At 43.0% G+C, this 57,671-nt stretch carries 55 protein-coding genes, 1 tRNA gene and 1 riboswitch (2 of these 57 cut by a window edge); of the genes, 27 read left to right on the top strand and 29 right to left on the bottom strand.

The window, feature by feature from the left end; translation table 11 throughout:
• Positions 1-430, top strand: partial view of a GDSL-type esterase/lipase family protein gene (locus ABIC84_RS16490; RefSeq protein WP_429264272.1) — the end only. It extends 1,160 nt beyond the left edge of the window; the window shows 430 of its 1,590 coding nt (coding positions 1,161-1,590); its start codon lies beyond the left edge, outside the window; its stop codon occupies positions 428-430.
• A gap of 275 nt (positions 431-705) precedes the next feature.
• Positions 706-1,209 carry a hypothetical protein gene (locus tag ABIC84_RS16485; RefSeq protein ID WP_429264271.1) on the top strand — a complete coding sequence of 168 codons (504 nt, stop codon included), beginning with the start codon at positions 706-708 and terminating at the stop codon, positions 1,207-1,209.
• Here ABIC84_RS16485 and ABIC84_RS16480 read toward each other — a convergent pair.
• From ABIC84_RS16480 to ABIC84_RS16470, 3 genes are all read right to left on the bottom strand, one after another.
• Complete coding sequence (locus tag ABIC84_RS16480) at positions 1,201-2,139, bottom strand: DUF72 domain-containing protein (RefSeq protein WP_429264270.1); 939 nt, start codon at positions 2,137-2,139, stop codon at positions 1,201-1,203. The two genes, ABIC84_RS16485 and ABIC84_RS16480, sit on opposite strands and share 9 nt — an antisense overlap.
• Before the next feature lie 152 nt (positions 2,140-2,291).
• Positions 2,292-3,053, bottom strand: a complete 762-nt coding sequence (locus ABIC84_RS16475) for an SDR family oxidoreductase (RefSeq protein ID WP_429264269.1) — start codon at positions 3,051-3,053, stop codon at positions 2,292-2,294.
• A gap of 283 nt (positions 3,054-3,336) precedes the next feature.
• Positions 3,337-3,451: riboswitch (SAM riboswitch) on the top strand.
• Between the two features lie 149 nt (positions 3,452-3,600).
• Positions 3,601-5,046, bottom strand: coding sequence for a DUF3943 domain-containing protein (locus ABIC84_RS16470; protein ID WP_429264268.1), 1,446 nt, complete (start codon positions 5,044-5,046; stop codon positions 3,601-3,603).
• 253 nt (positions 5,047-5,299) lie between these two features.
• Here ABIC84_RS16470 and ABIC84_RS16465 point away from each other — a divergent pair, with 253 nt between their 5' ends.
• A complete protein-coding gene (locus tag ABIC84_RS16465; RefSeq protein WP_429264267.1) occupies positions 5,300-5,701 on the top strand; it encodes a transmembrane 220 family protein in 402 nt (133 codons plus the stop codon).
• 78 nt (positions 5,702-5,779) lie between these two features.
• Here ABIC84_RS16465 and ABIC84_RS16460 read toward each other — a convergent pair whose 3' ends face one another.
• Positions 5,780-6,628, bottom strand: a complete 849-nt coding sequence (locus ABIC84_RS16460; RefSeq protein WP_429264266.1) for a transglutaminase-like domain-containing protein — start codon at positions 6,626-6,628, stop codon at positions 5,780-5,782.
• Between the two features lie 4 nt (positions 6,629-6,632).
• Positions 6,633-7,370 (bottom strand): peptidase, encoded by a 738-nt coding sequence (locus tag ABIC84_RS16455; RefSeq protein WP_321557630.1) that lies wholly within the window; start codon positions 7,368-7,370, stop codon positions 6,633-6,635.
• Between the two features lie 140 nt (positions 7,371-7,510).
• On the opposite strand from ABIC84_RS16455, the gene ABIC84_RS16450 reads away from it, so the two are divergent.
• A complete protein-coding gene (locus ABIC84_RS16450) occupies positions 7,511-8,512 on the top strand; it encodes a nucleoside hydrolase (protein ID WP_429264265.1) in 1,002 nt (333 codons plus the stop codon).
• 68 nt (positions 8,513-8,580) lie between these two features.
• The gene (locus tag ABIC84_RS16445; protein ID WP_176628549.1) at positions 8,581-8,808 is read left to right on the top strand and encodes a hypothetical protein; all 228 of its coding nucleotides are present in this window, start codon (positions 8,581-8,583) and stop codon (positions 8,806-8,808) included.
• On the opposite strand, the gene ABIC84_RS16440 is transcribed toward ABIC84_RS16445, so the two are convergent.
• Complete coding sequence (locus ABIC84_RS16440) at positions 8,809-9,522, bottom strand: YdcF family protein (protein WP_429264264.1); 714 nt, start codon at positions 9,520-9,522, stop codon at positions 8,809-8,811.
• Between the two features lie 139 nt (positions 9,523-9,661).
• Between ABIC84_RS16440 and ABIC84_RS16435 the strand changes: the two genes are divergently transcribed.
• Positions 9,662-9,871 (top strand): hypothetical protein, encoded by a 210-nt coding sequence (locus ABIC84_RS16435; protein ID WP_090527874.1) that lies wholly within the window; start codon positions 9,662-9,664, stop codon positions 9,869-9,871.
• Positions 9,872-10,222: 351 nt separating this feature from the next.
• On the opposite strand, the gene ABIC84_RS16430 is transcribed toward ABIC84_RS16435, so the two are convergent.
• The 6 genes from ABIC84_RS16430 to argH form a co-directional block, all read right to left on the bottom strand.
• Positions 10,223-10,624, bottom strand: coding sequence for a helix-turn-helix domain-containing protein (locus ABIC84_RS16430; RefSeq protein WP_429264263.1), 402 nt, complete (start codon positions 10,622-10,624; stop codon positions 10,223-10,225).
• Positions 10,625-10,633: 9 nt separating this feature from the next.
• Positions 10,634-12,268: an amidase gene (locus ABIC84_RS16425; protein ID WP_429264262.1), complete on the bottom strand. Its 1,635-nt coding sequence runs from the start codon at positions 12,266-12,268 to the stop codon at positions 10,634-10,636.
• Positions 12,269-12,484: 216 nt separating this feature from the next.
• Positions 12,485-13,009: a DUF1345 domain-containing protein gene (locus ABIC84_RS16420; protein ID WP_426585593.1), complete on the bottom strand. Its 525-nt coding sequence runs from the start codon at positions 13,007-13,009 to the stop codon at positions 12,485-12,487.
• A 230-nt stretch (positions 13,010-13,239) separates the two neighbouring features.
• On the bottom strand, positions 13,240-13,446 hold the full coding sequence (locus ABIC84_RS16415) for a YwbE family protein (RefSeq protein WP_429264261.1): 207 nt from the start codon (positions 13,444-13,446) through the stop codon (positions 13,240-13,242).
• A 121-nt stretch (positions 13,447-13,567) separates the two neighbouring features.
• A complete protein-coding gene (locus tag ABIC84_RS16410) occupies positions 13,568-14,665 on the bottom strand; it encodes a thioredoxin-like domain-containing protein (protein WP_429264260.1) in 1,098 nt (365 codons plus the stop codon).
• Positions 14,666-14,709: 44 nt separating this feature from the next.
• On the bottom strand, positions 14,710-16,044 hold the full coding sequence (gene argH / locus ABIC84_RS16405; RefSeq protein ID WP_429264259.1) for an argininosuccinate lyase: 1,335 nt from the start codon (positions 16,042-16,044) through the stop codon (positions 14,710-14,712).
• A 285-nt stretch (positions 16,045-16,329) separates the two neighbouring features.
• Here argH and ABIC84_RS16400 point away from each other — a divergent pair, with 285 nt between their 5' ends.
• Positions 16,330-18,999 (top strand): family 78 glycoside hydrolase catalytic domain, encoded by a 2,670-nt coding sequence (locus ABIC84_RS16400; RefSeq protein WP_429264258.1) that lies wholly within the window; start codon positions 16,330-16,332, stop codon positions 18,997-18,999.
• A 136-nt stretch (positions 19,000-19,135) separates the two neighbouring features.
• Complete coding sequence (locus tag ABIC84_RS16395) at positions 19,136-19,780, top strand: START domain-containing protein (protein WP_426585584.1); 645 nt, start codon at positions 19,136-19,138, stop codon at positions 19,778-19,780.
• Positions 19,781-20,055: 275 nt separating this feature from the next.
• On the opposite strand, the gene ABIC84_RS16390 is transcribed toward ABIC84_RS16395, so the two are convergent.
• Together ABIC84_RS16390 and ABIC84_RS16385 are read right to left on the bottom strand one after the other, a co-directional pair.
• Entirely contained in the window at positions 20,056-20,466 is a 411-nt protein-coding gene (locus ABIC84_RS16390; protein ID WP_429264257.1) for a putative toxin-antitoxin system toxin component, PIN family, read from the bottom strand.
• Positions 20,466-20,684 carry a hypothetical protein gene (locus ABIC84_RS16385; RefSeq protein WP_429264256.1) on the bottom strand — a complete coding sequence of 73 codons (219 nt, stop codon included), beginning with the start codon at positions 20,682-20,684 and terminating at the stop codon, positions 20,466-20,468. The genes ABIC84_RS16390 and ABIC84_RS16385 overlap by 1 nt, the downstream gene beginning before the upstream one ends.
• 243 nt (positions 20,685-20,927) lie before the next feature.
• On the opposite strand from ABIC84_RS16385, the gene ABIC84_RS16380 reads away from it, so the two are divergent.
• From ABIC84_RS16380 to ABIC84_RS16350, 7 genes are all read left to right on the top strand, one after another.
• Positions 20,928-21,665 carry a (Fe-S)-binding protein gene (locus ABIC84_RS16380; RefSeq protein ID WP_429264255.1) on the top strand — a complete coding sequence of 246 codons (738 nt, stop codon included), beginning with the start codon at positions 20,928-20,930 and terminating at the stop codon, positions 21,663-21,665.
• Positions 21,665-23,053, top strand: a complete 1,389-nt coding sequence (locus ABIC84_RS16375) for a lactate utilization protein B (RefSeq protein WP_429264254.1) — start codon at positions 21,665-21,667, stop codon at positions 23,051-23,053. Before ABIC84_RS16380 ends, ABIC84_RS16375 begins: the two co-directional genes overlap by 1 nt.
• Positions 23,050-23,643 (top strand): LutC/YkgG family protein, encoded by a 594-nt coding sequence (locus ABIC84_RS16370; RefSeq protein WP_429264253.1) that lies wholly within the window; start codon positions 23,050-23,052, stop codon positions 23,641-23,643. Before ABIC84_RS16375 ends, ABIC84_RS16370 begins: the two co-directional genes overlap by 4 nt.
• Positions 23,644-24,003: 360 nt before the next feature.
• On the top strand, positions 24,004-24,741 hold the full coding sequence (locus ABIC84_RS16365) for an SDR family oxidoreductase (RefSeq protein WP_429264252.1): 738 nt from the start codon (positions 24,004-24,006) through the stop codon (positions 24,739-24,741).
• A gap of 81 nt (positions 24,742-24,822) precedes the next feature.
• The gene (locus ABIC84_RS16360; protein WP_429264251.1) at positions 24,823-26,364 is read left to right on the top strand and encodes a DHA2 family efflux MFS transporter permease subunit; all 1,542 of its coding nucleotides are present in this window, start codon (positions 24,823-24,825) and stop codon (positions 26,362-26,364) included.
• A gap of 26 nt (positions 26,365-26,390) precedes the next feature.
• Positions 26,391-26,993 carry a TetR/AcrR family transcriptional regulator gene (locus ABIC84_RS16355; protein ID WP_188833939.1) on the top strand — a complete coding sequence of 201 codons (603 nt, stop codon included), beginning with the start codon at positions 26,391-26,393 and terminating at the stop codon, positions 26,991-26,993.
• A gap of 114 nt (positions 26,994-27,107) precedes the next feature.
• Positions 27,108-27,503 (top strand): response regulator, encoded by a 396-nt coding sequence (locus ABIC84_RS16350; protein WP_429264250.1) that lies wholly within the window; start codon positions 27,108-27,110, stop codon positions 27,501-27,503.
• A gap of 371 nt (positions 27,504-27,874) precedes the next feature.
• Here ABIC84_RS16350 and ABIC84_RS16345 read toward each other — a convergent pair whose 3' ends face one another.
• Positions 27,875-28,360: a DUF4268 domain-containing protein gene (locus ABIC84_RS16345; RefSeq protein WP_429264249.1), complete on the bottom strand. Its 486-nt coding sequence runs from the start codon at positions 28,358-28,360 to the stop codon at positions 27,875-27,877.
• A 193-nt stretch (positions 28,361-28,553) separates the two neighbouring features.
• On the opposite strand from ABIC84_RS16345, the gene ABIC84_RS16340 reads away from it, so the two are divergent.
• A complete protein-coding gene (locus tag ABIC84_RS16340; protein ID WP_176628534.1) occupies positions 28,554-28,838 on the top strand; it encodes a DUF3892 domain-containing protein in 285 nt (94 codons plus the stop codon).
• Positions 28,839-28,895: 57 nt separating this feature from the next.
• On the opposite strand, the gene ABIC84_RS16335 is transcribed toward ABIC84_RS16340, so the two are convergent.
• The gene (locus tag ABIC84_RS16335; RefSeq protein WP_429264248.1) at positions 28,896-29,252 is read right to left on the bottom strand and encodes a nuclear transport factor 2 family protein; all 357 of its coding nucleotides are present in this window, start codon (positions 29,250-29,252) and stop codon (positions 28,896-28,898) included.
• A gap of 139 nt (positions 29,253-29,391) precedes the next feature.
• Between ABIC84_RS16335 and ABIC84_RS16330 the strand changes: the two genes are divergently transcribed.
• The 4 genes from ABIC84_RS16330 (at position 29,392) to ABIC84_RS16315 (ending at position 31,418) form a co-directional block, all read left to right on the top strand.
• A complete protein-coding gene (locus ABIC84_RS16330) occupies positions 29,392-29,883 on the top strand; it encodes a hypothetical protein (protein ID WP_429264247.1) in 492 nt (163 codons plus the stop codon).
• Positions 29,884-29,915: 32 nt separating this feature from the next.
• Positions 29,916-30,272, top strand: coding sequence for a ribonuclease E inhibitor RraB (locus ABIC84_RS16325; protein ID WP_429264246.1), 357 nt, complete (start codon positions 29,916-29,918; stop codon positions 30,270-30,272).
• A 63-nt stretch (positions 30,273-30,335) separates the two neighbouring features.
• Positions 30,336-30,908 (top strand): Crp/Fnr family transcriptional regulator, encoded by a 573-nt coding sequence (locus tag ABIC84_RS16320; protein WP_429264245.1) that lies wholly within the window; start codon positions 30,336-30,338, stop codon positions 30,906-30,908.
• 72 nt (positions 30,909-30,980) lie between these two features.
• Positions 30,981-31,418 carry a carboxymuconolactone decarboxylase family protein gene (locus ABIC84_RS16315; protein WP_429264244.1) on the top strand — a complete coding sequence of 146 codons (438 nt, stop codon included), beginning with the start codon at positions 30,981-30,983 and terminating at the stop codon, positions 31,416-31,418.
• Positions 31,419-31,488: 70 nt separating this feature from the next.
• Here ABIC84_RS16315 and ABIC84_RS16310 read toward each other — a convergent pair whose 3' ends face one another.
• Entirely contained in the window at positions 31,489-31,779 is a 291-nt protein-coding gene (locus ABIC84_RS16310) for a YciI family protein (protein WP_429264243.1), read from the bottom strand.
• 94 nt (positions 31,780-31,873) lie between these two features.
• Between ABIC84_RS16310 and ABIC84_RS16305 the strand changes: the two genes are divergently transcribed.
• Entirely contained in the window at positions 31,874-32,224 is a 351-nt protein-coding gene (locus tag ABIC84_RS16305; RefSeq protein WP_112652862.1) for a nuclear transport factor 2 family protein, read from the top strand.
• An 85-nt stretch (positions 32,225-32,309) separates the two neighbouring features.
• Here ABIC84_RS16305 and ABIC84_RS16300 read toward each other — a convergent pair whose 3' ends face one another.
• Positions 32,310-34,265 (bottom strand): sialate O-acetylesterase, encoded by a 1,956-nt coding sequence (locus ABIC84_RS16300; RefSeq protein WP_429264242.1) that lies wholly within the window; start codon positions 34,263-34,265, stop codon positions 32,310-32,312.
• 790 nt (positions 34,266-35,055) lie between these two features.
• Between ABIC84_RS16300 and katG the strand changes: the two genes are divergently transcribed.
• The gene (katG, locus tag ABIC84_RS16295) at positions 35,056-37,332 is read left to right on the top strand and encodes a catalase/peroxidase HPI (RefSeq protein WP_429264241.1); all 2,277 of its coding nucleotides are present in this window, start codon (positions 35,056-35,058) and stop codon (positions 37,330-37,332) included.
• A gap of 307 nt (positions 37,333-37,639) precedes the next feature.
• On the opposite strand, the gene fbp is transcribed toward katG, so the two are convergent.
• Together fbp and ppsA are read right to left on the bottom strand one after the other, a co-directional pair.
• Positions 37,640-38,686, bottom strand: a complete 1,047-nt coding sequence (gene fbp, locus ABIC84_RS16290) for a class 1 fructose-bisphosphatase (RefSeq protein ID WP_429264240.1) — start codon at positions 38,684-38,686, stop codon at positions 37,640-37,642.
• Positions 38,687-38,761: 75 nt separating this feature from the next.
• A complete protein-coding gene (gene ppsA / locus ABIC84_RS16285) occupies positions 38,762-41,215 on the bottom strand; it encodes a phosphoenolpyruvate synthase (protein WP_429264239.1) in 2,454 nt (817 codons plus the stop codon).
• A 127-nt stretch (positions 41,216-41,342) separates the two neighbouring features.
• Between ppsA and ABIC84_RS16280 the strand changes: the two genes are divergently transcribed.
• Entirely contained in the window at positions 41,343-42,230 is an 888-nt protein-coding gene (locus tag ABIC84_RS16280) for an AraC family transcriptional regulator (protein ID WP_429264238.1), read from the top strand.
• Between the two features lie 78 nt (positions 42,231-42,308).
• On the opposite strand, the gene ABIC84_RS16275 is transcribed toward ABIC84_RS16280, so the two are convergent.
• The 6 genes from ABIC84_RS16275 to ABIC84_RS16250 all read right to left on the bottom strand — a co-directional run bounded on the left by ABIC84_RS16275 (position 42,309) and on the right by ABIC84_RS16250 (position 52,348).
• Positions 42,309-43,901, bottom strand: coding sequence for a RagB/SusD family nutrient uptake outer membrane protein (locus tag ABIC84_RS16275; RefSeq protein WP_429264237.1), 1,593 nt, complete (start codon positions 43,899-43,901; stop codon positions 42,309-42,311).
• Between the two features lie 20 nt (positions 43,902-43,921).
• The gene (locus ABIC84_RS16270) at positions 43,922-47,191 is read right to left on the bottom strand and encodes a SusC/RagA family TonB-linked outer membrane protein (protein ID WP_429264236.1); all 3,270 of its coding nucleotides are present in this window, start codon (positions 47,189-47,191) and stop codon (positions 43,922-43,924) included.
• 269 nt (positions 47,192-47,460) lie between these two features.
• The gene (locus tag ABIC84_RS16265) at positions 47,461-48,465 is read right to left on the bottom strand and encodes a FecR family protein (protein WP_426585540.1); all 1,005 of its coding nucleotides are present in this window, start codon (positions 48,463-48,465) and stop codon (positions 47,461-47,463) included.
• Between the two features lie 343 nt (positions 48,466-48,808).
• On the bottom strand, positions 48,809-49,405 hold the full coding sequence (locus ABIC84_RS16260) for an RNA polymerase sigma factor (RefSeq protein ID WP_426585538.1): 597 nt from the start codon (positions 49,403-49,405) through the stop codon (positions 48,809-48,811).
• A 250-nt stretch (positions 49,406-49,655) separates the two neighbouring features.
• Entirely contained in the window at positions 49,656-50,525 is an 870-nt protein-coding gene (locus ABIC84_RS16255; RefSeq protein ID WP_426585536.1) for an inositol oxygenase family protein, read from the bottom strand.
• Positions 50,526-50,818: 293 nt separating this feature from the next.
• On the bottom strand, positions 50,819-52,348 hold the full coding sequence (locus tag ABIC84_RS16250) for a glycosyl hydrolase family 28 protein (protein WP_429264235.1): 1,530 nt from the start codon (positions 52,346-52,348) through the stop codon (positions 50,819-50,821).
• 267 nt (positions 52,349-52,615) lie between these two features.
• Here ABIC84_RS16250 and ABIC84_RS16245 point away from each other — a divergent pair.
• Positions 52,616-52,687: transfer RNA gene (locus tag ABIC84_RS16245), tRNA-Arg, on the top strand.
• Positions 52,688-52,723: 36 nt separating this feature from the next.
• On the opposite strand, the gene ABIC84_RS16240 is transcribed toward ABIC84_RS16245, so the two are convergent.
• Positions 52,724-53,566, bottom strand: coding sequence for a helix-turn-helix domain-containing protein (locus tag ABIC84_RS16240; protein WP_429264234.1), 843 nt, complete (start codon positions 53,564-53,566; stop codon positions 52,724-52,726).
• An 87-nt stretch (positions 53,567-53,653) separates the two neighbouring features.
• On the opposite strand from ABIC84_RS16240, the gene ABIC84_RS16235 reads away from it, so the two are divergent.
• Together ABIC84_RS16235 and ABIC84_RS16230 are read left to right on the top strand one after the other, a co-directional pair.
• Positions 53,654-54,049: a DoxX family protein gene (locus ABIC84_RS16235; RefSeq protein WP_176628520.1), complete on the top strand. Its 396-nt coding sequence runs from the start codon at positions 53,654-53,656 to the stop codon at positions 54,047-54,049.
• A gap of 4 nt (positions 54,050-54,053) precedes the next feature.
• Positions 54,054-55,001 carry a polysaccharide deacetylase family protein gene (locus ABIC84_RS16230; protein ID WP_429264233.1) on the top strand — a complete coding sequence of 316 codons (948 nt, stop codon included), beginning with the start codon at positions 54,054-54,056 and terminating at the stop codon, positions 54,999-55,001.
• Between the two features lie 151 nt (positions 55,002-55,152).
• On the opposite strand, the gene ABIC84_RS16225 is transcribed toward ABIC84_RS16230, so the two are convergent.
• Both ABIC84_RS16225 and ABIC84_RS16220 read right to left on the bottom strand, forming a co-directional pair.
• On the bottom strand, positions 55,153-56,355 hold the full coding sequence (locus ABIC84_RS16225; protein WP_429264232.1) for a sulfatase-like hydrolase/transferase: 1,203 nt from the start codon (positions 56,353-56,355) through the stop codon (positions 55,153-55,155).
• A gap of 518 nt (positions 56,356-56,873) precedes the next feature.
• Positions 56,874-57,233, bottom strand: a complete 360-nt coding sequence (locus tag ABIC84_RS16220; protein ID WP_429264231.1) for a winged helix-turn-helix transcriptional regulator — start codon at positions 57,231-57,233, stop codon at positions 56,874-56,876.
• Between the two features lie 75 nt (positions 57,234-57,308).
• Here ABIC84_RS16220 and ABIC84_RS16215 point away from each other — a divergent pair, with 75 nt between their 5' ends.
• Positions 57,309-57,671: the start of an SDR family oxidoreductase gene (locus ABIC84_RS16215; RefSeq protein ID WP_429264230.1), read on the top strand. Its footprint extends 453 nt past the window's final position; the window shows 363 of its 816 coding nt (coding positions 1-363); the start codon lies at positions 57,309-57,311; its stop codon lies off the right edge, out of view.

Below are 57,671 nucleotides of genomic sequence, written 5' to 3'. Positions count from 1 at the left end.
TGAGGATGTGATAGATCTGAAACCCGGTGCCGTAGTGATCCTGGCAGGAATAAATGATATCGCCCAAAATAACGGTCCGATAGCTATTGAAGATATTTTTGGTAATATCGAATCCATGGCATTGCTGGCCAAAGCTGCCAACATAAAAGTGGTATTATGTTCGGTGCTGCCTGCCTATGCTTTTCCATGGCGCCCCGGGATGGAACCGGCGCAAAAAGTGATCCAGCTTAACGCCCTGATCAAAGCCTTTGCCGATGCCAATAAAATGGTTTATGTAGATTACCATAGCGCCATGGCCGACGAGCGCAAAGGCTTACCGAAGAACCTTGCCGCCGATGGTGTACATCCAACTGTTGAAGGATATCGGATAATGGGGCCATTGGTTGAAAAAGGGATCGCGGAAGCGTTGAAGACTAAGCAGGCCAGATAAACTTTAGCAAATGTTCCTGAGTTTTGGAATCTGCCGGACTTTTAAGGAGGAATGATAAAGCCGGGGAAGACTTGCGAAGTTTTAAAAACTTCGCAAGTCTGTCTTCTACAACATGGCCTGGGGACACGCCTTTAACAGGCAAACAAATACCTTCTTTTAAAAATGTTGATGTTTTTAACTTAGTAAATCGGATATTGGGGCTTAAATACAATAGCAAGGTTGATGGTACCGGCCAGCTTGCTGATAACATCCTTACAAAAAAATAAAAACATCCTATGAAAAACGCATTCAGGCTCCTGATCTTCATATTATCGCCACTGGCTCTACACGCGCAAAATCCGGTTATAGTAAAACAACAGGCCACGCTGATGACCCAAAGCATGACTAAAGGCGACTATAAAAGCATAGTTAATTATACCTACCCCAAAGCCGTTCAAATGGCCGGAGGCAAAGAAAAAATGACGGCCATGATTAGTGCCGCTATGCAACAGATGAAAACAGCGGGCATTAGTTTTGAAAGTATCACGGTAGGCACACCGGGCAAATTTTATAAAGCAGGAAAAGAAACCCACTGCCTGCTGCCCGAGACGATTATCATGGCAAGTCCAAAAGGCCGTATGGCCATGCATAGTAACCTGCTGGCAGTTAGCGGCGATGGCGGAAAAAGTTGGTCGTTCCTGGATATGAACAATTCAACTGCTGATAAAGTGCAGCAACTGATCCCCAACTTTAACCCGGCCTTAAAAATTCCGCCGGCTACTACCGAACCTTTACAATAACAATGAGGTTTGTGCTGTTGGCTTATTATCGTCCCTCTGGATAAACGTTGGGCGCATTAGCTGTGTGCCCAATGCTTTATTTAATTCTTCAATCACGTAATCGGCCAGTTCGGGCGAGTAACGCTCATCATGCTGATGCATAAAAAACCATACCGATTTAAGGCCTTGCTTCTTCCAGTTTTTGATCCGTTCAACCCACTCATCAACGCGGGCATAATCTGTAGGGTGTAAACTATTGCCTACAAACCGGATAAAAGCATGCGGTGTAGGCAAAGCCATATGCACCACATCCCGGCGGCCGCTGGCATCAGTAATAACAGAACCGATGTTTAAATCGCGGAAAAGGTTAAATACCCTATCGCGGTTTTCGGCAACTGCAAACCACTCTTTATGGCGCAGTTCAACAAACACCGGGAGGTCTTTTGGTAGTTGCTCAAGATAGGCCTTAAGCTCCGGGAAACTCTTTGGTGTGTAGTTATCGCTCAACTGCAAAAACAGCGGGCCAAGTTTTTCGCCAAAAGCCAAAACACCTTCATAATAGGTGGTTGTAATATCTTCGGCATTTTTTAAGCGGCGGATATGGCTGATGCTCTGCGAAAATTTAGGGCAAAATTTAAACCCAGGATTACTATCGGCCTTGGCCTTCCATTTGGCAATGGTATCGGGGCCGTAAACATTGTAAAAAGTGGCGTTAAGCTCAATGCAATCAAAGTGCTTAACGTATTCATCTAAAAAATTAGCGTCTTTGGTTTTTGGCGGATAAATTTTTCCAATCCATTCTTTGCGCCCCCATTTTGCGCAGCCAACATGTACCTGCAGCGGCACATCGTTTTTTGCAGCGGCAAGGGTGTTTAAGGTTATCTGCGGATCAGCCGGCAGGGTAAAATCAACCCCTGCTAATTCTTCATCGGTTACTCTGCCAAATTCCATATCGCTTTTTTGTGGGAAAGATAGGAAATTGGTTGGATTAGTGAGTCGTTGATTAAGTGAGTAGTTGATTGGGTGAATAGTTGAAACGCTGAACAACCACTCACATAATCAACTCAATCAACTACTCACCTAAAAACACAACCACTCACCTCTTACAAGAACATCCCGCCCGAAGCTTCGATACGCTGAGCGTTGATCCAGCGGGCATCTTCGGTGCAGAGAAACGCTACTATACCACCGATATCATCCGGTTGGCCTACCCTGCCCAATGCGGTAGATTTCGACATCATTTCTTCCAAACCGGGATGAGAGTCGAATGCTGCTTTGGTAAAGTCGGTTTGGATAATACCCGGAGCCACAACGTTTGCGGCTATACCACGGCTGCCTAACTCTTTTGCAAGGTATTTGGTGAATACCTCAATAGCGCCCTTCATAGAGGCATAAGCGGCATACCCGGGAGTTGAGAAACGGGCCAGCCCGGTCGAAAAATTAATGATCCGGCCACCATCAGCAATTACGGGTAAGCTCTTTTGTGTTAAGAAGTACACGCCTTTAAAATGCACATTAAACAGGTTATCAAAATCCTCTTCCGTAGTTTGCGCGAATGGCGAGGCCGCGTCAATACCTGCATTGTTGATCAGGAAATCAAAGGTATCCCGGCCCCACTTTTTGTTAAGCGTTGCTTTTAATGTTGTAATAAAGGCATCAAAGGTAGATACTATACCTGTATCCAACTGTAAAGCAGCGGCCTTTTGCCCCATTGATTCAATTTCGGCAACTACGGCTTCAGCTTCTTCTCTCTTGCTACGGTAAGTAACAATAACGTCAATACCTTTTTGGGCGATATGTTTAGCGGCATTTTTGCCAAGGCCTCGGCTGCCGCCGGTTATTAATGCAATTTTATTTGTTTCCATGGTGTTGTTATTTTAATGTTTTAACAATACAAAGATGCAATAGTCAGCGCCTAAAATTATGGTGACTACTTCAGATTAAATGGTGACCGTTTCAGTTTTTTTCTTTCAGATACTTCTCCAAAGAATTAGAAATAACATTGTTTTTTTTACAATAACAGCAAGTTTATCCCATTCAAAATCAGCGCAAAACGAATAAAAATCAAATTAAACTACTTAAACTATAGGAATTATATAATTTATTATTACATTTGCACTGTCAACAACGACAACACGTTCTTTACATAACTTATCAAGAAAGACTGAGGGAAAGGCCCAAAGACGTCTTAGCAACCTGTACATCCGCATAATGTAAAAGGTGCTAATTCCTGCTCCTGTGCAAAACGGGAGAGAGATAATTATATCTACACCCCACAACCGATCTGATTAAGTGAATTTTTATGGTTTTCAAGTCGCGTGACCGAGAGGATAGGTGGGGGTCCGCAATACCCTAAACGGCAGTTCGAATCTGCCCGCGACATCAAATTTTTCCAATCCTTTTTTTTATAGCTTACAGGTTAACTCTGTACCTTGTTGAGATCCGCAGGTACGGGTAAGTTTTGTCTACATCCGGGTGATTTTTATAGTTTCCTTCCAGCCTGAAATATCCGGGTTCGGCACTTATCGAGAGATCTTTTAACACACGGTAACTTATCTCATTGGTTATGGTATGTAAAAAATAATGTGACTTATTACCATTAATAGTCATGAGCCAACTACCGCGATAATTAATACTATAATAAAATCTGTTACCTATATTAAAACCAGCTCTGCCGTTTATGGCGAAACCCGAGCCGTAATCATAATTGCGCCCTCTATACAGGTAGGGATCGGGAGCGGCTCCTAAAATGATAAGCCCCGCACCCACCGCCGTATTCACTTTAAAGCCATTCAATAATCTAAATTCAGATAGTAAATTAGCCTTTACGCTTTGCCCTCCGTAAAAGAAAGCGGCATTACGTATGTAGTCATAGTTAGCTGATATGATGATCAAGTTCTCCACGCTATCCGATATTGACACGTCCCATCCCGCAAGAGATCCATAAACACTGATCACATTAACCGCACTGCTATCGTCTTTCCCAAACTCGGCCGTGATGGAAATATTGCTGAAAGGTGTGTGCAAATTTTCGTTAGAAGCGCCATAAAGCAGCTTCGCCCGGCCAAACCAACCAAACCGTCCATGGGTTAACAATCCCAGGTTGCCGCTGTTAAACTTACGTGCGCCCAGATCAAATTCGGCACTTACTTTTGATGAATCATCCTGCGACCTATTTGCCGGCCCAACAACCTTTCCCCATTTTCCATCAATAATGCGGTTAAGCCCATTCATCGGGTTAACCAAAAAACCCAGCACCTCACTGGCTTGCCGCTTAAAACCGCGGCGGTGGTTATTAATGATCTTATTTGATAGCCGATAAGTCATTTCGCCCAATACTATGCCGCCAAAGCTGGTGTTGATAAAATCATTGGGGGCAGGTGCCTGGTTTTCGGCAAATGTTTCCCACAGGTAACTGCCCACCATAGTAGCCGGTACTGATTGCCAAAAACTATAACCATTACTCCTGAAGGCGCTATAAAACATGCTGCCGTGATATGGATGTCCAAACTGGTTGGTTTGAAACGGATCATTGTCCCAGGTCCAACTGCCTGGGTTCAGGTTATGGCCTGTTGTTTTCCAGGAAATCCGGGCATAATCAACGTTGACTATATAGCGATCATATGTCCAGGGCGCAATCTCGGCGAGGCCAAGCCCTAAGGCAGCCCTTCCAAAACGTTTCTGTTTTGCCGGCGGATCTGAAAATCGTGTTATGGTATCTTTTTCCTTACGCAGGTCAAAAATATTAACCTGGGCCCCTACTTGCCGGCTGCAGAAAAGCATGAACAGTAAAAGCGGCAGTATAATTCCTAACCTTCCGGAGTATTGCCTGGTAAAATGGTAATCCGTTAAAGTCATATACACTAACAATTTAAAAGATACAGCTACGAAAGTTATAAAGGATGAAGTGAATTAGGTTAAAAAATGTTTGAACAATATTTAATTAATGTTAAGGCGGATATAATTTTGATAATGCATTGGGCGGTAATGGGTGCCAATAATTGTTATTTCCTTATTTAAGTACTGAAACATATTTTCATATATTTAGCATTGCTTAACCTGTATATTAAGCACCATAACCAGTATAAATTATTGCAATTACTTTTTACTTATGAAGATCTTCAATATCATATGGGTTGTACTTTTTGTCACATTTGCAGGTTTACAGTATAACGATCCAGATCCTTACCTTTGGATGCCTATTTACCTTTATTGTGCCTGGTTTTGCTACCTGGCAGCAAAAAAAGAATTTTACCCCATTGGCTATGCAGTCGGCATTATCATTTTTACAGGGTATGCCATTTACAAGATATTTGATAACAACGGCCTTATCGACTGGTTTAAGTTCCATCATGCTGAAAGCCTTGTACAAACCATGAAAGCCGAAAAGCCCTGGGTTGAAGAAGTGCGTGAGTTTTTCGGGCTGCTGATCTGCGTAGCTGTGCTGGCGGCTAACTGGGCTTATGCTGCAAGGGAAAGCAAAAAAGTATCGGCAAAAAAAAGAAAACGATAAGTCCCTTTAAATCTCCCGTGGGAAGGGGAGACTTTTTAAAGTCCCTCTCTTTCGGAGAGGGATTTAGGGTGAGGCTCCTTACAGATATGACAACCCCTTAAATTCCCCATCACCGTAATAAAAAGGCTCAAAGCCGTCTTCGGCAAGCTCACAGCTTACCTGCATGGTTGTAAAGGTTACGTCACCAAAAATATTGGCTATGGCCGAGTCGGCAGCATCATGGCCGGTAGCTATTTTGATAAGTCCGTTTAAAGGTACCAGCCGTGTTGCATCAAACAGGATCCACTTACCACCAAGATAGGCCTCAAAGCAGGCGTGGAAATCGGCTGGTTTAAGGTGATAGGCATAGCCTGTAAAATATCGGGCGGGTATTGTCAGAGCCCTGCAAAGGGCTATGCCGAGGTGCGCAAAATCGCGGCAAACGCCGGCCTGTTCAGTCACTGTATCAAAGGCCGATGTTTGCGAATTGGTTGATCCGCTTAAATATTGGACATTTTTGTTGATCCAGTTGGTCAATTCAACCACCTGCTCAAAAGGGTTGGTAACACGCCCGAACATATTATGTGCAAGGCGGTATAATTTGTCCGACTGACAATAACGGCTTGGATTTAAATATGGCAGCACCGGCGAAGGCAGTTCAGAAACATGGGTTTCCTGCAAATTGCCGAAATCGGTTATTTCATAACAATTATCAACCGTAGCATTGTAGGTAACTTTAACATTGGGCGTATCGGCACTTACATCAAAGCGCACCAAACGGTTCTCTCCCTGCAGGGTTTGCAGCTCTTCAAACTTAATATATGGTTCCAGGCCAAATTCTTCACTTATTACCGTTTGATTTGGGCTGCGTAATGCGTGTATGTTTAAAATCAATGTGCCCGGCGACCGTACTACATATTCCATTTGGGTAAACACATCGAATTTCATGTTATCAGCTTTCTGTTTTTATTTCTTCTAATTTGTTAAATGTGGCATCCATCCAATCCTCCGAAATATGCTCAAGCGCAAGTTTCAGTTCCTCGGCCCATTGGGTTGAGATATGTTCCAAATCCTGTTTGTTATAACGCTGCTCAACAATATTGAAGCTATCCTTTTTATAAACGGCCACATCTATCGGAAAATCGACATTGTTCGAGCTTACCCTTGTTGAATCGAAGGAAAGAAAACCTGTTTTAAGCGCCAGTTTCAAGCTCGAATTTTCATCGAGGATCCGGTTAAGGATAGCCTTACCGTGGCCCGAGTTGCCGATAACCACATAGGGTGCCCCCTGCCCTAACTCCACCCAGTTTCCTTCGGGATATAGCAAAAAAAGCTTGTGTTCATCGTCATCGCGCAATTGCCCGCCAATGATGGTGTTCAGATCAAACCGCAATCCGGCGGCATCGAGCGACACTTTATCTTCTTGTGCTGCACGCTTTACCTGTTCGCCAAATGCATTCACAGCCTTGTACATCTTATTAAACTCGGCTGTCTCCAATAATTCATTAAAATAGATCACGGCCTTATCACGCACAGAGCGCAAACCACTGGTCATGATAAACAGCGAAAAATGATCCTTTTGTTCTATAGTGATCTTCTTTTTTACAGTGGTATCCGTCCCCGAAGTTATGCGGGTATCGGCAATAGCCAGCAAACCCTCTTTAACTTTAATTCCCAGGCAATAAGTCATCTGATTAGCGTAATGCGTTATAAATTAATACTTGCCAAAGTAATTAAATAATGCGAGATTTATTTACCGATCATTCATAAACCATTTATTTGCCCATACATCTTTTTCGGTACTAACTGTCTTTTATTTTATTGCATACAATGAAATTCAAATCAGCATTACTCATCCTGGCATTTATTTTTAACCTCAACCTTGCACAAGCGCAAAAACACAGCCCTATCCCCGTTATTTTTGATACAGATATTGCCGGAGATTATGACGATGTTGGTGCCATGGCTGTGCTGCATGCCTTTGCAGATAAGGGTGAGGCCAAAATACTGGCTACCATATCCTGCAATGCCTTCGAAACTACCGCACCAACCATCAGTGTGATCAACACCTATTTTGGCAGGCCCAATATCCCCATAGGTATTGTAAAAAAAGACAAACCCAATAAAGACTGTGCACAGCAATGGGCCCAGGCTATTATTGCCAAATATCCGCATAACGTAAAATCGAACAGCCAGGCAGTTGAAGCGGTAGCACTTTACCGCAAGTTGCTGGCAAAGCAGCCCGATAACAGCGTAACTATTATTTCGGTAGGATTTTTCACCAACCTGGCCGACCTGCTCCGGTCGGGAGCCGACAAATACAGCAAACTGGATGGAGAACAACTGGTGAAAAAGAAAGTAAAAAAACTGGTATCCATGGCTACAGGAATAGGTGCCGACGGTAAAACGTTTAGCGAATACAATGTAAATGTAGATGCAGCTTCGGCACAGCAAGTATTTAAAAACTGGCCTACCCCCATTACTCTGAGCGGTTTTGAAATAGGTGAAAAAATCCTGACCGGAATCCGCCTGATCAACAATACATCAATAAAAGATAGCCCCGTAAAAGACGCCTTCCAGATAGCACTTACAAAAGACAAGAATACAACCGGCCGCAATAGTTGGGACGAAACCGCCGTACTAACAGCCATCAGGGGGCCCAAACCTTATTTTACCTATCGCAAACTTAACATGGAAATAAAGGACAACGGTACCGATGTAGTGGTACCGGGAGAGCGGTTTCTATATCTTCAATTTGCCATGCAGCCCGGGGATATTGCAAAGGATATTGAACAATTGATGATGCACCAGCCTGTTAAAAAACAACGGTAATATACCGCTAAAAATACCAACTACTTGGTATTGAATTTTCACGCGATAGATAGCACCTTAGTTTAATTATGAGCGAACCCATTAAAATTCAGGTATCCATCTTTTGCGAGCCTTGCATTATCTGCGGCAGCAGGCCTGTAATTGCACAGGCTAAAGGTAAATTTATTGTAAGATGCGGCGCCAACCCAAATCATTATCAAACGCCGCCCGGAATGGTGGATATAGCCAATTGGAATAAACATAACCGCCGGGAGCCTGGTTTTACCCCAAATATAGGGCATCTTAAACAAGGCTGATCACTTAAAATAACGAGTTACCACATAGCCGATGGCTTCCTTTATATAGGTCCCCCAACCTGCTAAAGCACCTGCATTAGGTAGGAAATCATCGGCAGATACCGAAAACCTGCGGCTGGAAAAATTGCAGGGGTATGCAACCACGTCAACTCCCTGTTTTTTAAATATCATCAGGGAACGGCGCATATGGAATGCCGAGGTAACCAGTAAATATGGTGCTTTAAGTTTATGTTGCCGCAAGAGTTCTTTTGAAAAAGCGGCATTTTCAATGGTATTCCGAGATTTCGGTTCGCTTAGTACGCAACTGTCCGCAACCTGCATTTCCCTGAGTTGCTCCCTTACCCAATCAGCCTCCCTAAAACCCGATGGCCTCAAAAGCCCGTTTCCTCCTGTGATAAGAAGACGGCTGACTTTACCTGTTTTTTGCAAACGAACACCCTGGATAAACCTATCTGCAGCAGAGTTAAAGAAACCGCCGCCATTGCCATCATCCGAGCTAAAACCACCCAGCACTATAGCACAGGTATACTTTTTATCGGCTGGTACAGTAATCTCCCTGATATCCCAACACCAGCTAACCAGGTTAAGTAACAATGAATTAGAGAAAATATAAAGCACAGTAATACCTGCAAGCAAAAATTTCCGTTTACGTTTTACGTTCTTTGAAAAAAGGGCGATCAATAAAAATGCGAATACCCATAGAAGCAAATTCATTAAAAACGAAAGAACTTTTGAAAAAATAAAAAACATATGGCGGTTATGGTGTTTAAGTACTTCAAATATAGAAGCTTTTATTGGGCGAAGTAACAAACTGGCATTATCATTGTCATATATCAAAAAAGAAAAATAAATTATGGGCTTTATCAAAACTCTTGCTATAGGTGCTGCAGTTGCTTACGGAATAAATTACGTAACCAAAAAAGGACCCGACGGTAAATCAATTATCGATAACCTGGTTGACAACGCCCCCGAATGGGCAGATCGCGCTAAAAAATACGGCGAACTTACTTTGGAACAAATTGCCGTACGCACTCAAAATTTCAGGGATAATAACAGGCGTTAATACGTCCTGCCTGGTACTTTTTCCAATAATGTTTGGAGGATGATACAGAAGTTATTATTCGACTATAACAATGACATGCCTTTGGAATAACGTAATACATACTAAACGGAGCTGATTAATATGTTTAGGCACAGTTGTCATCATCTCTCATAACGACGTGATTGTAAACTATTGATTGGCAGATTTATTTAGAATCATATTATATGCATGGGCGTTGCCTGCGGCCCGGGCTTTTCGTTACAAGTCCTCGCCTTCCAACGCCCCAGCCTCCGCACACTGTGGGCTTTACACTGCAATCCCTAACGCTCCCCCCGCACACACTTCAGCACAATATCATATAATCCTCCAATCCTATAAATCAAGGTTCCTTACCAGCCATTGCTCACGATACTGCTTTGGCGTTACTCCTTCAAAACGCTTAAAAAACTTGGTAAAGTTTGACGGGTCGAAAGTAAGCCGGTTAGCTATTTCGGCTACACTTACTGTATTTTCCTGAAGCATGGCTTTTGCAATTTCCATGATCTTTTCTTCGAAAAAGAAACAGGGATGTTTACCTGTGGTGAGTTTAATAGTATTGCTCAAATGGGTAGGATGGATATGCATTTCATCAGCAAAATCACGGATCTCGTACATGTCCAATACTCGGTTGTTCAGCACATCGTCAAGATGCCTATCAATAGCTTTTAAATAGTCGGCAGTAATTTCATGCTGACGGGCCAGTATTTTTTTCGGAACAGTGAGCGTCGTTTCCATCATACAAAACTAAGCAAACAGATCGGGCTTAAACAATGGTGCCACCCGCTTTTTAGATGCCTGCTCATAGGCATATCCCAATTTAATGATATCACCCTCTTTATAAGCCGTACTAAAAAACGATAACCCCACCGGTAAGTCATGCGCCAGGCCCATGGGTACGGTAATGTGCGGATAACCAGCCATAGCTGCAGGCCCCGAAAAACCGAAACCATTATCATAATCGCCATTTACCAGGTCGATGCAAACTGCCGGGCCGTTGGTAGTACCTATAATTGCATCAAGCTTATATTTGGCCAGCATATCGTCGATAACTTTACGGGTACCTGTATTGGTTTGCTTAACTGCGTCAAGATACTCCTTACTGTTCAGGTCGCCTTTGGCTTGAGCTAACTCCATGGTTTCCTGTTTAAAAAAAGGCATAGCTTTGGCCTCATTTTGTTTGTTAAAAGCAATTACATCGGCCAGGGTTTTTATTTTGCTGTTGGCGTTGCCAAAGTATTGATTAAGGCCGTCTTTAAATTCATAAAGCAGCACGGTAAATTCATTTTTGCCTATGGTTTTTAGCTCCTTGTTTAATTCTATCTCCACCACTTCGGCACCTTTACTTTTCAGGATTTTGATGGCATCCTGTAATAATGCCACAACGGTTGGGTTATCATTAAGCGCAGATTTCTCAATCCCCAGGCGCTTACCCTGTAAACCATTAGCGTCTAAAAATTTGGTATAATCCGCCTCGATCCTGCCTTTACTACCAAGTGTTGCCAGGTCGAGCGTATCAATACCGGTAAGCGCTCCAAGCAGTATGGCGGCGTCCTTAACCGTACGCGCCATTGGTCCGGCCGTATCCTGCGTTTTGGAAATGGGGATTATGCCCGACCGGCTCCATAATCCCACAGTTGGCTTAATGCCCACCAGGCCGTTAACCGATGCCGGCGACACTATTGAGCCGTTGGTTTCTGTACCGATACCAATAACGCAAAGATTGGCTGCTACAGCCGTTCCGGTACCGGCGCTTGAACCGCTGGGGTTCCTGTCTAAAATATAAGGGCATTTGGTTTGCCCTCCCCTACTGCTCCAGGCACTTGTCGAACGCGTGGAGCGAAAGTTTGCCCACTCGCTTAAATTAGTTTTGCCCAATATCACCGCTCCCGCCTCGCGGAGCTTATGTACAATGAAGGCGTCCTGTTTAGCAAAATTATCGGCTAATGCCAATGAACCCGCTGTGGTATGCATATTATCGCCGGTGTTAATATTATCCTTGATCAGCACTGGTATGCCGTGCAGCGGACCGCGTACTTTCCCCTTTTCACGTTCACGATCCATTGCATCGGCCATATTCAGGGCATCTTTATTAAGCTCGATAACCGAGTTAAGCATAATTCCTTTTTTATCTATCTGATCAATGCGTTTCAGGTACAGCTCGGTAATCAGCCTTGAAGTAAACTGCTTGCTCTGCATTTTTTGCTGCAGATCGGCAATGGTTATTTCGCTCAGTTCAAATATATCGTCCTTACTGTTATCGGCAGCGGCAGTTTCATCAGCTTTATTTTCGGCAGATGGCTGATTGCAGGATGCCGCTACTAAAGTAGATATCGTTAACCCGGCTAATGAACCGGTTTTGAGGAAATTTCTTCTGTGCATAACTGTTTAAATAAAAGGCATTACAAGTAACAAAATATTTAACTACTTTGAAAGGTGCGGGAGGTGCAGATAGTTAAATGTTACAAAGGAAGATATGCCAATCTAAAATAAACGAAGTCGTGCTGAACTTGTTTCAGCACCCCAACTGCTTAGTTTAAACCATGCAGGTTCGCCGTGCAAATGGGATCCCGAAATAAATTCGGGATGATGTCTTTTCTATTTAGATATCATCCCCGATATCACATTAATACTCAAGGCGACAATAGCTGTATTAAATGCAAAAGAAATCAACCCGTGCAGCCAGGCCAGCCTGCGGATAGACCGGGCGGAAATCTCCACGTCAGATACCTGGAACGTCATGCCTACAACAAATGAGAAATATACAAAATCGAGGTAATCAGGTTCTTTTTCATTACCGGGGAATTCAAGACCGCCGAGATGTTTGAGTTTTTTATCATCATCGGGATCTGTAGTATAATACATATGGGCATAACGCAAGGAGAATATAGTGTGTACCAGCCACCATGAAACAATAACCGATGCCATGGCCAATAAAACCCGCGCCGTCACAACCGCATCCGATTGGTTTTTTGTGGATAACAACAGGAACATTATGGCCAGTAAACTCATCAGCGATGATACTATCACAAACAAAAATATCAGCGTGCGGCTTGAGTCTTCGATACTGGCTATTTTACGGATTTCGGCGGGGTTAGCCGTCAGAATAATGATCCAATCCATAATAATGACGCATAAACCAAATGCTATCCAGGTTACTAATGCCACCGTTGGTGCCGAAAAATGGGCCCAGGAGAAAAACAGTGTTATTGCTGCGGCCCCTAACGAGATCAGGAGGCGGTGATGGGCATCAAGACTAAAAAAGACTTTGTTTTTTGGTTTGGCTTTTTGAGGCATACAATTTAAGCTACACCATAAATATGATAATGTTTGATGTAGAATAAATGAAGATACTAAAAATCATCTTCCTCAACAATCCGGGCCACACGGCCTACCTGCCCGTCATCCAACTGCACTTTTATTCCGCGCGAATGGTAAGCCGCGCTGGTTAGCAGTCTTTTTACAAAGCCGCGGGTAAGCGTACCGGTGCGCTGATCCTTTTTAAGTATAATGTCAACCTCAAGACCTGGGTATATATCGCTTCTGTTTTGTCCATTCATGACCGTTGATTTATTTGATTACGTTGATTTCGCTGATTTTTCTTTTTGATTTTGTCTGATTGATTTGATTTCACCGATTGATTAGATCGACAATAGTCTTATCGAAAAAACCAGGCAAATATCAATTTTTCGCAAGATAATCGGCTATAAAAGTTTTAACACGTTCTTCGTTGCCATTGTCAAAGCCATCAATTTTTTTAACAATCACATTTTTGTTGTTTACAAGGTATACTTGTGGGATAAAGCCTAAATTGTATTTTGCCTGAGCCTTTGCATATTCTTGTTGAGGTATGATTAGTTGCTGCCATGGCATATTTTCTTTTTTCAGTGCCTGTAGCCAATTCTCTTTTTTCGCATCTAATGATACACTTACAAATCTCACATCATCTTTACTAAACTGCTCTGTTATTCTTCTTAATGATGGAATTTCCCGCTTGCATGGCCCGCACCAGCTTGCCCAGAATATCACCATGTTCAACTTTTTTGTATTATCTATCAGGGTAACCGGTTTTGCTTCCTGATCGGCGAAAATACTATTGACGAATTGATTTTGGTTTAAAGGTTGATTATCTATAAATAGTTTAAGCCGTCTGCCATAATATGATGATTTTGCTTCATTGCCAAACATGGCGTAGAAGCTTTTCAACTCTTTGTGATTAAAGTAAAATCTAAGATTATTAAATGCATATAAAGTCCAATATGCGTCAGGCGCCCGCTTAATTATTCTTTCGATCCGTGCTGCCTGTTTATTTCTAACGGCGCCGTCTTCGCTCATCTGAATGAAAGGTAAGGTGATATTCCTGAGATAAAAATCGGTCTGCGTACCACCATTCAGCACAGCGCCTGTATTTTTAGAAAAATCGCCGGTTATGGTTGTCAATCCTGGCCCCAAAACGAAATCAGTATACCTGGAGTGGTTCTTTGCGGGCTCATAAGGGTTAGCAACAGCTATAGGTTTCCTGATCCCTTTTTCATCCAGGTAACTTATAGAAACAAGATTAGCAAAAAAAGCAGTATCCGACTGAAAGTTAAATTCAAATTTCCCATCTGTAACTTTAGCGGAATCTGAAGGCCGGACCATCTGTGGAAAAACGGGCTTATAATAAACCCACTTACTTTTAAAGCCCCGTATGTCGCCTTTGATAGTTACACCGTTATTGCGTTTACACGAAAATAAGCTAATAAGTATCAACAGAATGAGGTAATAAGGCTTCTTCATAGGTTTAGTATCAGGAATTTAAGAGTTTCCCGCTACTAAGATAACTATTCAACCAGTCCTTTTATTGCCTGCTCTACTTTTCCGAAATCAAAATTATTGATCAGCCTATCAAATGAGGCAGCTATCTGCTCATTACCCAGATTACCGATGCTGCCTTCATGAGTATGGTTCACCGTTTTATCAGGATTAAAATTACCGGCCTCTATAGCTAAACCAACTTGTTTGTAAGCATCGCGGAAGGGTGTGCCGCTTAATGTTAAACGGTTTACTTCTTCAACACTAAACAGGTAAGCATATTTGGCATCGTCGAGGATATCTGTCTTTACTGTGATATTTTGCAACATAAAAGTTGCCATTTGAAGGCAATGTTTCAGGTCGGCAAAAGCAGGGAATAACAACTCTTTCAATAATTGCAGCTCACGGTGATAACCCGATGGCAGGTTAGTGGTCATCATGGCTACATCAGTAGGCAGGGCTTGCAGGCGGTTACATTTGCCTCGCATAATTTCCCAAACATCGGGGTTCTTTTTATGCGGCATGATGCTGCTGCCGGTAGTTAATGCGTCCGGATAACTTACAAACGAGAAATTTTGGCTCAGGTACAAGGTTTGATCCATGGCCATTTTAGCCAGCGTTGCTGCAATAGTTGATATGGCCTGTGCAATGATCCGCTCGGTTTTGCCGCGCCCCATTTGCGCGTAAACAACGTTATAATTCAGGTTGTCAAAACCTAAAAGCTGTGTGGTTAAGGTACGGTTAAGCGGAAATGACGAGCCATAACCGGCGGCCGAGCCCAGCGGGTTTTTATTGGTGATACGGTAAGCCGCTAAAACCAGTTCAAGGTCATCAACCAGGCTTTCGGCGTAAGCGCCAAACCACAAGCCGAATGATGACGGCATAGCCACCTGTAAATGGGTATAACCTGGCAATAAAACATCCTTGTATTTATCACTTAATTCGATAAGCAGGCGAAACAGTGTTTCAGTGCTTTCAACTACTTCCTGCAACTGGCTGCGGAAAAATAGTTTCAAGTCAACCAAAACCTGGTCGTTACGTGAACGGCCGCTATGGATCTTTTTGCCGGCATCGCCTATCCGCTGGGTCAATAGTAACTCAACCTGCGAGTGCACGTCCTCAACATGCTCATCTATTTTGAAACCGCCTTTGGCAATATCTGCATAAATGTTTTTCAACTCGCGCTGAACAAGCTCCAGATCGGTGTCGTCCATTAGCCCAACGCTTTGTAGCATGTGGGTATGGGCCAGTGACCCCAAAACATCAAACGCCGCCATTTGCTCATCAAATTCGCGGTCGCGGCCAACAGTAAAGTTTTCAACCAGTTCGTTAACGTTGGTAGTTTTTTGCCATAGCTTGCTCATGGTGCAAATGTATAAAAATGAGAACTGTCTTATTTTGTCTGAACTCGAATTTATTGAATTAAATGAATTTATTGAATTTGCTCAGCATTCTGTTAGTTCCTTAATCGCATAAATTCGAGTTCAGAAAAAAATCAGCGTAATCAACGTAATCAGAAAAAATCAATGGTCAAAATCCAGGTTCAGACAGTTCAGGATGCCAATCCCAATTCATCCAATTAACATTGTTGATTGTGACAACATACCATAGTCTTTGGCCAATAACGTACAAACCGCTATCTTAACCACATGAAACACCCTCTATGTAAGCCATTGCTCTGCATTGCCTTATCATTTTGCTTTTATTCGGTAACACAAGCTCAAACGCCTGGGGCTACAGGTCTTAAAAGTGAATATCTTGTAAACCCGATAGGTATCGATAATACACATCCCCGTTTAACCTGGTTAATGAATGATAAAGCGCAGGGAGCCGCTCAAAGTGCCTATCAACTCTATGTGGGGACTGATTCTATTGTGGTTTCGGCGGGTAAAGGCAACGCGTGGACTACCCCTAAAATTGCTTCATCAAACAGCCTTGCCATTTATAGTGGCCAGCAACTAAAACCTTTTACTAAATATTACTGGAAAGTTCAGCTCTGGGATAAGGCTGGTAAAAAACTCGCTGCAGCGCCGGTAGCCAGTTTTGAAACCGGCATTATGGGCATGCAAAACTGGCAGGGTTCATGGATCAGCGATAATAAAGGGATAGCAGTAAATCCCGCCCCCTATTTTCGCAATACATTTAAGGTAGCTAAACCAATCCGCTCAGCAAGGGCTTATATCGCGGTTGCTGGCTTATATGAACTTTATCTCAACGGCAAAAAGATCGGCAATCATCGCCTCGATCCTATGTATACCCGGTTCGACAGGCGCACACTCTACGTTTCGTACGATGTTACAGCTCAGTTGCAAAGCGGCAAAAATGCTGTGGGTGTGTTGTTAGGTAATGGTTGGTACAATCACCAAAGTACTGCGGTTTGGTTTTTTCACCAGGCGCCATGGCGTGGTCGCCCGGCGTTTTGCATGGACCTACGCATAACCTATACCGATGGCACAGTTGAAACCATAAAATCCGGCACCGACTGGAAAACGTCGCTTAGTCCTATTGTTTTCAACAGCATTTATACTGCCGAGCATTACGACGGCCGGTTAGAACAACCGGGCTGGAACACTGCTAATTTTGACGACAGCAAATGGAAACCGGTGATTAACCGTTCTGCCCCGTCCATGAACATTGTATCGCAAGCTATGCAGCCTATCCGTGCGGTTGATACCATCAGCACCAAAAGCGTTACCAAAATTGACAGCGATGTTTCGGTGTTTGACGTGGGCCGAAATATTTCGGGCGTGAGTCAAATCACTGTTAAAGGAGACTCGGGCACCGTGATCCGCCTTAAACATGCAGAAAGGTTAAACAAAAACGGCCATGTTGATCAATCGAACATTGATCTGCATTACCGCCCAACTGATGATAAAGACCCCTTCCAAACCGATATTTTCATTTTAGGCGGCAAAGGTGAAGAAACATTTTCACCTCGCTTTAATTATAAGGGATTTCAATATATTGAGGTAAGCAGCAGTAAACCTATCCAGATTGGCAAAGAAAATATCAAGGCATTTTTTATGCACAGCGATGTGGAGCCTATTGGTACGGTAAAAGCATCAAACCCAACCATTAACCAAATCTGGGTGGCTACCAACAATAGCTACCTCAGCAACCTGTTCGGCTATCCTACTGATTGTCCTCAGCGCGAAAAAAACGGTTGGACAGGCGATGCCCATATTGCCAGCGAGACAGGTTTGTATAACTTTGACGGAATAACTGTTTACGAAAAATGGCTGGCCGACCACCGCGACGAGCAGCAGCCAAACGGCGTGTTACCGTCCATTATCCCAACCGGAGGCTGGGGCTATGAATGGGGTAACGGGCCCGACTGGACCAGCACCATCGCCATTATCCCTTACAATATTTATTTGTTTTATGGCGATAGCAAACTACTGGCCGATAACTATACAGCTATTGAAAAATACGTAAACCATATTGACGAGCTTTACCCAACCGGCCTGACCAGCTGGGGCCTTGGCGACTGGGTGCCGGTAAAATCGGTTTCGCCGGTTGAACTCACTTCATCGGTTTATTATTATACCGATGCCCGCATATTGGCCAAAGCAGCCAAAATACTGGGCAAACAAGCCGATTACATAAGATACTCGGCGTTGGCTGGTAAGATCAAAAATGCCATTAACGCAAAATACTTAAACACTGCAACCGGCATTTATGGCAAAGGCCTGCAAACAGAACTAAGCGTGCCACTTTACTGGGGTGTAGTTCCCGAAAATATGAAGAGCAAAGTTGCTGCCAACCTGGCTAAGCGCGTTGAAACCGATAATTTCCATTTGGATGTGGGCATTTTGGGTGCCAAAGCCATATTGAGCGCCTTGAGCGATAACGGCTACCCGGATGTAGCTTACAAAATAGCATCGCAGGAAACTTTCCCGTCATGGGGCTGGTGGATGGTTAACGGCGCTACCACCCTGTATGAAAACTGGCAGATAGATGCTAAATCCGATATCTCCCTTAACCACATCATGTTTGGCGAAATTGGCGCATGGCTGTACAAAGGCATTGCAGGCATCCACCCTGATCCGGAGCATCCGGGCTTTAAAAACGTGCTGCTCCAACCCCATTTTGTACCGGGTTTAAATGAGTTTGCTGCAACGCATAAAGGGCCTTATGGTAACATCGTTTCATCATGGCAGCGTACTGGCAGCGGTGTAACTTATAAAGTTACTGTGCCTGCAAACTCAACCGCGACAATTACCTTCCCGGCCGGTAAAGTTTATGCCAGCGGCAAAGCGATTGCCACCACAGGAGTGTACAAGATAGCTGCTGGCAGCTATGTATTCGAAGTAAAGTAATGGAGTTTCAAATGCCATAGTATTTTCATATTTCAATATCTGCGCATATCAAATGACCATTTACTGACAGGCCGGGGCAACCCCGGCCTGTTTTTGTATATAAATTTGCCATACCTTATTTACAATCACTGATACCATGCACAGGATATTTTCTATTGTATTTTTATTATTTGTTACAAAATTTGCCGTTGCAGGCCCGGAAGAGCCATGGTCATTAAGCACCGATAAGGAAGGCATCAGGGTTTATACCCGCCACATCCCCGATTCAAAAATCAAAGCCATTAAAGTAGAATGCACATTTAACGCAACTGCTGCTCAGTTGGTAGCTGTGCTTATGGACATTAAAACCTGCAGCGAGTGGGTTTATCACACCAAATCGGCTACCATTATTAAGCAGGTGTCGCCATCGGATATTTATTATTACTCGGAGGTAAACATACCCTGGCCGGTGCATAACCGCGATTTCGTAGCGCATTTAAAGGTTACACAAGATCCTAAAACCAAAGTGGTTACTATTGACGCTCCAGTTATCTCTAACATGGTACCCGCGAAAGATGGCATTGTAAGGGTGGAAAATTCAACCGGCAAGTGGATTATTACTCCTGTTGATAGCTCCCATGTAAGTATTGTGTACACCCTGCACCTTGACCCCGGAGGTTCGGTACCTGCATGGCTTATTAACATGTTTGCCGCACAAGGCCCTACCGAAAGTTTCAAAGGTTTAAAAAAACAATTGCAGAAACCGGCTTATAAGGATGTGAAGCTGGCATATGTGCAGTAGCCCCCCAGCCCCCTAAAGGGGGAGCGTTTAGCAACGAATTTATAATTGAAAACAAATTTCGCGTTAAGGATTGCAGCGGATACCGGCCAATGCGTATAAGGCCTGCAGGCGTATGAGCGGAAAGCCTGGCCGGAGGCAACGCCCATATTCTGAACCGGGATTTTTAGGATTAGAGGATTTATGGGATTTTACTTTTTGTCAAACTTGAATTAAGCGAATTAAAGAATTTATTGAATTTAGCTGTCAGTTCCTCAATTCTGGTTCAGATAGAATTTTCAATTTCCTAAAATTATTTCCCGAAATTGATTAAGGGATACAACATTGAGTTCGGGAAAGTCAAGCCCCTTCAAAACATCAAAATGTTTATCGTTCGTAACAATGTAATCTGCATTTCCTGCTATTGCTAAGTCTACAAATTTATTGTCGTCTGGGTCATTTGTTATCAAATTCCACTTAAAATAGGCTTCTGTATAGATAACATTCTGAGCAACACTCAATAGATTTAGCATAAGCTCCGCGGTTTGAGTGGAATAATACGAAGAAAGCAATTCATTATACTCCGTAAGTACTTCATTGCTGATAAGCCATTCAAATTTGAGATCTTTAAATGCTTTGTACAGCCAATAATGGGAACTTTGGGAAGGGATAGAGGCGAGAAGACAATTTGTATCGATAACTGCCCTCATTAGCTATCCGCATTGAGCATTTTATCAAAATCTTGTTGGGTATACCCTTTTTCCGAAACTGTTTTATTCACTTCTTCTTCTAATTTGTCGGCGTAATAATCAGTCAATAGCTTTTTTAATTCCAGCGTCTCTTTTTCAGACATTGGGCGATTGAATAACCTTAACAAGCTTACCTGTATAGGATTAAGTTCGGTATGAGATTTCTGAGCTATTGCCATTGTAATAATCTTTACCTAACAAATTTACCTAATTTATCGCATAACATCAAAACCATGTCTATCCTCCCTTTTCTGCAAATAAAAGTCAACATTTTGCAAATAAAATTGAAAACTCGTGTCACACTTAGCTGTACTTTCGATGTTAGTATATAACCGTTTGATTTGCCGGCAAGATACCAGGGGATAGTTGTGCAAATGATAAACGCTAATATTGCTTTAACCAATAAAGTAAACGTGTAAACGATGAGAGTTGCCTTGTTTGTTCCTTGCTATGTTGACCAGTTTTACCCCAAAGCGGCCATTGCCACGCTGGAGTTACTGGAAAAACTTGGCTGTGAAGTCCACTACCCTAAAAATCAAACCTGCTGCGGACAGCCGATGGCCAATTCGGGCTATGAGCATTTAACCGGCGGTTGCAATAATTTATTTGTCGATAATTTTTCGGGGTACGATTATATCGTTTGTCCTTCGGGGAGCTGTACCCTGCACATCAAAGAGCATTTACATGCTGATGGAAAAGAGGACCAGGCAACAGAGATCCGCAAAAAGATTTATGAGCTTACCGAGTTTTTGGTTGATGTATTACGGGTAAAACAACTCTCAGCCAGCTTTCCTTACCGGGTTGGATTGCACCAAAGCTGCCATGGATTACGCGGATTGCGCATAGCCCAAATGAGTGAATTAGTGGCCGAACCTTTCAGCAAACCGGCACAACTACTTGATATGGTGAATGGCCTGGAACTGGTACCATTAAGCCGCCAGGACGATTGCTGCGGTTTCGGCGGTACATTTTGCGTGGTTGAGGAAGCTGTATCGGCCAAAATGGGTAAAGACCGGGTGGCAGATCACATATCGCACGGCGCGCAATACATCACCTCGGCCGATCTTTCGTGTCTTATGCACCTCGAAGGCATTTTACGCCGTCAAAACAGCGATGTTAAAGTAATTCACGTAGCCGAAATTTTAAACCACAGCATGTAATGAGTACCGCTACTACCAAAGACCACCCGCATTTAGCTGCCGAATTTAATCGCGACGAGCCACGTGTAAACTGGCACGACGAAACCCTGTGGTGGGTACGCGCTAAAAGAGATATTGCTGCGCATAAACTCCCTGAATGGGAATTGCTGCGCGAAACGGCATCCCAAATAAAATTTAACGTACTCTCAAACCTGAGCACCTACCTGGAGCAGTTTGAGGCCAACGCCATTAAAAATGGCATTATTGTACACTGGGCGGCCGACGCCACAGAACATAACCACATTGTACACAGCCTGCTTGAGCAAAAGGGCATTACCAAAATGGTTAAAAGCAAATCGATGCTTACCGAGGAATGCCATTTAAATGAATACCTGAAAGAACAGGGCATCGACGTAATTGACTCCGACCTTGGCGAGCGTATTGTACAGTTGGCCAATGAACCGCCAAGCCATATTGTGCTGCCTTGTATCCACAAAAAAAAGGAAGAGATAGGTGATATTTTCCACGAACATTTAGGTTCGGCAAAAGGCGAATCGGATCCTAAAATATTGACGGAAACTGCCCGCCAACACCTGCGCGAAGTATTTTTAACCCGTCGCGCAGCTCTTACCGGCGTTAATTTTGCTATTGCCGAAACAGGCGAGTTCGTGATCTGTACCAACGAGGGTAACGCCGACATGGGGGCGCATTTGGCCGAGATCCATATCGCCTCGATGGGCATTGAAAAAATCATCCCTGAAAGAAAACACCTTGGTGTGTTTCTACGCCTGCTTACCCGTAGCGCTACGGGGCAGCCTATTACTACCTACTCAAGCCATTTCAGCAAACCGCAGGATGGCACTGAAATTCATATTATTATTGTTGATAACGGGCGCTGTATTCAGCTGGGGCGCGAGGAGTTCCGCAACTCATTGAAATGTATTCGCTGCGGAGCTTGTATGAATACCTGCCCGGTTTATCGCAAAAGTGGTGGTCACAGCTACCATACCGCCGTTGCCGGACCGATAGGCTCTATCCTCGCCCCTAACCTCGACATGAAAAAATATGCCGACCTGCCCTTTGCCTCTACCCTCTGCGGTTCGTGCAGCAACGTGTGCCCGGTTAAGATAGATATTCATGACCAATTGTATAAATGGCGGCAGGTGATTGTGAAGGAAGGATATTCGCCCAAAGCAAAAACTATAGCCATGAAAGCTATGGCGTTAACGTTGGCCTCACCAACCCTGTACCGTATGGGCGGAAAAACCGGTCGACTGGTGTTTAAATATGCCCCATTTGCGGTAAATAATAAATTAAATCCCTGGTACAACCAACGCGAAATGCCAAAAGCACCCGATGAATCGTTTGGCGAATGGTATGCCAAAAGGAAAGGAGCAAAAAACTCATGAGCCGAGAAAAAATATTAGCTGCTGTAAAATTTAATCAGCCCGCTGCTATGCCGCTGCCAGATATGGAAGTGCTGAATACGTTAACCGATGTCAGAACTGATCTGGTGTCAAAATACAAAACCATAGCTACAGCAGGCGGAAGCTTTGTTTACGAGGTTAGTGGCTTTGATGAGATCAAAACCATCATCAACAATGATTTTAAACCCGGTGTAAAAATCATATCTGCCCTTAACGAACTGAGCGATTACATTTATGCCGAAAACGTGAAACACGAAGACGGCCACAACTTTGCCGATGTGGAGCTAACCGTACTTAGTACTAAACTTGGTGTTGCCGAAAACGGGGCCCTCTGGCTTACTGAAAAGGATATGGGAAGCCGCGTATTACCTTTTATAGCACAGCATTTGGCGGTAGTGATTAGCAAAGATGATTTTGTACCTACCATGGCGCAGGCTTATCAAACCATTAGCGATGCCGATTATGGCTATGGTTCGTTTATCTCCGGCCCTTCAAAAACGGCAGATATTGAGCAGTCCTTAGTTATCGGAGCGCATGGGCCAAGGAGTTTATCGGTGTTTATAGTTTCGTAAAGATCTTTTAAAAACAACGTCATTCCTGTATGAAGTAATCCCCTACTTACAGAACCGCCCTGTACTGTTTGGGATTGCTTCGTACCTCGCAATGACGCTTTTTCATTTGCATCACCCCCACTCCCTTATCTCGCGCTCGTTTGTAACGAGTGTGTAAGATGGGTTTGCGTTTGTAACGCAACTGGCGATGCAATCGCCAAACCATTTTAAGCACTCGTTACAAACGAGCGCAAGAACGTAACTTACTAAGCCCCTCTTATTCCTAAAAATCAACAATTTACAACAATGACAAATGGATGATACAAAAATATACCGATTGGTATATTTTTGTACTGTCAAAACTAAATGACACACAACAACATGAAAACTTCACAAAATACAGTATTGATAACCGGCGGCAGTGCCGGTATAGGTTTTGAAATTGCAAAACAACTATCAGCTAAAAATAACCACGTAATCATTATTGGCCGCAACCAGGATCGCTTGGACAAAGCAGCCGCTCAATTACAAAATGTAACAGCAATTAAAGCAGATATATCAAATGCAGAAGATGTGGAAGCATTAACCGCAAAAGTGAAAAAAGATTTCCCTCAGCTAAATGTGGTGATCAACAATGCTGGTGCAGCTTCAATTAACGATCTGCTCACTACGCCCAACGTTTTTGAAAACGCACAAACTGAAATGTTTACCAACTATATTTCAGTAATCCGCCTTAACGAGAAACTGCTTCCGGTTTTACAGCAGCAAAGCGAAGCGGCTATCGTAAACGTATCATCAATAGTTGCTTTTTTGCCTGGCAAACAAACTGCTACCTACTCCGCAACTAAAGCAGCCCTGCACTCATACACCATATCATTACGTGCCGCTTTAGAAGATACCAACATTAAAGTATTTGAGCTGATGCCCCCACTGGTTGATACCGAATTTTCGGCAGAGATTGGTGGTCATAACGGTATCCCGGCTTCTCAAGTTGCTGATGAATTTGTAGCCGGTTTTGAAACCAATAACTTTGAGATCCGCGTTGGTGGTACCGAACCATTCTACCGTTTGTTTCTGTCAAACCCAGACGAAGCTTTAAAAGCCCTTCACCAGAGATAATTCTCTGGTTTTTATTTTTTATCCTAAAAAATACCGATTGGTATTTTTTAGGATAATTGTAGTTCCAAAACTCATACTTCAATGAAAAAAAGCATTCTCATCATTACCGTAATAGCCGCAGCTATCATGGAATTGATTGACACCTCCATAGTAAATGTCGCCCTCTCGCACATGAGCGGTAACCTTGGCGCCACGCTCGAAGATACTTCCTGGGTTATTACAGCTTATGCCATTGCCAACATCATCGTAATCCCGATGACCAGCTTTTTAACCACCAAGCTTGGCCGGCGTAATTATTATATCGGGTCTATCATCGCGTTCACTTTCTTTTCGGCCATGTGCGGGCTCGCGTCAAACATATGGACACTGGTCGCCTTCCGCTTTTTGCAGGGCATCGGCGGCGGCGCGCTGTTATCAGTATCTCAGGCTATTGTATTTGAGGTTTACGGCAAGGAACGCGTAAGCATAGCCAGCGCGCTATTTGGTGTAGGTGTATTTTTAGGCCCGACCATTGGGCCTACTCTGGGTGGGTTCATTACCGAAAATTATAGTTGGCCATGGATCTTTTACATCAACATCCCTATCGGTATTGCTGTAACTATATCCAGTTTATTACTGGTCACCGAACCGGAGATCAAAGCCAAAGTAAAAAGTGTAGACTGGTGGGGCATCCTACTTCTCGTCATCGGCATAGGCTCCCTCCAAACCGTATTGGAACGCGGCGAAACGGACGACTGGTTTTCGGCAGGTTATATCATCGTGCTTACTATAATAGCTGTCATCAGTCTCAGTACTTTCATTTGGTGGGAGCTGACAACGCCTAACCCTGTTATTGATCTTAGGGTGTTGCGAAGCAAGTCGCTCGCGGTAGCGGCTATACTGACATTTGTAACCGGGTTTGGCCTGTTTACGTCTGTATTCCTCACACCTGTGCTTGCCCAAAGGGTGCTCCTGTTCCCGCCAACAATTACGGGCCTTATTCTGTTGCCCGGCGCGGTACTGGCCATTGTAGGCTTGTTATTTTCGGCCACATTGTTAAAAAAAGGTGTATCTCCGTTGGTCATTATTACTGCGGGGTTCGTTATCTTCATCAGCTTTACCTGGCAAATGTCGCGCATGAACCTGGAGGCAGCGCCTGGTGATTTGGTTGGACCGCTTATTTACCGTGCCATGGGTATTGCCTTATTGACCGTACCCCTTACCGCTTTAGCTGTATCGGGGCTCGAACCTAAAGACATTCCCCAGGGAACGGCATTAAATAATATGATGCGGCAGTTAGGTGGCTCATTTGGCATCGCCGTAATCAATACCTATGTAGCCCAACGTTTCGGATTACACCGCAATGACCTGTTATCTAATATTAATATTTTCAACGATCAAACTACGGCGCGGATAGCCAAGCTTAACAATTATTTCAGCAGCCGGGGCTTTTCATCATTTGAAGCACATAAAAAGGCCATTGCGGTTATTGATAATACCATTAACAGACAATCATTTTTATTAAGTTACCTGGATGCCTACCTATTTTCTGGTTTGATATTTTTACTGGCTATGCCGCTCTTGTTCCTTGTTATCAACCGTAAAAAACAAGCCCGTCCTGTTGTTATCATAAATGACCACTAATTAATACCAATTGGTATATTTGCGTTATGGAAAACGAATTGTCAAAAGCCGAACGTACACGTCAATTCATTATTGAGCGTACCTCACCCGTATTTAATAAAAAGGGGTATGCCGGTACATCCCTTTCCGATCTTACCGAAGCCACCGGCCTCACCAAGGGCAGTATTTACGGTAACTTTAAAAATAAGGAAGAAGTAGCTGCCGAAGTATTTGAATATAACTCGGGCAAAGTGCGCAAACAGATCCAGGAGCGGATTCAGCGGGCCACCAGCTACCATGACAAATTATTGGTTTATGCCCAGGTATACCACAGTTTTACGCGGGGTGATTTTATTCCCGGCGGCTGCCCTATTCTGAATACTGCTGTTGATGCCGACGACACCAACCCATTGCTGAAAGATAAAGCCGCCAGGGCGGTGATCCGTTGGAAAACGGGCATCGAAAACCTCATTAAAGCAGGCATCGATGCAGGCGAGCTTAAGCCGGGCATCAACACTACAGAAACGGCCTTAAGCATGATAGCGCTTATTGAGGGCGGTATCATGATCTCGAAAGTGACAGATTCTCCTGCAAATTTGGATATCGTTTTGGCATCTGTTCATAACCTCGTAGATAACCTGAAGCTGTAAATAATAACAATATCTTAGAGCTACAGGTTGTTACTTGATTGTTACAATAATTGGATATAACTTTGAAAACAAAAGAAACGTTCCCCGCGTTATCTTCTTTACCAATTATTAATTATGTCAAAAAAGATCTTGATCCTCGATGATAGCGAGGATATTTTGGAAGTGATGAAAGAAGCTCTGGAAATGGAGCACTATGAAGTTGAGGTACTGAACTATACTGATGACATATGCAAGGCGGCCCTATCAGCTAACGCCGACCTTGTAATTTTGGATTACATTTTGTTCGGTATAAACGGTGGCGAACTTTGCCACATGCTAAAAACAAACCCGGCCACGGCGCATATCCCGGTGGTGATGGTATCGGCCTACCCGCGTGTGCTGGAATCATTAGGCAGCTATGGTTCCGATGCTTTTATTGCCAAGCCTTTTAATTTGAGCGATGTTATCGACACAGTTAACCATTGCTTTTTGGCAGCCGGCGATGATGTGGCACATATGGATATGGTGTAAAATTTTATCCGGAGGTCGCGTTAAAGAAAAAGTAATATCTCTGCTCGTCGTTGCGAGGTACGAAGCAATCCCAAACTGTACAGGGTCATTTGCATATCACTCTGTCAATCGGGGATTGTTTCGTATATTATAATAGTTATTGATTATTAAGCGTGCTTTTAAATCTGTTTTATAATATGGGCGTTGCCTGCGGCCCGGGCTTTCCGTTACAAGTCCTCGCCTTTCCAGCCCGCAATCCTTATACACGCTACGGGCTTTACACTGCAATCCCTAACGCGGCCCCCCGCACAACATCACTAAAATATATTTATATATCATCACAATTTTTCCGGGCTTACTCACAATGACGATAGTCTTTTATATGATGTAATCTACCTGAACAAATCAAAACTATACTGCGCTATGCTCCAAAACTCATCAAGCGCGATAATTCTTGGTTTAAAGAAAGAGATCAGCGCGGGCCAGTCCTGCTGGTTAAATACACTTACGCCGGGTAGGGTTTTAATAATGCGGCTCACCGTTTTGCCATAGTCATCGGTAGTGTGCAACTGCCAGTTCCATTCCTCATCAAGCTGACTGCTCAGGACATTCTTTAGCTCAACAAACTGATCAAACATCAATTGTTGGATATCAGCATCAGGATGACTCATTTCAATAGCTATAAAGGCAGACTTTTTATCAGCTTCCATTTTAAAGTACAGGTGCTTGATACCAGTTTTATAATTAACCCAGTTAGTGCGCAGGCCATCGGCCGAAAGCTGGGGTTTGAGGTATTGCCCAAACGCTGTCCAGAACGCCTGTTTTAGTTGAGTTGCCTGTTCTTTTGAGTACAATTTACCGGGATTGATGAGGGGCAAAAATAAGGGTTTTAAAATAAACAAATGTAACCGTCATCCTGAACTTGTTTCAGTATCCCATGGGACAGGTCGTCACCATGCCTGCATAAACTTAGCAAGTGGGGTGACTAAACAGGTTCAACCTCCCAATATTTATTAGCTTCGGTATCTTATCTAATAAACCCTATCTTTACCCATACCACACTAATATTTTATGGCAAGCTACCAGGTAAACTGTATTGATAAACCCAAAGCATCAAGCACACATGACCAAATAACCCACATCGGTTATTATGAATCGTTAGACAGGCCAAGAGTAGTGATCTCCGTTGCCGAAGCCATAGCCCGTATCGAAGTCAACAGCCAGGCTTTTTATGTAAGCACCGAGCGGGGCAAAACCTATCTTACTATAGTAAAACCCGAAAACGGCAAAAAACACCTTAAGTCGTTAGCAGATAAGTCGGGTATCGATAACCTGCTAACGCTCGAAGAAGTTTAGGTCGCAGAAGTCAAAACCTTTCACCTTTAACCTTTTTCCTTTCACCTCAAAAACAATCTATTCCTTTTTGTCAACTATGTACGAGGTAATTTTTTTTACCTTGTCATTTTCAAGTTCATATATATCCGCATAGTACATAGCCATGTCTTTGCCATTTTTGTCTTTGCACCGAACAAGGCCGTCGACAGCCGCAGTGTTGCCGTCCACAATAATATGCTCCTTGGTTGATGAAACCATTTTTACATCTTCCATTCCGCCTAAAAATTGCTCCACTTCATTCTTCCCGTTCATAATAGTTACGGATGAGCCTTTCATAGTCCATTTTACGTCGTCGGCAAAAAAACTTAAGATTTTTTCAACGTCATTATTATCAAAAGCGTTGATCACCTGCTGTACAATTTCTTTAGTTGTCATGATAGTATGTTTTTGTTTAGTATAAAGTTAGGGCGTGTACCCGTGGGATGAGAGGGGCAAAAATGACATTATCAGGGTGCTTTGCGACGGTTTCATATTTATTACTTAACTTGCTGAAAACTAACACCAGCCATATCACATGATCAGCAAACAAGCGCAAAACCAAACTCCGTCTTTAATATTAAAACAAATTACCATCATTCACCTCGCTTTGGTTGCCGGGCAGATATTATTTGGTATTGTTGTTTTTGCAATTGGAAAACAACAGCCACTAAACCCTAAAAACGATGCACTGATATATGTGATGCCGGCAATAGCAGTAGGGTGTTTCCTCGTATCTATGCTATTACCTAAAAACATGATAGGCAATATCAAAAACGATCAGCCCCTGCTTGCTAAACTTAAATTGTACCAGGCAGCATTTATTATACGCATGGCCTTATTGGAAGGCCCTTCGTTATTTGGTATAGTATGCTTTTTATTAACCAACAACGTAGTATTTATTTCCATATCGGCTGCGCTTGTTTTATATGCCATATACCAGCGCCCAACACGGCAAAAAATTGAAGATGATTTGAATTTAGGATACGAGGAAAAAGCCGAATTTGAAGGTACAGATAAAGCTTATTAATAACAATTATTTAATAATAAAATCAGCCTATAATGAACACCTATTTTGATCAGGGAACGTACGAGAATGAGATAGATCTTGAAACCAACGCCGATGTTTTGGAAAGAATATATAATGATGGTGTAGAGCCAAAAGATGAACTTCCTATAGAGTTTTTCTTTCTCACTGATACAGAAATAAAAGCAATTAATTTTAAGGAGCACCTTCAACATGCTTTCCCTACCTATCAGGATATTGAAATATCTGACTATGACGGCGATTTTGAGATATCAGGAATAACTACTCCTGTTAAGATGGAACTACAAGCCATTAATAACTGGAACTCGTTGATGTGGGATACTGGCTATAAATTTGATTGCAGGCTTGACGGATGGCAGGTGGGCACATAATTTGTCATTCGTACAATTCGATCAAATTTGGCAAATTTGCTCCTGCTAATTCATACCTGATCTATGTATCCCGAACTCATTAACCATGTTAAAAGATATGTCCAGTTGTCACTGGCCGACGAGGAAACTATTTGCCGGCATTTTGAATTAAAGAAATTTAAAAAGAAAGAGCTCATTTTAGAACCGGGCAAACATTGTGCAGGTAATTATTTTGTACTCAAAGGGCTTGTAAGGCAGTACTTTGTTAACAATAAGCTTAATGAGCAGATCATCCAGTTTGGCCTGGAAAATTGGTGGATTGCAGACCAGGACAGCCTGCTCAACCACCAGCCCTCAACTACCTATATCCAAACCATCGAGGCTTCGGAATTGCTGTTGCTCACCGAAAAAAACCGAGTGGCGCTGTTTGAAGCTGTGCCGCAAATGGAAAGCTATTTCCGCGTCATGATGCAAAAAGCCTTTGTTGCGTCGCAACGGCGTATTGGATATATTTTTAATCAAAACGATGAGGAGCGTTACCGGCATTTCACCAGCCTTTTCCCGGCCTTTGTACAGCGGGTGCCCCAATACATGCTGGCATCTTATTTAGGCTTCACTCCGCAATTTTTAAGCAGGCTCAGGGCTAAAAAAATCTGATTTTCTTAAACTCAGTTCATTTTTTGAGGCCATGTTTATCCCCAATTTTGTATTAACAAAAAAGAAAAAAACATGAATCGCTTAAAAATCAACATCGCCGAACCGGCTGCATACAGGGCCATGTTTGCCCTTGAAAAATACATCGAAAGCACTGAGTTAACCACCCGTCATAAAGACCTGATCAAGATCCGCGCTTCACAAATTAATGGGTGTGCCTACTGCGTGGATATGCACACTGCCGATGCCCGCAAAGCCGGCGAAATAGAGCGTCGTATTTATAACATCAGCGTATGGCACGAATCACCTCTTTTTGATGAGCAGGAACGTGCAATATTAGCCCTTACCGAAGAAGTAACCCTGATCGCCGGCCGCGTATCTGACGAAACCTATAAAAAAGCCGCAGAATTATTTGACGAAAAATACCTGGCACAAGTGATTATGGCTATCATCACCATCAATGCCTGGAACCGCATTGGTGTAACTACCCAACTTCAGCCGCCACTCGATTAATCCTTTTTAATTTTGTTGTTTTGATTTTAAGCCGCCTGTATTACCGGGCGGCTTTCTTGTTAACTTAAAACTAAGCCGATATCCAGGCCATCATCAACGCCACTTCATAAGTACCTAAAACATTGGCCGGATCATTGGCAATAATTTCGTGCACCTGAGCTTCGTCATCAACTGTAAGGATGCCAAGGCCATAAACACCTTTCGGGTCGAAAACCGGGCCAAAGATAAGCACCAGGCCTTCTTTCATTTTCCCTTTCAGATATTCGGAATGAGCTTGCATAATAACGCGTTCGTCATCGGTCATATCGTTAGGAAACGTTGGGCGGTTACCCACCAGCTTTATTACGAAATGCTTTTTCATCCTAATAAATTTAATAATTATTACTGAATGATGTTTAAAGGAATAATTATTGATAGCTATATGTAAATCATTGTCACCTTAAATAATTACTCCTATGACAACAGAAGCAGGTGCAACAGTTGGCAGCGCCAATGACGTGGTGCTTTCCTTCATAAAAGCATTAAACGAAGAAAATTTTGCAGAGGCCCGCAATTGCGTGGCAGACGACTTGAAATTTGTAGGCGTACTTGGCCAGCGCGACGGTGCCGATGCCTATTTTACTGATATGCAGCACATGAAGCTAAAATATGATATTAAACGTGTGTTTAGCGATGGCGATGATGTATGTATCTTTTATGATATTGATATGGACCGCGCCACCATATTCAGCTGCGGGTGGTATCATGTGGTTGATGGTAAGATAAACTCCATCAGGGTAATATTTGATCCGAGGCCATTGTTGTAACCTGGCAGGGCGGTTGAAGACTTACGAAGTTTTAACAACTTCGTAAGTCTGGATTTTGGAAGATGATTACGTTGTATTATGTTAATTACTTCCTTTCCCAATTATCCGTACGGAAAGGCGAAGCTGGTAATCCAACGCCATTGTACAACGTACTTACCGGGTTATTGGCCCAGGCGTACCTTACGGCAACGGGATTTGTAACATCCGGGCTGCTCACAATAACCTTATCACCTTTTATAACTGCGGTAGCCCAATGAAACTTCATATCCTCACCGGCTATGGCAAAACCCTGCATATTGTCGCCTCCCTGTGCTTTTAAACCGCCATCGGTATAATTAAAGCTTAATTCAATTTTATCACCATCAATTTTTTGTGATTTGTACATCGGCCCGGAATAGGACTGTTTTTTATGATAGGTTTTATCAAGTGCGACCAATGCCAGCCTGCGGCCCACTTCCTGTTTATTTTTAGGGTGGATATTATCGGCCTCACCAAGGTCAATAGCTACAGCCATGCCGGTGTTAGGCAGTTCAAGTATTTGGGTTTGGGCTTCTCGTAATTCGGCCCAGCCGGAAGGAACAGGTTCCGTATCACGCTTTTGCCAGTTAGCTAACTGCACAAAATAAAACGGAAAATCGCCCTCGTTCCAAATGGTGCGCCAGCCGTTTATCATGCCCTCAAATAATTCTTTATACTGGCCCGACCTGCCTGTATTGGCTTCGCCCTGGTACCAGATAGCACCACGGATAGCCATTGGAGTAAGCGGATTGATCATCGCATTATACAACACAGCCAAACGGTTCGGGTTATTGACAACAGGTATAGATGGCAGGCTTTTTATATTAAAACCTACTTTATAATCCCAATTACCGGCTAAGGAAATCTTTTCACCCGATACTGATGCCAATTGCATCTCATCGGCGCCATACAGACCGCCACCACCACCGCTGTCAAAAACCCGCACAGTAATCACCGACTCCCCGGCCTTTACCTTTGCAGCAGGAATAATGTAATTGCGCGACTGCGTGTAACCGTCCGTAGCACCTATCTTTTCACCGTTAAAAAATGTTATTTCATTATCATCTATTTTACCCAGGCTAATCTTTACATCCTGCCCGGCCCAGGCTGCAGGAATGGTGATCTTTTTACGGAACCAAACAACGCCATCGAAGTCTCCTAAAGCGCCTTTTTCAAAAAACTGGGGTAGCAGCATGCTCCTCCAGCCGGCAGTATCAGGATTAAACGCGTTATTATTGGTATACCCCCAATCGGCAGCGGTGGCAATCTTGTTCCACTCATCCAATTTTTGTGCAAAGGTTGATGGCGTTTCTGTTTTAGCAGATTCCTGCTGCTGTTTGATCTGTGCACTGAAAACCGGGTTATTAGTTAGCGTGTTTTCATCGCTCCAGGCTTCGATCATGGTGCCTCCCCAGTTTGAGCTAATGAGGCCGATGGGAATTTTAACCTGCTTGTTGATCTCCCTGGCAAAAAAATATGCCACTGACGAAAATTCGCCGATAGTTTGAGGCGAGCATACCTGCCAGCCATTATTAGCCACCTTTAAACTGGTTTGCGGGGTAAGGTTTGTTGCCTGAACAACCTGCAACAAACGAATCTCGGGGTAATTGGCATTAGCTATTTCTTCTTTATAATTGTTCACCTGTCCCCAGCCCGCTACCGGCATTTCCATATTCGACTGGCCCGAGCAAATCCACACCTCTCCTATTAGTACATTATTTAAAACCACCGGGTCGCTGCCGTCGGTTATAGTTACCTGGTACGGCCCTCCGTACGATGGCGTCTTGATCTTCGTTTTCCAGTTACCATCAGCATCGGCAATGGTTGTATAGGTTTTGTTGTTCCATGACGACGTAATGGTTACGGTTTTACCCGCATCCGCCTTGCCCCAAACCCGGGCCATGGTTTTTTGCTGTAAAACCATGTTATCGCTAAAAACACCCGGCATTATCACTTTGGCTAACGCGGCGGTATTGAGCATTACGCTTCCGACTAATATGGACAAACACTTTTTAAGGTTCATTAATTTAGGTTTAATACGGTAATTATTGACGAATTGACTGGCCCTAAGTTAAGTGTAACTGACAAATTAAAAAACGTCCTGGCAACATTTAATAAACAAGTCATTTCTGTAAGGCTATGAAAGCAGCATATCAATGGTCAGTAGGGAATTTGCATTTATAAGTTTCGAAGAATAATGGGAGAAAGCGCCTGGATAAAATAAGCTGGCCCGGAAGGAGAATAAACAATGTGTTATCCCTGGCTAACACATTGTTTTTTTTAACTAAAACTGTATTTTACAATAAAAATACTCATTAAAGAACTATCGGGAATATCGTTAGGCAGCATTAAACGCTGCTGCTATGTTTAAATTATACCGTAAATTTTTCAGCAAAAAACATCGTTAAACCAATCAGCCGGACACCGCCGTTAACATCTTCATATTTTAAGAAGACGACTTTGATAGGGTTATTGTTACAGGATGGGATATTTTTTTCAATATTGATAAGTTTAGGGTTGCTGCAAAACTAAACATTTCGTTAATAAAAAGATTAATTAGCATGTAAAAAAGGTGTTTTTTTTACACGCTAATTAACAAAAGATTAAAATTACAATTCCCGGCACATGCAATTTGGCGGATATAACCGCATCTTTTTACCATTTTAAAGCCCGGCCATCTGAACTATGTTATAGCTTTTAGCTATCCGCTTATAGAATTAATTGATTGTGATTGTTGCTATTAACATCCTACTTTTATAAAACTTAATACCTAACGACGGTTTAAGCAGTCTATTCAATTTATAACTATAATTATGGAAAACGGATCAAATGACATCAGTAAATGCCCGTTTCACAACGGTACAATGAAGCACAATGTTGGCGGCGGCGGTACACGCAACCACAATTGGTGGCCTAACCAGCTAAAGCTTAATATCCTTCGGCAGAACTCTTCACTATCAAACCCTATGGATGAAGATTTTAATTATGCTGAAGCCTTTAAAAGCCTCGACCTTGAAGCTGTAAAAAAAGACCTGCACGCGCTTATGACCGACTCGCAGGATTGGTGGCCGGCAGATTTTGGCCATTATGGCGGCTTGTTTATCCGCATGGCCTGGCACAGTGCCGGCACCTATCGCGTAGGTGATGGCCGCGGAGGTGCCGGAGCAGGTTTGCAACGTTTCGCGCCGCTTAACAGCTGGCCCGATAATGTGAGCCTTGATAAGGCCCGCAGGCTGCTTTGGCCTATTAAGCAAAAGTATGGGCGCAAAATTTCATGGGCCGATCTGATGATCCTTACCGGAAACATAGCACTTGAATCAATGGGTTTTAAAACCTTTGGCTTTGCCGGCGGCCGCGAGGATGCCTGGGAAGCAGATGAATCAGTATACTGGGGCTCAGAAACCACCTGGCTGGGCGGTGATATCCGTTATGCACATGGTTCGCCAGGTGTACAGGAAGGGCATGGTGTATTGGTATCAGATGATGACGCAGACGGTTATATTCACACACGCAATCTCGAAAAACCACTCGCCGCCGTGCAAATGGGTCTGATTTATGTAAATCCTGAAGGCCCGGACGGCAACCCCGATCCCATCATGGCTGCTAAAGATATCCGGGACACATTTGGCCGCATGGCCATGAACGATGAGGAAACCGTTGCATTGATAGCAGGCGGCCACACTTTTGGCAAAACCCACGGTGCCGCGTCGGCGGATAATGTTGGCAAGGAGCCTGAAGCGTCTGACATTGGAGCACAGGGTTTTGGCTGGCACAACAGTTATGGCTCGGGCAAAGGTGCTGATACCATAACCAGCGGCCTTGAAGTAACCTGGACTACAACCCCTACCAAATGGAGCAATAACTTTTTCGAAAACCTGTTTGGCTTTGAATGGGAATTAACCAAAAGCCCGGCCGGCGCGCACCAATGGGTTGCTAAAAACGCCGAAGCTATCATCCCTGATGCTTACGATGCTTCGAAAAAGCGTTTACCAACCATGCTTACTACCGATCTGGCGTTAAGGTTTGACCCTGCCTATGAAAAGGTATCAAGGCGTTTCCTGGAAAACCCGGATCAATTTGCTGATGCTTTTGCACGTGCGTGGTATAAATTAACACACCGCGATATGGGGCCACGGGCGCGTTACCTGGGTGCCGATGTGCCTGAAGAAGTGCTGCTTTGGCAAGATCCTATCCCGGCTGCCAATTATGCCCCGATAGTTGAAAGCGACGTTGTTGCTTTAAAGGGGAAAATACTGGCATCGGGCTTAAGTGTAACTGAACTGGTCTCAACAGCATGGGCTTCTGCTTCTACGTTCCGCGGTACGGATAAACGCGGTGGTATAAATGGCGCCCGCATCCGCCTGGCCCCGCAAAGGTACTGGCAGGTAAACAACCCTACGCAATTGCAAAAAGTACTGAGCGTGCTTGAAGGCATCCAAAATGAGTTTAACGGCGCTCAAACCGATGGCAAAAAAGTTTCACTGGCCGATTTGATCGCGCTGGCAGGAAGTACCGCTATTGAAAAAGCTGCTAAAGATGGCGGGCATGCTATCGCCGTTCCGTTCACTCCGGGCCGTACCGATGCTTCGCAGGAGGAAACCGATGTAGAATCCTTTGGCTATCTTGAACCGGCAGCCGATGGCTTCCGCAACTACCGCAGGTCAAAATTTGCGGTATCAACCGAAGAATTGCTGATTGATAAAGCACACCTGCTCACCCTGACAGCTCCTGAATTAACCGTATTGTTGGGCGGTCTGCGTGTATTGAATATTAATTTTGACGGATCAAAACACGGCGTATTCACCGCGCGCGAAGGTGTGCTTAGCAACGATTTTTTTGTAAACCTGCTTGATATGGGCACCGCATGGAAAGCTACGGCTCCCGATAGGGAACTTTACGAAGGCAGTGACCGTGCTACCGGCGCGGTAAAATGGACGGCAACCCGTGCCGACCTTGTGTTTGGCTCCAATGCCGAGCTAAGGGCTATTGCCGAAGTATACGGAAGCGCCGACGGACAAGACAAATTTGTAAAAGATTTTGTAGCTACCTGGACCAAGGTAATAAACCTCGACAGGTTTGATCTGGCTTAATATTAAAGCCAGCGCTGCAAAACAAGTATAGCGTTGGTAAAAAATGGGTATTATGCTGAGCTTGTCGAAGCATGGCGGGTAGGGCCTCTGCGCATCCTTCGATAAACTCAGGATGACAGTCCCTCTACCGCTAATGTCATTTATGAATACACTGTTGGGCTATTATTCACATGTAATACATGTAAAGTAATAGCCCACAGTTTTTTAATTAAAAATCCGGGTAAACTTAAATAGCGCCCCCGCTCCCCCGGTTTGTCTTTAAATCAATTTATAACTTTTAGCGTTGTGCTTTCTGCTTTTAGCTTTCTTATATTAATTCCATATAACTATAGTCAACATTGGTTGTAATTGGCGAAAAGCGCTTCATCATTTCTTCGGCTTTGGTCACCATATTTTTTGAGCCGATGAAGATCCCCGAACGCTGATGAAGTTCTGTAACCTCCAGGTCCAAAATACGTTCGTATCCGTTACTGGCTCTGCCTCCGGCCTGTTCAATAATGAACGCCATGGGGTTACATTCATAAATTAAACGCAGTTTCCCCTTCGGATCGCTTGCGTTGGCCGGGTAAATAAAGATCCCGCCTTTTATCATATTCCGGTGCAGGTCGGCCACCATCGATCCGATATATCTTGCTTTAAACGGCCTGTTTGTTGAAACATCTTCAACCTGGCAATATTTGATATACTTTTTCACACCATCAGGGAAATGAGAATAATAGCCTTCGTTTATAGAATAGATGACGCCATCATCAGGGATTTGCATTTTGGGATGCGAGAGGCAAAACTCACCGAGTGAGGGGTCTAAGGTGAAACCATTCACCCCTTTCCCTGTAGTGTAAACCAACATGGTTGACGAACCATAAATCACATACCCCGCTGCCACCTGCTCCGAGCCCCTTTGCAAAACGTCCTTAATCGACGCCCGCCCGTCTGCTGTTTTTCTTCGGTAAATGGAAAAAATAGAGCCTACACTTACATTTACATCAATGTTAGAAGAGCCATCCAGGGGATCTATCGCTACAATATATTTAGCATTTTTTGAGATCTCACTGTCGATATCAATATATTCATCACTTTCTTCGGATACTACTACACAACATTCGCCGCCGTGCTGTAAGGCCGAAATAAACTGTTCATTGGCAAAAACATCCAGCTTTTTCTGGCTTTCGCCCTGTATGTTTACCGAACCGTTATCGAGGGTCAGATCAGCCAATCCCGCCCTGTTAACTTCCCTGTTAACAACCTTTGCCGCAATCCCAATATCTCTCAGTAGCCTGGAGAGCTCACCTGTGGCGTAAGGAAATTCTGCTTGTTTTTCAATGATAAACTGGCTTAAAGTTTTTACCGCTTTCATATAATAAAGTTTTAAAATTAGTACCGCTACCCCGATTGAGTAGCGGCTTTAGCATTAGTTAATAAATCGTTCATATCAAGCAGATAGGCATAGCCGTTTCGCCTCTTCAATTTCATCCTCTATTTTCTTGATAGCCATTACTGTTTTAAAAAACGAATCGGGCGTAACGGAGATGCTGTCAATACCCTCTTCTACCAAAAACTGGGCGAAATCAGGATAATCAGATGGCCCCTGCCCGCAGATCCCCACCTTCACGCCTCTTTTCTTTGCAGTTTTTATTAACGATGAGATCATGAACTTTACCGCATCATTACGCTCGTTGTATAAGCCCGCCACTAAAGACGAATCACGATCGAGCCCCAGTACAAGCTGGGTAAGGTCATTGGAACCAATTGAAAAACCATCTACATGATCGGCAAACTGTTCGGCCAGGATCACGTTCGACGGAACTTCGGCCATCAGATAAACTTCAAGCCCGTTTTCCCCACGTTTCAGGCCATACTCGTTCATAGTTTCGTATACCAATGAAAGTTCATTCACTGTGCGGCAAAAAGGGATCATCACCACCACATTATCAAGGCCCATCATCTCTCGTACCTTCTTAATAGCTTTACACTCCATCCCAAAGGCATCTTTATATACTTTAGAATAGTACCTGGATGCTCCTCTCCAACCGATCATTGGATTTTCCTCATTCGGTTCGAAATACTTGCCGCCCGGCATATTGTAGTATTCATTGGTTTTAAAATCCGAGAAACGTACAATTACTTTATTGGGATAAAATGCAGCGGCTATCTTGGCTACTCCATACGATAATTTTTCAATGAAAAATGCCTCTTCACTATCATAACCCAGCATAGCCTCCTCAATATGCGCTGTTAATGAGGCATCATTCAGGTTCCTGTGCTCGAGGAGGGCTAATGGGTGAATTTTTATGTAGTTATTGATGATAAATTCTTCCCTGGCAAGGCCCACGCCCTTTCCGGGATAATGCGCATATTGAAATGCAATTTCGGGCGATCCGATATTCATCATTAGCGGTGTTTCAATTTCAGGCAAATCGTTAAGATCATGCTCCCGTTTAGTAAATGCCACTGTGCCACTGTATATAATTCCGGCGTCGCCTTCAGCACAGGAGGCGGTTATTTCATCACCGTTTTTCAGGATTGCAGTTGCACATTCGCAGCCAACTATTGCCGGAACGCCCAATTCGCGGGCAACAATGGCGGCATGGCAGGTCCGGCCGCCTTTATTGGTAATGATAGCCGATGCTTTTTTCATTATCGGTTCCCAGTCAGGGTCGGTCATATCGGTCACCATGATATCGCCGGGTAAAAAGTTAATTTCGTGGATATTTTGCTTACCAATACCGGAGAGATTATGTACCCTTCCGGTCGCAATTTTATCACCAACAGCGATCCCTTTCAGCAGGATCCTGTCTGCTCTGTCCGGGTCATTAATGCGAAATTCGGCAAGCAGGTTTACTTGCTTGCGAGAGTGAATAGTTTCGGGCCTGGCCTGTACTATAAACAATCTGCCGGTAATCCCATCTACCGCCCATTCAATATCCATGGGGCACCATTTGTCTTTCAATTTGGTGTAATAGGCTTCAATAACAATTACCCAGTTGCTTAACTGAATGATCTGATCGTCAGAAAGGCAAAACCTTGAACTTTCCTCAACAGGAGTATCAATGATTTTTACGGAGGCTTCTCCCGGGTTTCCGTAAATCATTTTTTTATGCTTTTTGCCTAACTTTTTTTCAAGGATGGGCCGGAAACCACTTTTCAACAATGGCTTGTAAACGATAAATTCGTCAGGGTTAATTGATCCCTGCACCACCATTTCTCCTAAGCCGTATGATCCGTTAATAATCACTGCATCTTTAAAACCGCTTTCTGTATCTAATGAAAATGCAACCCCCGAAACGCCTTTATCTGAGCGCACCATTTTTTGAACACAAACAGAAAGGCCGACATTAAAGTGATCATAATTAAATGATTCCCGGTAGCTGATTGCCCTGTCGGTAAATAATGAGGCAAAGCAATTCTTTATCGCTGTTAACAAACTTGCTTCTCCGCTTATATTTAAATAGGTATCCTGCTGGCCTGCAAATGATGCATCGGGCAGGTCTTCAGCAGTAGCCGATGAGCGGACTGCAACGTCGGCTGCATTATCTGCATATTGGATCAGCAGATCCTTATAAGCTTCAAGGATCTCATTCTGCATAACAACAGAAAACCGGCCGTTTTGTATAAGCTTTCGTATTTTACTGCCACAGGATAACAGAACCTGCAAGTTGGACAGGTCTTTATCCTCAAGGATATCCCTGATCATTTTATCAAGCTGATTATCTGCAATGAACTGGTAATAGGCCTTACTTGTTATGATAAACCCGTCAGGAATATCAATTCCAAATTGAGAGATGTTCTGCATCATTTCTCCAAGCGATGCATTTTTACCTCCTACTAATTCAATGTCACTTATCGAAGCTTCAATAAGTTTCATAGTAAACTTCTTTTCCTTCATGGCTTAAATTTTATAAAACGAAGTTAGCCGCTTAACAAACTGCCCAATGCTTAAATATTCACAACAAGTAATACTATATTCATAATATATTGTCTATTTTTAACTTTTTATATCACTATTGTATAAAATGAAAGATTTCTTCGAGCAGGTCCTGAAAGTCGACAATTCAGCTTTTACAATAGCCGAAGCAAAAACCTACCATGCTATCAATAACTTCCATAACCATCCCGAGCTCGAACTTATTTATATTATAAGTGGCGAAGGCACTTTTTCGATAGGAAATACTTCAAAAAGAATTTCAGGGGATACCATGATCATGATAGGCTGCAACGTGCCCCACATGTTCAAATTTGAAACTAACCGTTATTATGATTACTCCATGAAAAGCGGTAAAACTCCCAAACCGCTGCAACTGCTTACCCTTCATTTTGATCCGAATAAATTAGGGAGCACCTTCATGATGCTGCCCGAAAACAGCCTCCTGAACAACCTTTTAAACAGTGCTAAGAATGGCTTGCTGATCAATAGTAATTCAAAGGCCCTGGCGATTGACTTTATCCGGCAAATAGAAGGTTCGGCGAAGTATGAACAACTTCCGTTATTGCTGCAACTGTTAAATAAAATTGCTGAGGGCGAACAGCTCTCAAACCTGGCTGCTGAAACTGAAAAGAAGATCTTCAACAGAATAGATGAAGTGCGATTGACAAAAATCTACCTGTATACTATGGACAATTTTTATAAAGACATTAAACTTAAAGATATAGCAAACATCATACATATGGTACCGAAGGCATTTTGCCACTATTTTAAATTGCGTACCGGCCAAACCTACTTTGATTTTTTACTGACGGTAAGAATAGAAAACGCCTGTAAACTGATTAGGGAGACCAATGAAAATATAAATTCAATCAGCCGCGATTCGGGGTTTAACAATCTTTCAAATTTTAACAGGTATTTTAAATTAGCTACCGGGAGCACACCAATGGAATACCGGAGAAAATTCAGGGAGTTTTAAGATCATTAAAGCTCTTCTAAAAAAAACAAATGCAGGCTTTTTAGGGCCTGCGTTTGTTAAATAAATAATAGAACTAAATTAATAACCCGGATTTTGTACCAGTTTCGGGTTCAACTGCATTTCCGGTCTTGGAATCGGGAAAATACGTTTATTGGGATTAGCGTCTGTTTTTATGCCCCATGGCTTTTCAAACTGACCAAAGCGGATCAGGTCATTACGCCTCCACATTTCCATAGAGAACTCGCGGCCGCGCTCATCCAATATATCTGATAGTGTTACAGCAGCTAAAGGCGAGGCTTTTGCACGCGCTCTCACCTGGTTAACCAATGACAAAGGCGAATCGCCATTGGTTGCTGATGCGCCGCGTAAAATAGCCTCGGCTTTTTCAAGCAAAATATCAGCATACCTGAACATAGGCACATCATTGCCCTGGTTACGATCGGTGTTCAGGCTGTCCGGATAAAATTTATTATTCCTGTAACCTTCTTCATTGGCGAGTTCGTCGTTACCAATATCAAACGTTGCCGGGTTTTTCCACACAATATCGGGTGTAAACTCCAACTGGTGTACTACCGTAGCATTTGGGTTTGGTCCGGAATAACTTGCGTCCAATCCTATATTAGTTGTTGTGATTAATATTGGTGAGCCATCATTATTGTACTGCTTGCCAACTAAAAATTGTTTTTTGCGGATATCATTCGCATCGTTAAACAAAGCATAATATTCTTTGTAAGTATACACAGGCCCATCTGGTGTATATGGCATCTTATACTTATTTTTCAGGTTAGGATTCAATGTCCAGCGCGAATAATACTGACCCTGCGCCAATACACCGTCATAAGGTATGGCAAAAATAAAGTCCTTAATACCCGGGCCGTTATTGGGCTTAAACATGCCTAAATAATCTGCATCTAAACCATATTGACCGCTTTTTATAACGTTATCGCACATGGTAACAGCGTCCTGGTACCTTGGTGTGCCAATATAATATTGCGCGTTAAGGTACATTTTTGCAAGTATGGCATACGCCAAACCTTTGGTCGGCCTGCCATAGGTGGTTACCCCTGCTGTCCCGCTCAGATCAGGAATCTGGGCAAGCAGTTCACTTTCAATAAATGCAAACACTGCTGCCCTTGGCTGGGTGCCCAGGTTGGTAGTATCGCCAAAAGTTTTGCTGATAGGCACGTTACCAAACAGGTCCATCAGATAAAAGTACGACAGGGCACGCATGGTCTTAATTTCGGCAATAGTTTGCTTTTTTGCATCGCTCTCGGGCGTAGGTGCCAATAACGACAGTACCTGGTTGCATAAACTAATGGTTCCGTAACCTCCCGACCAGCATGTTTCGGTCATGCCGTTATCAGGCGTAACAGTGTGCAGGTTTACAGTTGAATATGTGCCTCCATCAAGCCAGTTTCCGCCACGTGCAACAAGTACACATTCATCGGTACTTAAGTTTTGCAGCAGCCAGTATTGCCTGCCCGGCGCCCCGCGAAATGAGGTATAGATAGGCCCGGTAGCAGCTACATACTGCGCGGGTGTAGTAGGGAAGTTAGCTGTTGTAAGCGCCGATTTTGGCGTAATATCCAATTTTGTACAACCCGAAAGGTAAATTGCTCCTATAAACATGGCAATGAGGCCAGGTTTTATATATCTTTTTAAATTATTCATGTCTGTTAGGTTAAAATCTATTATAAATCAACTTGTACGCCGGCAAGGAAGCTCCTTGTTTTTGGATAAAAATTATTGCTGTCTACCCCGATAAACTGGCCGCTTGCCTGGTTATCGATGTTTAAGTTCAATTCAGGGTCCACGCCTTTGTATTTGGTGATGATGAATAAATTGGTACCGGTAACATACAACCGGATGCCATGTACATAATTGCCCGCTACATTTATTTTATATGCCAGTGTAGCATTACTTAACCTGATAAAGGCACCGCTTTCAAGATAACGTGTTGAATATAAATTGGCATTAACATCGGTTCCTGGCTCGCTTAATGTTAAAGCAGGCACACCATGCGCCGAAGCCTGCGTTGGTTGGTTAAAGCTGGCCAATGATGCATTCATGATCTTGTTACCGCCCTGCCCCCTGAAAAAGAAATTAAGGCTAAAGTTTTTGTAAGTAAAATCATTACCAAAACCGAATGTGTATGTCGGCTGGGCATTGCCCGCATAAGTTTGATCTGTACTTTGAGGCGTTGTTGTTGGCTGACCATTAGCACCCATAAAGGTAGATACGCCATTAGTACGGCCAAGATATTTCAAGGTATAAAATTCGCCAAGCGGATAACCGGCTTCAATTATTGATACCTTGATACCACTTTGTCCGGGACCTTCCGGATCGCCTGCATATATTTTTGAAAGATTTGGCGCCAGTGCGGTGATCTTATTTCTATTAAATGAAATATTGCCGTAGCTACTCCAGGTAAAATCTTTTGTTTTTATTGGTGTTCCGTTAAGGGCTATCTCCACACCCTTGTTAGTCATATTGCCTACGTTTTCAACCGTTGTACCCACAAAGTTGTTAATAAGCGATACCGGCACCGGGGTGATCATTTTAGATGTTTTTTTATTGTAGATATCAACCGACCCGCCCAAACGTCCTTTAAATAACGAGAAATCAACACCGCCGTTCAGTGTAGCTGTACTTTCCCACTGTAAATTTGGGTTAGGGTTTTGGGTTACACCAATTGCACCAATATAAGCACCATTGTAATAAAAGCTACCTGTAGTGCCATAAATCGTTAAAGGCGTATATGGAGAAAACCCTAATGAATTACCGGTTTTACCATATCCAACCCGCAATTTTAAATCATCAAACAGGGATTGAGATTTCATAAAACCCTCGTCAATTACACGCCATGCAGCCGAAGCAGCAGGGAAATAACCCCAGCGCTTATTGGGACCAAACGCGTTTGAACCATCACGGCGTAAAGATGCCTGTAACAGGTATTTGCCCGCATAACTGTAATTAAGACGAGAGTAGAAAGATATTAAACGTAAAGTTTCAACATTAACATTGCCGTAATCAACGCGATAACCTGCAGCAGGCGTGCCCAGCCCCAGGTTATTGGAACCCGTAGCATCCGAAATAAATCCTTGATTGGTTGATTGAAAGCCATTCCCGGTGGTAGTTTGATCTATTGAATAGCCAAACAGGGCTTTAAAATCATGTTTATCGCCCCATTTATGAGCATAGGTCAAATAGTTTTCAAACAACTTTTTGTTATCCTCATAAGTTGAACGGATGGCTTTGCCGTTGAGGCCAGGTGCCAGCTCCGATGCTGAGTTATAGTAAGTATTATTATCGGTATTTGTTTCCTGGTAAGCTAAGTTAAAATTGTAAAGCAGGCCTGCAGGCAGTATCAACTCACCACGTATGTTACCCAATAACAAATTAACTTTTTGCTTGTAGCTATCATTGGTAATAAGCCCTACTGGGTTATAACCCAATTTTAAAGTAGGATCGTTGTAAAAAGTGCCATCGGCATTGTAAATAGTACGGGTAGGTAAATATTGTACTATCGATTTAAACAACCCGGGGCTTTGTCCATTTGCCGATGATAGCGGAATATCATTAACTAACAGGTTAGAATTGGTTACCGAATTACTTAACGAAAAATCCAATTTCAATTTATCATTCAGTGCCTTTTGGGTGATGTTGAGCCTGCCTATAACACGCTTCATATCGCTGCTTTTAACGATACCCTGATTTTGCAGGTAGTTTATGCTTCCGTTATAAGTAGTTTTATCGGTGCCGCCACCAAAAGAAAGGTTATGATTTTGGGAAAAACCGGTGCTGCGCTCAACAGCTTTTTGCCAGTCGGTATTGCCGCCATTATCATTTGCAGGTGTAAAACTTTGTCCGTTGGCTTTTACATAAGCCCTTAACTGATCAGCAGTGGCTACTTTAAACTGGTTAGATACTTTTTCAAATGATCCGTATCCGTTATAAGTCATCCTTAACTGGCCTGCTTTTGCCCTTTTGGTAGTAACAATGATTACGCCATTGGTAGCCCTGGTTCCGTAAATTGCCGCAGCCGAAGCATCTTTCAATACATCTATAGAAGCAATATCTGATGGAGCCAGCAAATTAAAATCGGCGCCGGGCACACCGTCAATTACATAAAAAGGCACAGACGCTGCACCAGCCCTTATTGAAGATGGACCACGCAGTGTTACCGAAGCTTTACCATTAGGGTTACCATCGTTGGTGATATTTAAACCGGCTACTTTACCCTCTAACAGATCAGCAGGAGTTGCAACAACCCCGGCATTAAATTGCTCGGCTTTTACAGTTGCAATAGCGCTGGTCAATTCCTTTTTGGTAGTAGTACCATAACCAATTACTACAACGGTAGATAACGAGTTTGCCGAAGGCAGTAAAATTACTTTTATAGATGTTTGTTTGCCTACGGCTATTTTTTGAGTTTCAAAGCCTATGTAAGAAAACACCAGCACAGCTTTTTCGTTGGCAACCTGCACCCTGAATTTACCATCTATATCGGTTACCGCACCTGTCGCAAGGCCTTCTATTTTAACAGAAACACCTATTAAGAGCTGCCCTTTATCATCAACAACAGATCCGGTAACAATAACAGGCGGTGGGAGCTCGATCTTCTTCTCTACCGGTGGCTTTGGCGCGGGTTTAACCAGCAAACTTCCTTCAACCTCGGTATAAGTAAACTGGTTATCCAATAAAACTTTTTTCAAAACAGCCTGCAGCTTTTCGTTATGAGCTGTAAGGGTTACTTTGACATCGCTTTCAATGTTATTCCCTGTGTACATGATCCGTACGCCGGTACTGGCGGAAATCCGCTCCAGTGCATCAGCAAGAGGGGTATTTTTTAATTTAACGGTAACTGGCTTTTCCAGCACGCTTTGTCCGTATGAATTATCAGCCATGGCAATGGTTGACAGGGAACAGACTACTAATAAAATGATCGCATTAATTTTCATAACAAATGTTATGGCTCGAAAGACTCTTTCGGGTATGTTTATTTTCATATTTTTGCTATATTAAAGTGTTATAGGTCAAGCTGGAACGTGCTGCGGTTGTGAGAGGCCCTGTGCATGGTCCATTAAAAAATCTTTACATTTTATTCCTCCAAAACTGGCCCGGCCATTTTGGAGGATCATTTTCTCTTTCCTTGGTTTAACTCATAGCAATTTCATTTTTTTAGGTTGTCAAACATTTATTTGTTTTTATAATTGGTTTATCAGGTACATTAATTACAGCCTTTGCCCTTTAACGTATAAGCATCGCCTGCCTTTTTAAAATGGGCATTTATAAGGGCCTCCGTCAGCTTCAATACTTTTTCTAACGGCATATTGTTAAAATCGGCGTATAACGTGCAGTTCAGTAAATTTTTGTCGGCCCTGATTGTTACATTATATTTTCGCTGCACATCGGCCAAAACATCAAATAAAGGGGTGTTATGGTATTGCAGCTTGCCCTGCTGCCAGCTGATCACTGACGAAGCATCCTCAATTTTTTCGGTAATCAGTTTTTGGCTGGTTTTATTATATACCATTTGCATATTCGCTGTGAGTAATACAGCTGCATGTTTTGAGATCGTTGGAACAACTCCTACTTTTCCGCTTACCACGGTGATCTTAACCGATTTATCTTCGGTATAAGCTTTAACATTAAAGCTGGTACCTAAAACAGTGGTTTTAATTTTACCCGAGTGAATGACAAACGGTTTGCTGCTATCGTGTGCTACTTTAAAGAAAGCCTCGCCTGTAAGTGTAACATCCCGCGTTTTCTCTTTAAACTTATCCGGGTACTTTAAACTACTGCCGGCATTAAGGCAAATGCTCGTACCATCGGGCAAGGTGATCAGTTTGATTTCGCCATTTAGCGCTACCGTTTCCTGGTAAGTAACAGGGTTCAGCCAGTTATCCAACTGTTTTCTGAAGATATAGCCGGCACTAAAAATAGCGGTTAAAGATGCGGCTACAGCTATGTTTACCAGCAAACGCCAAAGAGGAAACACCTTTCTGGGCGGAGGCTTTATTATACGCTGATGGATATTGTTAAGTATCTGATCAGATGCTTCTCCACTCAAAGAGATCTTCTTTTCCAGTGCATCCTTACTGAAACCTTCAAGCGCTACAAGGTATAATTCTGAAACATCTCCTTGCAGGTATTCGGCAAGCCAGCGCCTGTCCTCAGGAGTTAAATTCTCGGTATTATAAAGCCTTTCTAAGCGTTTGACTATAGTTTCCACAAGCTATTTTTATATAAATACGCCGGGAGCTTTAAAACGGGGGGATGGAATTGCGATTATTTTTTATTTTTTGATCATTGGCGATTTCTGAAATGCAAATAATTACAATATAAACCTGAATGACTATAAAACATGCCACTGCGAGAGGCCGCAAGGTAAACGCGCCCGGGGCGACGTGGCAATCGCATACGATACAGGGCGGCTATGCCTCCGTGCGATTGCGCGCTTCGCAATGACATATTTTTTTAGCTTGTAGTTATAAACTACAAAACCTACTACCCAAAACAAAAAAGCGATAAATGTCCATTTATCGCTTAACAACTATTTAAAAGTAAATAATCTCTTATTGATTTCCCCCTATCCAATAACAAATCAACGTAACCCCTGCGGTTTTCCATTCGGTATGGTGTTCTTTTATGTGGTTTTTAACTGCCACAACCGCATGTCCGAGGTATTCCTTAACAGTATGTTTAGAAAGGTTCAATTTCTCGGCGGCCTCTTCATAGGTTTTCCCTTCCAATTTGCAAAGGGTAAATACCTTTTTTCGCTGCGGCGATAATTGGTTAATAGCCTGTTGTAATAAATAATATTGCTCATCCATTAACTGTACGTCGCCGTTATCGGTTTCCATTTCGGCAAAAGGCATGGCGTTAACAACAGCCGTTTCGCGTATCTTTTTGCGGAGATAGGAGATGGATTTGTTGAAGCTCAATACAAATAACCAGCCACTTACAGATTGATCGGGGTTAATATCAGCCCGTTTTTCCCATAGGGCAACAAAAATATCCTGCAAAATATCCCGGGCACTATCATCGTCTTTAGTGAGTTTGAATATGTTACGATAAATAGCCTGGTGATACTTTTGATAAAGCATATCAAATGCGCCGATGTCATCATCGTGTAAGCGAAACACTAAATCTTTATCTCCATTTGAATCCATAAAAAACTGATAATTATTTATTTATTCTTTAATCAACAGGCAGGAATTATTGTTAAAAGTACAACTATTTTTCAATCAACGAAGCCACGCCATAGCAGCGCCATTAATTATTTATTCAGTAACAGATAGGAGGCTTATCACCTTTTGTAAAGCTTGACCCAGACTATAAACTTATTTTTTATAGCCTGGGCTAAACAGGTAACTGGAATGACCAATATATAAAAACAGGACTAAACTACAGCCCGTTAAATTACAACTTAACTGTCGCGGGCAGGTATTTGGCAATCAAGTCCTCATAATAAGGTTTTAACTCCGATACTACCGGCGGTTTCGGGCTTTTGGAGTACAGATCGTAGGGGTTAAATTTATCAACCCATTTAAACATCTCCTGGTCATGCGCGTTCAATAAATGATCGTAAGCTTTTTCGCGGTGCTGTGAGTAAAAAGAGTGGTAGCGGATCATGTACAACGCTTCTTCGGGTAAATAATCTTTGGTAATGTGATACAGGTACTCATCATGGCCCCATGACATGTGTACGTTATCAAGACCGCACTGATGTGAATATACACCATATTTGGTATTGTAACGCTCATCGTAGCTATCAGGATTTGCGGCAAAAAATTCCGGGTAAACTATCTTATCCGAAAACTTGCAGCCTACCGGGAACGTGTCGCCCACTACATTCCACTGCGGTTCACCAAAAAGACAAAGCACCTTGCCTAAATCATGTATAAAGCCTGTTAATACAAACCAATCCGGATGACCATCGGCACGGATAGCCTCAGATGTTTGCAATAAATGCTGCAGCTGATCAAGCGAGATATCCGGATCTGATTCATCAACCAAGGTGTTCAGGTATTCCATTGCCGACCACCATGGCATCTCCTTTTTATCAAACTGTAAAAAGTTTGCCTTTTTGGCCAATACGTTGCCATAGGTTTGATAAGTATGGTTAAGCCTGTAAAATTCCCTTACCGGGTTATTTTCATCGTCGTTATAAACCCTGAACTCCTCTTTGCCCTTTTCGGTGCCTGGTTCCGGGTACCTGCTCAATACATCATCTTCCCATACATCAAGACTCGGCAATGGCGAGATCTCTTTTTCAGTTAACTTTTCCATATTGTAAACCTTTTATTAAATATTAAGCACCTTGATATTTATTGCGCTCCCAAACCAAATACCACAGAAAAATCCAATTAATTATTGCGGCTTTAAATTTTACTGGAGCTGCAATCCAATGCTCCGTTTAGTTTTATAATGATTAAATTTTGATAAAAAAAACGGTCCTTTTATATTAACTGCAATATTTATTTACGTAAACGATTAAGTTACACTAACGTTAAAAGCTGCACGCACAACGCTAAAAGCCCTTAAATTGATTTAGCAAGGCTGATTCCTGATGTGAAATGAAATTACCTCTTAAGGATCTTATTTTTACTCGTTCCGGGAATCTGAATGCCTTTAACCGAAGATTTGCTTACCCCGTTAAACACAATCACCGGCAGTGATTTAACCTGCGGTATTTTGAGGCCATTAATAGTCAACCTATCCACATCATCAAACACACCGGCAGCCCTGAAATCATTCCCCAGGCAGCTAAGAGTTACATCTTTAAAAGTTACCCCTTCCGCATGCCGTGCGTAAAAACCCCAGGCCGGCAGTTCGCCAAACATTGAAAACTCGGGGTAATCATGCGGGTTTTCGGGAATCTTTGTTAACGAATCAAGGCTGACATATGCTACAGCTTTGCTGGCATCGCCGTGGTACACTATCTTAATATTTTCGAGTATTACATTTTTAACCGGGTGCCCGGGCAAACCTGCAATTGACGAAGGAAAGGTATTATGGTTTCCTTTAACTAAAGGCCCTTCCATGGGATAACCTTTATCGGGTTTACCTTTCGGTACATCTACAGTTACATTACTGATGCGGATACCATTGATGCGGCTTACTACAGTGTCTTTATTACGATGACCAAGACGGATAAAAATGGCATTGCCAGTATTTACCGCATTGATATTACTGATATCAATATCTTCCATCACGCCACCATCAACACACTCCAAAGCAATGGCCGACCGGTAGGTATCGTAAATTTTCACATTCTTTATCGTTATCTTTTTAAAACCTCCACGCGAAGCCGTGCCAAATTTGATGCCGCTGGCACTTGACCTGGCGGTACAGTTTGCCACATAGATATTTTCACAGCTACTATTCCTGTCGCTCGATTTTAGGCAGATGCCATCATCATCGGCATTAAAAAAACTATTGGTAAGCTTTACGTTTTGGCAATCAACCAAATCAATACCGTCGTTATTCCAATAAGTATTGCTTTCTACTTTTATGCTGTCAATAACCAGGTCGCGGCATTTGGTATAATCCTGTACCCACACCAGGCCGTTTTTCATGGTTACACCTTTTATCTGCACATCGGTGCAATTGGAAAAATGGATCAGTTTAGGGCGATTAGGTTCCTCGGGCTGAGTTTGGCCCCATGGGTTTTGCTTTTGCCATAACGAATCCCTTAATTTACCCGCTTTCAGCATCGCAAAAAGGTCTTTCAGCAATTCTTCTCCATTTCCATCAATGGTGCCTTTACCTGTTATGGCAATATGCTGCAGGTTATTGGCGGCTATCAATGGCGCTGCATGGCCTTCGCCATAATCAATTCTTTTTGCGCTGCCCAGCAATACAGCATTTTTGGCAAGGTTAAGAGTAACATTTGATTTTAGGCTGATAGCAGCCGTTAAGAACTTTCCGGCAGGCACGTATACAGTACCGCCTCCCTGTGCGCTTGCATTATCAATAGCTTTTTGAATACTCACAGTGTTATTGGTAATGCCATCGGCTTTAGCGCCATAATCGGTAATGTTAAATACTTTTTGCTGCGCATAACCGGCAAATGGCGTTATAAGCAGCGTTAAAAAATGAAGGATTTTCATTATTAGTTATAATTAAAAGAAAAATTCACGCAGGTTTATCGCTTATTGAGTTTACGAACAATGAAGCGTTTAATTGTACATTAAACACCTAAACTATTAAACTTTCAATTTAATTAACGGTGGCGGTGTACTTTTATTTACGTAAACGTTTACGTAAAAGCAGTAATATTGACAATGACCCTTACTAAACTTACGCTTTATTACTACACGTTAATATATCAAACAATGCTTTTGGTTTAAATCAATTTTATATCTTTGCCCCTGTCTGCTCCCGTAGTTCAATGGATAGAATTATGGTTTCCGGTACCATCGATATGAGTTCGAATCTCGTCGGGAGCACAAAAGGGACTTGCAAATTGTAAGTCCCTTTTTGTTTCATCTATTCACTTCCGCATACCTCTTCCTATATGCAGTCGGATTCTCTCCCTTATATTTTTTAAAGATGCGGTTCAGATGGCTTTCATCGGTAAAACCGAACTCGTAGGCTATTTCGCTCATGCGTTTATCGGTGTATTGCAGGCGGGTTTCTATCAATTTCAGCTTATAGCTGGTAATGTACTGCTGTAAGCTTTCGCCGGTGGTTTTCTTAAAATATTCGCTGATGTAGTTTGGCGAAAAGTTAAATGAGGAGGCTATACACTCGGCCTTGAGGCGGTCGGGCTGGTAAATATATTCGTGGATATAGTTAAGTAGCGGCAACGTAGTTGTTGAAGGCTGTTTTAAAATATTGGCATGCTGCTGTAGCGTGATATTGCGGGCGGCAATGGTTATAATGGTATTCATCAATTGCTCAACTACCTCATTATGCTGAGAAAACTCGTTTGATGTTTCTCGTTGTAAAGCCTCTATCAGCGCCCTTACCAGCGGCTTATCGGTAACAGTTTTAAGGATACAACCAGGCAAATGGTTATGGTTATGAAAAATGTATTCCATTTTTTTAACCCACTTTTCGCTTTGTGTTTTCAGGTAGCTATCAGTAAAGCGGATGAAGTAAAAGCGGGTTAGCTCGTGCACCTCAAAGCCGTGGTGATCTTCCGGAAAAATCAAAAAGAATTTATCAGAAGCATAAGGCAGTTCATGCCCGTTAATGATCTGGATCCCCTTACCTTCCAGCGTAAATACCATTTCAAAAAAAGTATTACGATGCGGTTTGGCTGTGTACTGGTTTGTTTCGAGCAACTCCAGTTCATAAGGCCTGTACAGGTTCTTGGTTTCCATACCCGTAAAGTTACAGATCATCCCCCTGAATGTACAAGGCGCAGGCACCGATTATACAGAACTTTGACTTATCAAAACAAACACATCATGAACGATTTAACATTTGTAATACTAAGACTGGCCGTCGGAGCCAGTATGTTTGGTCACGGCCTGGTCCGCTTACCTAAACTAAATGGTTTCAGCCAATGGATGGTTGGCACTTTTGAAAAGTCAATGCTGCCCAAAGCTATGGTAACACCCTTTAGTTACCTGTTACCAATTGCCGAATTTATTATAGGTATATTGCTTTTATCGGGCTTATTTACTAAACCTGCTTTAATTGGCGGTGGCCTGGTAATGATCATATTAATATTAGGCAGCTGTTTGATCGAGAATTGGGAGATCCTTCCTTCACAGCTGATCCATGCTGCTTTCTTCGCCGTACTGCTTCAGTTTTCGGCTAACAATACCTATTCATTAGATAACCTTTTCTTTAATAAATAAGATCATGAGCTCAAGAAGAGATTTTGTAAAACAAGGCGGACTTTTAGGGTTGGCCGGCCTTGTGGGCAGTAATTTGGCATCGGCTAAACAAAACACATCGGCAAATAACTTTAATACCTCAAAATGGGCCGATGGTTCAAGGCTGGTGGTTTCTGTATCCATGCAGTTTGAGGCCGGTGGTCAGCCGGATAATGCCGAGAGCCCGTTTCCGCAGAATATGCAAAAAGGTTATATCGATCTGCCCGGTGCAACCTGGTTTCAATACGGTTATAAAGAAGGGATTCCCCGTATGCTGGATAACTGGGATAAACTGGGCATTAAAGTAACGTCGCACATGGTTGGTTCGGCTGTACTTAAAAACCCCTCCTTAGCTAAAGAAATTGTGGACCGTGGACACGAAGCTGCAGCACATGGCATGAATTGGGCCACGCAATACACCATGCCCTATGAACAGGAAAAGCAGTTTATAAAAGATGGCGCCGATGCCATTAAAAAAGTAACCGGTTTTACTCCGGTAGGCTACAACGCCAATTGGCTGCGCCGCGGCGAAAACACGCTGAAAATATTACAGGAACTTGGTTTTGTATACCATATTGACGATTTGAGCCGCGATGAGCCTTTTATCATCCCCATAAATCAAAAAGATTTTGTGGTGGTACCTTATACCATCCGCAACAACGATATTGTGCTGATTGAAGGCAAAAATTTCTCGGCAGATCAATTCCTCACACAGGTAAAAATGGAGTTCGACCAGCTTTATGCCGAGGCTGAATTTAAACGCCGCCAAATGTCAATCAGTTTCCACGACCGTATTGGCGGTACCCCGCAAATGGTTAAGGCCTCCAATGAGTTGATCAAATACATACAACAGCACAAAGGCGTAAGCTTTAAACGAAAAGATGAAATCGCTAAAATGGCTTTGGAGGATAAGACGACGATAAGGGAGAGTTAAGGACAATATATAACCATGTCATTGCGAGCGCAGCATGGCTATCGCACGGAAGCATATCGGCCCTGTATAGCATGCGATTGCCACGTCGCACCCGAGCTCTTTCCCATTCCGCTCCTCAATGACATGGTTTTATTAAGCGTTTAATTATATTCTAATTCTCCTTCATACCCGGATATTGGTCAAAAAGAGCTTTTAGCTTTTGAGCCATTTCAGGGTATTCATTTATAACATTGGTACGTTCGCTGGGGTCATAAGCCAGGTTAAACAGTTCGGTTTTTGCAGGTAGCGGCGAACCTGCTACGCCACCAACATTGTTATTTGCCTTTACTTCACGATACTTCCAGTCGCCAAGGCGCACAGCCTCGCAAACGCTGTTGTTATAATAGTAAATAGGTCTGTGTTCGGGATGTTTAGGCACTTTGCCAGTTAATACATCGGCTATCGACTGCCCATCCAGGGTACGGCCTTTCGGCAGCGGGGCACCAGTCCAATTGGCAAGTGTAGGCAACACATCCAGATTACTCATCATGCTGGTGATGCTTGCGCCAACCGGAGTATGATTTTTCCAGTAAACAATGAATGGCTCACGTACCCCGCCTTCATATGTTAATCCCTTGCTGCCGCGAAATACACCGGCGGTACCTGCATCCCAATGTTTAGTGGCACTATCGCCAAGCATCCGGTCAGGGAAATCTATCCACGGACCATTATCGCTCGAGAACATGAATATCGTATTATCGGCCAGTCCCTGCTTTTCCAGTTCTGCCCAAACCTGGCCAAGGCTTTCATCCAGTTGTTCAACCACATCACCCAGGTGCCCACCATCGCTTCTGTTCTTATTTTTTGCCGATGATGCAAAGGCTACCGGTAAATGCGGCATGTTATGAGCCAGATACAAAAAGAAGGGTTTATCACCCTTTTTCTGCTCCTTGATAAAGCGAATGGCTTCCCGTTGGTACAACTCAATTAGGGATGAATCAGCAGGTTTTAAGATCTCGGGCTTATGATTTCGGAATACTTTAATTGTGGTATCTGTTTTCACATAAGGCGACCGATAATCGTGACTATACAGCAAGCCATAGTATGAATCAAAGCCCTGTGCCATGGGATGGTTGTAAGCTGCATGATCGCCGAGATGCCATTTGCCTATCATGGCAGTTTTATAGCCAATTTGTTTCAGCATTTCGGCAATGGTAATTTCCTGATCGGGGATACCAAGCTTTGATCCGGGGCCTATCGGTGCCGGCAAATTCATCCTTGAAGCATAACGCCCGGTAAGTAATGAGGCCCTTGATGGTGTGCATGTTGGGCTGCTCACCACATAATTGGTTGCCCTTACCCCTTTTTGCGCCATTTTGTCGAAAAGGTGTACGGATCACCGGGTTACCATAGCAACTTAAATCAGAGTACCCCATATCATCGGCCAGTACAAAAATAATATTGGGCAATTGCCTTTTTTGTGCCGGAGCCGGTGCAATTAAAAATATAAAAACCAAAAGGAAAAGGCCTTTGCAGGTTAATTGGGTATGATGTTTCATTACCGGGTGAAAATAGTTTTTAATAACGGACGACCGTTAAAGATAACTTAACTTTTACAATGGGGAATGACAGTGAAGGAAAGCCAAAAAGCTTTCAAGTCGTCTCGTAAGAGTAATAGGCTATAAAAGGCTGTTAAAGAAAACGGCATGGCGCATAGTTGACTCACCCGGTCTACGCTTCGCTGGACCACCCTCTCTATCCTTCGGATAAAGAGGGTAAGAAAAATATAAATAAATCGCCCTTCTTTACGCTTGCGTAGAGAGCGGTGACAAGCGCAGCGATGTCGGGGTGAGTTGATACGGCGTCTAATTCTTTGTTTATGCCCTACAACTACTATTTATCAGCCTTGCGCAGCATTTCCCTGTGCTCCTTGCCCCATTTTATCATTTCTAAAATGATGCCGCCAAAACTCCGGCAATACTCTGTCGATTCATACTCGATCAATACCGGTAAAGTTGGCGTTACTGTACGCTTAACAAGCTTATTCATCTCCATGGTTTTCAGCTCGCGCGATAACATGCGCGTGGTAATACCGGGGATGCTCCGCTCAATTTCTCTGAAACGTTTGTTTCCGTTGCAAATAGAATTAATGATTGGCAGCGTCCATTTACCGCCAATAACATACATGGTGTCTTGTAAAGCCTGCCGCTCATCGGCATGATTACGTTGGTGTGACGTTATTCCCTCTTCCATACTGGTATACTCTGTGTAACTGGTTACAAAATTATACCAATTATAACATACTTTTGCATCAAAAAATAAAATACCATGTCAAAAACAGTTTTTATAACCGGAACAAGCAGCGGACTGGGCAAATTAACCGCTAAACATTTTGCACAACAAGGCTGGAATGTAGCCGCCACCATGCGTACACCCGAAAAGGAAACCGAACTAACACAATATCCTAATATCAAAATATTTAAACTGGATGTAACCAACCTTGAACAGGTAAAAACAGCAACAGAACAAGCGATAGCCGCTTTCGGTAAAATTGATATTGTGGTGAACAATGCAGGTATGGGTACTTACGGTGCACTGGAACTTGCCAAAGAAGAAGATATCGACTGGCAGTTTGCGGTAAATGCCCGCGGTCCTATTAATATCATCCGTGCCTTCCTGCCTCATTTCAGG

The organism is Mucilaginibacter sp. 3215, from assembly GCF_050433785.1.
Lineage (GTDB): Bacteria > Bacteroidota > Bacteroidia > Sphingobacteriales > Sphingobacteriaceae > Mucilaginibacter.
The sequence above is the reverse complement of the archived record's forward strand: the minus strand, read 5'-3'. Positions and strand labels throughout refer to the sequence as shown.

Coding starts and splice junctions, on each gene's coding strand:
- ABIC84_RS16380 (WP_429264255.1), top strand. CDS start 20,928: ATGAGAGTTGCCTTGTTTGTTCCTTGCTATGTTGACCAGTTTTACCCC.
- ABIC84_RS16240 (WP_429264234.1), bottom strand. CDS start 53,566: ATGGAAACCAAGAACCTGTACAGGCCTTATGAACTGGAGTTGCTCGAA.
- ABIC84_RS16450 (WP_429264265.1), top strand. CDS start 7,511: ATGAAATTCAAATCAGCATTACTCATCCTGGCATTTATTTTTAACCTC.
- ABIC84_RS16270 (WP_429264236.1), bottom strand. CDS start 47,191: ATGAAAATTAATGCGATCATTTTATTAGTAGTCTGTTCCCTGTCAACC.
- ABIC84_RS16310 (WP_429264243.1), bottom strand. CDS start 31,779: ATGAAAAAGCATTTCGTAATAAAGCTGGTGGGTAACCGCCCAACGTTT.
- fbp (WP_429264240.1), bottom strand. CDS start 38,686: ATGAAAGCGGTAAAAACTTTAAGCCAGTTTATCATTGAAAAACAAGCA.
- ABIC84_RS16320 (WP_429264245.1), top strand. CDS start 30,336: ATGTATCCCGAACTCATTAACCATGTTAAAAGATATGTCCAGTTGTCA.
- ABIC84_RS16475 (WP_429264269.1), bottom strand. CDS start 3,053: ATGGAAACAAATAAAATTGCATTAATAACCGGCGGCAGCCGAGGCCTT.
- ABIC84_RS16460 (WP_429264266.1), bottom strand. CDS start 6,628: ATGAAATTCGATGTGTTTACCCAAATGGAATATGTAGTACGGTCGCCG.
- ABIC84_RS16260 (WP_426585538.1), bottom strand. CDS start 49,405: ATGGATTCAAATGGAGATAAAGATTTAGTGTTTCGCTTACACGATGAT.
- ABIC84_RS16225 (WP_429264232.1), bottom strand. CDS start 56,355: ATGGCGCAAAAAGGGGTAAGGGCAACCAATTATGTGGTGAGCAGCCCA.
- ABIC84_RS16350 (WP_429264250.1), top strand. CDS start 27,108: ATGTCAAAAAAGATCTTGATCCTCGATGATAGCGAGGATATTTTGGAA.
- ABIC84_RS16390 (WP_429264257.1), bottom strand. CDS start 20,466: ATGAGGGCAGTTATCGATACAAATTGTCTTCTCGCCTCTATCCCTTCC.
- ABIC84_RS16330 (WP_429264247.1), top strand. CDS start 29,392: ATGATCAGCAAACAAGCGCAAAACCAAACTCCGTCTTTAATATTAAAA.
- ABIC84_RS16355 (WP_188833939.1), top strand. CDS start 26,391: ATGGAAAACGAATTGTCAAAAGCCGAACGTACACGTCAATTCATTATT.
- argH (WP_429264259.1), bottom strand. CDS start 16,044: ATGAGCAAGCTATGGCAAAAAACTACCAACGTTAACGAACTGGTTGAA.
- ABIC84_RS16250 (WP_429264235.1), bottom strand. CDS start 52,348: ATGAAAATCCTTCATTTTTTAACGCTGCTTATAACGCCATTTGCCGGT.
- ABIC84_RS16335 (WP_429264248.1), bottom strand. CDS start 29,252: ATGACAACTAAAGAAATTGTACAGCAGGTGATCAACGCTTTTGATAAT.
- ABIC84_RS16445 (WP_176628549.1), top strand. CDS start 8,581: ATGAGCGAACCCATTAAAATTCAGGTATCCATCTTTTGCGAGCCTTGC.
- ABIC84_RS16300 (WP_429264242.1), bottom strand. CDS start 34,265: ATGAACCTTAAAAAGTGTTTGTCCATATTAGTCGGAAGCGTAATGCTC.
- ABIC84_RS16305 (WP_112652862.1), top strand. CDS start 31,874: ATGACAACAGAAGCAGGTGCAACAGTTGGCAGCGCCAATGACGTGGTG.
- ABIC84_RS16440 (WP_429264264.1), bottom strand. CDS start 9,522: ATGAATTTGCTTCTATGGGTATTCGCATTTTTATTGATCGCCCTTTTT.
- ABIC84_RS16230 (WP_429264233.1), top strand. CDS start 54,054: ATGAGCTCAAGAAGAGATTTTGTAAAACAAGGCGGACTTTTAGGGTTG.
- ABIC84_RS16220 (WP_429264231.1), bottom strand. CDS start 57,233: ATGGAAGAGGGAATAACGTCACACCAACGTAATCATGCCGATGAGCGG.
- ABIC84_RS16275 (WP_429264237.1), bottom strand. CDS start 43,901: ATGAATAATTTAAAAAGATATATAAAACCTGGCCTCATTGCCATGTTT.
- ABIC84_RS16255 (WP_426585536.1), bottom strand. CDS start 50,525: ATGGAAAAGTTAACTGAAAAAGAGATCTCGCCATTGCCGAGTCTTGAT.
- ABIC84_RS16370 (WP_429264253.1), top strand. CDS start 23,050: ATGAGCCGAGAAAAAATATTAGCTGCTGTAAAATTTAATCAGCCCGCT.
- ABIC84_RS16340 (WP_176628534.1), top strand. CDS start 28,554: ATGGCAAGCTACCAGGTAAACTGTATTGATAAACCCAAAGCATCAAGC.
- ABIC84_RS16325 (WP_429264246.1), top strand. CDS start 29,916: ATGAACACCTATTTTGATCAGGGAACGTACGAGAATGAGATAGATCTT.
- ABIC84_RS16280 (WP_429264238.1), top strand. CDS start 41,343: ATGAAAGATTTCTTCGAGCAGGTCCTGAAAGTCGACAATTCAGCTTTT.
- ABIC84_RS16315 (WP_429264244.1), top strand. CDS start 30,981: ATGAATCGCTTAAAAATCAACATCGCCGAACCGGCTGCATACAGGGCC.
- ABIC84_RS16365 (WP_429264252.1), top strand. CDS start 24,004: ATGAAAACTTCACAAAATACAGTATTGATAACCGGCGGCAGTGCCGGT.
- ABIC84_RS16470 (WP_429264268.1), bottom strand. CDS start 5,046: ATGACTTTAACGGATTACCATTTTACCAGGCAATACTCCGGAAGGTTA.
- ABIC84_RS16480 (WP_429264270.1), bottom strand. CDS start 2,139: ATGGAATTTGGCAGAGTAACCGATGAAGAATTAGCAGGGGTTGATTTT.
- ABIC84_RS16415 (WP_429264261.1), bottom strand. CDS start 13,446: ATGAATGGACAAAACAGAAGCGATATATACCCAGGTCTTGAGGTTGAC.
- ABIC84_RS16395 (WP_426585584.1), top strand. CDS start 19,136: ATGCACAGGATATTTTCTATTGTATTTTTATTATTTGTTACAAAATTT.
- ABIC84_RS16430 (WP_429264263.1), bottom strand. CDS start 10,624: ATGGAAACGACGCTCACTGTTCCGAAAAAAATACTGGCCCGTCAGCAT.
- ABIC84_RS16455 (WP_321557630.1), bottom strand. CDS start 7,370: ATGACTTATTGCCTGGGAATTAAAGTTAAAGAGGGTTTGCTGGCTATT.
- ABIC84_RS16375 (WP_429264254.1), top strand. CDS start 21,665: ATGAGTACCGCTACTACCAAAGACCACCCGCATTTAGCTGCCGAATTT.
- ABIC84_RS16425 (WP_429264262.1), bottom strand. CDS start 12,268: ATGCACAGAAGAAATTTCCTCAAAACCGGTTCATTAGCCGGGTTAACG.
- ABIC84_RS16465 (WP_429264267.1), top strand. CDS start 5,300: ATGAAGATCTTCAATATCATATGGGTTGTACTTTTTGTCACATTTGCA.
- ABIC84_RS16235 (WP_176628520.1), top strand. CDS start 53,654: ATGAACGATTTAACATTTGTAATACTAAGACTGGCCGTCGGAGCCAGT.
- ABIC84_RS16435 (WP_090527874.1), top strand. CDS start 9,662: ATGGGCTTTATCAAAACTCTTGCTATAGGTGCTGCAGTTGCTTACGGA.
- ppsA (WP_429264239.1), bottom strand. CDS start 41,215: ATGAAGGAAAAGAAGTTTACTATGAAACTTATTGAAGCTTCGATAAGT.
- ABIC84_RS16400 (WP_429264258.1), top strand. CDS start 16,330: ATGAAACACCCTCTATGTAAGCCATTGCTCTGCATTGCCTTATCATTT.
- ABIC84_RS16485 (WP_429264271.1), top strand. CDS start 706: ATGAAAAACGCATTCAGGCTCCTGATCTTCATATTATCGCCACTGGCT.
- ABIC84_RS16410 (WP_429264260.1), bottom strand. CDS start 14,665: ATGAAGAAGCCTTATTACCTCATTCTGTTGATACTTATTAGCTTATTT.
- ABIC84_RS16360 (WP_429264251.1), top strand. CDS start 24,823: ATGAAAAAAAGCATTCTCATCATTACCGTAATAGCCGCAGCTATCATG.
- ABIC84_RS16385 (WP_429264256.1), bottom strand. CDS start 20,684: ATGGCAATAGCTCAGAAATCTCATACCGAACTTAATCCTATACAGGTA.
- ABIC84_RS16420 (WP_426585593.1), bottom strand. CDS start 13,009: ATGGATTGGATCATTATTCTGACGGCTAACCCCGCCGAAATCCGTAAA.
- katG (WP_429264241.1), top strand. CDS start 35,056: ATGGAAAACGGATCAAATGACATCAGTAAATGCCCGTTTCACAACGGT.